Origin of the sequence: Novosphingobium clariflavum, assembly GCF_026420865.1 — a bacterium.
In the GTDB taxonomy this organism is placed as follows: domain Bacteria; phylum Pseudomonadota; class Alphaproteobacteria; order Sphingomonadales; family Sphingomonadaceae; genus Novosphingobium; species Novosphingobium clariflavum.
In genome coordinates this window covers 1-52,009 of the sequence record NZ_JAPCWC010000018.1, presented here as the reverse complement: position 1 = coordinate 52,009, position 52,009 = coordinate 1, and the positions used below count along the sequence as shown (strand labels likewise).

Here is a 52,009-nt window from a genome sequence, read left to right as displayed (position 1 = left end):
CGCTTCGTGGCCGCATGCGAATGTCTCTGTATCGTGTCCCATGGTGCCCTCAGAACATCATCAGCTGCGGGTCAGGGTTGTTCGCGATCCATGCGTCCCGGTCGGCCCGTGCCGCAGCAAGCGCGCCGGAAGCACGCAGCTTCTCAGCTTCGGCGCGAGCAATCTTCACGTCGGCGCGGCGGTCAGCCTGCTCACAGAGCCGCACGATCGTCTCCAGCCGCTCCAGGCTCGGATTCGTCGGCGGCATGCCGGGCACGTCGATGTCGGCGTTTCCCATGGCCCTACTCCCCGACGTAGTTCTGCAGGTTGGTGATGACCTCGCGGGCATCCTCCTTGGCGGCAGCCTCGTCGCGGTGGCACCACTCGCCGTCGGCCATCCGCTCAGTCACCTCGGCACTGAACCGGCTGGTTGCCGCCGCCGCCATAAGCGCCGTCGCGCTGGGCGACGCGTCCTTGGCGACCAGCCGGAATTGCGTCGCGCCGATCAGGTAGTCGGCATGGTGCCGCGGCAGTTCGTCCAGCAGTGCCACCAGCACGTGGCCGGGCAGGGTGGTGCCGCGTGCCCAGCGGCGCAGGTCGCGCAGCTCCTCGCCCACCTTGCGCGCCAGTGCGTGCAGGTTCTCGCCATCGCGCTCCATCTTGCGAAGCACTTCGGCCAGCCTATCCGCCAGATTTTGTTGGGAAGATGTGTTGCCAACCATGATTGTGTTGCACCTGCGAAGTAAAAGCGCTGCATGAGCGCGAATGAGAACAAGCACCTCCCCGTCGCCGGGATGCCGGCCAGCCGCCGGTCAGGACCGGAAGCGGCGCGCCACCAGGAGCAGGGCAGGGGCTATGAGATGGTCGATGATGATCCAGCCGATGATCGCGGCGCCGAGGGCGTGCTTCACGCTACCCCTCCGATCTTCACCAGCCCGGCGAATTCAAGGTCGCTGTGATGGCAGCACCGCTCCCCGCACCGCGCGCAGTGGACGTCGGCGCTGTCCTCTGGGAGGATCACCCCCGGAGAATCGGAGATCGTCGATGGCGCTTTCGGAATGGGATTACTTGCCGGATGGATCGGTGCAGCTTTTGCCGCTGGTCGATGCCCGCGTCGCAAAGACGCCTCTTCACGTCCTGCTACGCCTACAATTTGCACATCTTCCGGAAGGATCCGATCAGCCGGAAGTGCAAAGCCTTCAACTGGGGGCGACACCTGCCCAAGCTCAACAACTTGTTGAGGCCATACAGGAGGCAATCCGCCGCATTGATGATGAGGTACGGGGACAGGCATAGCCTCGGCTGCGGTCAGCGCCGCAATGCGGGCGCTGCTGGCCTGCATGTTCTCGCGCTTCATTCGTCTGGCCCTTCGAACTTGCAGCCGTATTGCGTCTCGCGGACGATGCGCCAGCCAGCGCTCCGCTCGATCGTGATCTGCCCCGACGCTTCCAGTCGCCTGAGCGCAGCGGCACCTGCGGCCGCGCCGCGCGCGCCGATGGCTGCGGCCAGCATGTCGTTCGTCGGGCACTGCCGCGACATGATGATGAGGCGCAGCGCTGCGGCATCGGTGCTATCCTGGGTACGGCTCCTCATGCCCGGGCCTCCCAGGCATATCCCTTGTTCGTCACGCCGCGGATCGGCAGCTTCTCGCCGAACAGACGGCGGAGCTGGCTGATATGGCCGGCCAGCGTCTGCGGGGTGATGTTGGGGAAATCGCGGTGCGTGACCGGACGGCCGTTTGCGAGGGCGATCGTGTAGAGCGTGCGCGAGAGATACCGGGGCATGGCAACCTGGTCGCCGTCGTAGAAGGTCGCGATCGGCGCCACCCACCACTTGCCGCGCGTGACCGGCGCGCCCTCGGCGATGTTGCCGCCGCAGTGTGGGCAACGGGCGCTCATGCGGCGACGTCCGTGCGAGGCCGGCTGGATGGACGGACGTGCGGCTCGATTTTCCGCAGCACCTCCATCGTCGGGTTCCAATCCGCGCGGTCGCAACTGAGCAGCGTGTTCCGATGAAGGCCGGTCAGCCGGGCCAGCTTCGCCTTGGAGTTACCGGGAAGTCCCAGCCATTCGCGAATGTCGATGATGAGGTCTTCGAGCATGCGCGCGACGAAAGCATACCGGAATATGCTTTGCAAGGATCAAGTGCATACCGCGATATGCTATCCAGTTGCTACGCGAGCAAGATGGCAAAGACACCGGATGAGAAGCGGGAAATCCTGAACAAATTCATTCAGGACAATAAGCTGAAGATCGCGCCTTGGGCGCGTTCGGCCGCTGTGGACAAAAACTCGATCTACAATTTCCTTAACGGCCACAGCCAGTCGCTCGACATGATGACGTATGCGAAGCTGGCGCGCGCGTCGAAAGTGCCTGCCTGGAAACTGACTGGCGAAACGCCAGAGCCGCCGTCTCCGACGTCAATCTGGGTTGTCGGTAAGGTGCAGGCAGGAGTGTTCGTGGACGCGGTGGAATGGGATTCGACGGACTGGTATGCTATCGATTTGCCTGTCGCTCCGCGCTTCCGCTCAAAGGCAAAGGCCCTGGAAGTATCGGGCGCATCGATGGACTTGGAGTACAAGGAAGGCGCGATTGTCGTCTGGGTCGACATGTTGGACTATCGCATGCCCCAGCATGGCGACCATGTAATTGCGTTCGCCTATGATCATCACGGCGATGTCGAGGCGACGGTGAAGGAACTGCGCGTCGACGACAAGGGTAAGCGTTGGCTCTGGCCTCGCAGCACCCAGCCGGAATTCCAGGCGCCGATTTGCATCGAGAGCCTTCCCAGTGAAATAGTGTCGGTGGAAATCAAAGGCATTGTGATCGGCGATTACCGGCCCCGGGTTTCCTGACGCCAAGCCTCAAGCGCTACGCATCCGTTCTCCAGAACTCATTGAGGGTCACTGGCCGAATCAACGCGGCCTTTTTAGAAAAGCATATTCTAATGTGCTTTTCCCTTGCGAAGCATATTCGGATATGCTTTTCATAATCCAACAGCCGAGCGGTGAGCCGAAAGCGCAGACCCGCCGGGAGCCTTGTTGGAGACCGTCATGGGCGACCCCGACTATTTCCGTATCACCGTTACCGGCTGGCGCCGTGTAGCCCTTAGTTGGGCAGCGTTCAGCGCCATCTACCCGCACATGCGCAATGCCGCGACGAAGGCGCCGGCATGATGGACTGCGCATCCAACATCACCGTAACGCGGGGCACGGGCGCTGGCTCGGAGACCATCGTGTTTACCGAGCGCACGCCGCGCGACGATCGCTCGGTGGCGGCCGCTGCCATCAGCGACCTGCTCGCCGCGCTGGACAGCGAAGGCATCCGCCACGGCTGGCCCGTGGAAGACGCGCGCATCCGCGCCGAACTGCTGCTGGAAGACTGGGGCTTTGACCGCTCCGGTGCCGCGCAGTGAAGGCGCGCCCGCTCCGCAGCCGCAACGGCCGCTTCCTGCGCAAGCTGGTGCCGACGCCCGAGGGCCAGGCCTGCTGGCTGATCTGGTCGCTCCGCTGGAAGATGTGGCACCGCCGGGGGTCGGCGGGTGGCTGCAGCGGCTACACGAAGGACATCTCCGAGGCGGGCCTGTTCCCGTTCTCGAAGGCGAGCGCCTATCACGATGGCATCCGTAACGAGGCGTTCCACGTCTCGGACAAGGTTGACCTGATCGCGATGCAGATCAGCGACGTTCGGCGGATGCTGAGCGCGCTCGAGCAGAAGGCCGAAGCCTTCCGGCAGGTGGCGGCATGAAACGCGCCGTCGCCATCGTCCTCGCCCTGGGCGCGGCCGCGCTGATCGGCCTTGACCGCTATTCGCTCAGCTATATGGGCACGCACCCAGCCGGGCGCGACTTCGTGTTGTCGAGCACGTTCGATGCCGTCCTGATGATCCTCGGCGGCCTGGCACTTTCCATGATCGCCTTCGGGGCGATTGCCCTTCTCCTGTTTCCCCGCCCGGCGGGTCGCACGGCGAGCGAGGCGGCTGAGTAATGGCCGCCCGCTCGCCCCTCCGCGAATTCACGCTGATCATGCTGCTGGCCGCCGCGCTGTGCGCCGTCGCCGCCATCGGTCCGGCTTCCATCTGGGGCGGCCTGTGATGCCTGCCTCCGCCACCACCCCATCCCAAAGCACCGGCCGGAGCAGCGCGCCCCCCGCCGTTCCGGAACTCTCCTCCCCGCCCGCGGCAACCGGTGCTGCCGCGGGTAACCTCCACCTTACGCCAGCCGAGCAGGAGGCGGTCGCCGCCTACCTCGCCCGAATCTGGCCCGGCGCCACCGGCCTCAACAAGGTTCCGGCGCCCGACACGCTCGCCGCCCTGGTCGAAACCACGCTCCGCAAGGCGCGTGAGCAGATCGCCGGGCGCGAGACGATCACCGACGCCGACCTCCCTTACTGATCCAACGAGGCACCCCGAACATGGGCATTACCATCGAGCGCAGCGTTCTCTCGCAGGCCATGAAGTCGGCCGCGACGATCATCAAGAGCGCCAATACTATCCCGATCCTCTCCAACGCCCGCTTGCAGGCAGCCGGCGACCGACTTGAAATCGTCACCAGCAACATTGACGTCGAGTACCGACAGCATGTGGCCCTGGCATCTGGCGGCAACCTGTTCACCACGGTCGACGCGCGCAAGTTGGCCGACCTCTCCGGCGCAACGGATGATGGCGCGCAGATCAATCTGGAACTCAAGGATGACCGCCTGATCGCCAAGGCGGGGCGCAGTCGGTGGGTGCTGCCCGTTCTGCCGCCGGACGATTTCCCGGCGCTGCCTTTCGAGAGCAATCGCCCGACCATCGAGGTTCCGGGCAAGCTGCTGGCAAGCATCATCGCGCGCACCGCCTGGTCGGCCAGCACCGAGCAGACGCGCTACTACCTCTGCGGCATCTTCATCGACCCGGAAGACGGCAAGATACGTTTCACGACGACGAACGGCCACACGATCGCCAGCCTCACCAGCGAGATCGCATGGCCAGCTACAACGACTTCGGCCATACCGATGACGATGCGCACTTCTTCGCGCAGATGGACTACCTCACCCCGGAACTGCTGCGCGCTCTTGCGCCCGGCCGGATCGCCTGCATTCACGTCAAGGACCGGATCATGTTCGGCAGCGTGACGGGGGAGGGCGTTCCCACGGTCAACCCGTTCCACGCCAAGTGCATCGATCACTATATGCGCCACGGCTTCCAGTACATGGGCATGATCCATGTCAACACCGACGTCGTGCGGGAGAACAACCAGACCTACCGGCTTTCCTACAGCGAGATGCTCAAGGACGGCACGAAGATGGGCGTCGGCTCGCCGGAATACGTGCTGATCATGCGCAAGCCGCAGAGCGACCGCAGCCGCGGCTATGCCGACACACCGGTGCGCAAGGCGGCGAAGACCGCCGTCGTCTTGGTCGACGGACGCCGCTTCGACATCGACCATCCAGAATTCGAGGAGGCTGCAATGGGAGCCTTCGGAGAGGTCGCCCGTGAGGAAGAGGGATACAGCCTGGCGAAGTGGCAGATCGACGCGCACGCCTTCTGGCGGTCGAGCGGCGAGCGCCTCGCCATGCCAGCCGAGATGCGCGAAGCGGCGGAGCATTTCGGCGACATGGAGGTCGGGCCGCTAGTGAAGGCCTTCATGGAGGGCACGCGCGGCATGATCTACGATTTCGCCACGCACGTTGCCATTGGCGAGAAGATCGAGGCGCGCGAAGCCAACGACGCTCGCGGCCATCTGCCGCGAACCTTCATGAGCCTCGCCCCCGGTGCGCATGATCCCGGCACGTGGGATGATGTGGTGCGCATGCGCACGCTCAACGCCGAGCAGGTGGCAAAGGGCCGCGAGAAGCACGTCTGCCCGCTCCAGTTCGACATCGTCGACCGCCTGATCGACCGGTTCAGCATGGCGGGAGATCTCGTCTACGATCCCTTCTGCGGCCTCGGCACCGTCCCTATGCGCGCGATTCTGAAGAAGCGGCGCGGCGCCGGCAGCGAACTCAACCCCGACTACTTCGCGCACAGCGTGCGCTATCTGCAGGAGGCAGAGAAGCTGGCGGCCGTGCCGACGCTCTTCAGCCTGCTTGGGCTGGAGGATGCGGCGTGACGGGGCTCTACATCCAGTTCAGCGATTGCGGGAAGCATATCCGCAAGTGGTCGCGCCAGCGCTTCGACGAGGCGAACGCTTACGCCTACCGCACCCAGCCGGACGGCATCCTGCCAGCCGACGAGGTGGAAGTCGCCGCACGGGCCGCCGCCCGGGCTCTTGGCTTCGATTTCGACGAGGTCTGCGGGCACGAGACCGAGGAAGAGGCATGCGACAGCTCGACCTGCATTGGCGGACTCAATGAGGAGCATCACCCGGCCGACTGCCGCGAGATGATGCGGAAGATCGCACGCGCCGTGATTCTCGCAGGGCCGAAGGCACGCGTTGACCGTGAGGCCTTCACGCGCCTGGTGGTCGCCAGCCGCATTGTCGCCTTCGAGGATCAGGGGGCGGAGGCAATCCGCGAACTCGATCAGGCCTCGGAAGCGTTCGCCGCCGGCATCCCGTGGGATGACGAACCCGATCAGGAGGACGGCGATGTGCTATTGTGAAGTGCCGTCCCTGTTCCTCCGATCATGGAAGACAGCACGTAAACCCCATCAGTGCTGCGAATGCCGAGAGATCATCCAGCCGGGCGATCGGCACGAGATCACCGAAGGCGTTTGGGACCATCGCTGGGATCGCCTGCGGACCTGCATCGAATGCGTGCAGTGTCGCGACTGGAACGACGCACAGCTTGATCGCGGTGACTGTCCTCCATGTCTCGGCCAGCTCTTCGAAGACATGCCGGAGGAGGAGCTTCCCGATCATGTCCTTGCGATAATCCACAGCGCCCGCAAGCAAAGGAAGGCGGCATGACCGACAAGAAGACCTCATTCTACATCGTCTGGTGCCCCAGCAGCCCGAGCCCTCCGAAGTATCGTCATGCCTACTTGCATGATGCGGAGCGCGAAGCGGCACGCTTGGCTGGATCGAACCCGCAGATGGAATTCTTCGTCATGGAGACGCGGCTGGTCGCGTGCGCCCGCCATCCGGTGGATATCGAGCTGTTCGAAACCGGCGACTCTGACGGGATTCCGTTCTGATGGCGATCGACCGAACCGACCGCGTCATAATGGCGCTGGGACGCCGCATCTCCGAACAGGGAGACATGCACATCCGTGTATCCCGGCACACCGTCAAGGTGCTGCTGCGCGCCCTCGGCATCGGGGATTGGGACGCAGGCTGCGACGACTTCCGCGAGGTCGATGCGCTGGCCCTCGATATGCTCCGCCACCTCGCATGGAGGAAACTGCCATGTCCGCTCACGCCATAGCCGACAAGTTCCGCCGCGCCCTGCGCAACGGGACCGGCGCCAACTTCACTCTCGCCCAGCTTCAGGAGCTCGCCGGCTATGGTGCGCTCGACCTCGTAACCAAGATCGAAACGAACGAATTATGTCACGTGAAACCAGCCCCTTCATCGTCGGAGACTATTGGCTCGACAAGCGCCGCGACGGTCGATCGCCAGACATCTGGCAGATTACCGGACGAGAAAAGGGAGCCCTTGTCTATCGGTCTACTAAGTGCCGGGATCTCGAGGCGGCCAAAGAGGAGTTGCGCGCCTTCGATGCGCGGTTGAGGTCGAAGAAGCGCCAGGACAACGAAGAGGCCGAGCTTGTGCCCCACCTGTTTCACTATCTCCGCGAGCATGGGCCTGACGTGCACCGGATCGATACGGTGGAATCGTCGTTCCGCGCTTGGATCGGTTTCCTGATGCAGGACGAACTTACCACCGGGGCCAAGGTCGCGGACATCACCAAGAGCTCGGTTGCCCGGTTTCGCCGGTGGCGGATGGGTCCGCATTCGTGGGCAGTCGAGTGGGACGGCCGGGCCTACAACCACAAGCATAACGGCGTGTCTGGCGAGGCGGTGCAGCGGAACATTGATGACCTGCGCGCCGCGCTGCGCCATGCCGAGGAAGAAAAGCGTATCGACAAGGCGCCGCGTATCCCCAGCGTCGATAAGACGCTTCGGTCCAAGCCGCGCAAGCTGGTGCTCACCCCGGCGCAGCTTGGGGCAATCGTTGCCTATGCGGACCACGAGCCCGACGTGCAGGCTTGGATATGGCTGCTGATCGGCACGGCCGTCCGTCCGGACGCGGGCCTGGCATTTGAGCCGGACAAGCAGTGGCACGGGCAGGTGGCGAATATGCACCCAGCCGGATGGCCGGAGACGAACAAGCGCAATCCCGTGGTGCCGGTGATCGAGCCGCTCAAGGTTCTGTTCAAGGCATGGCCGGACGGCAAGCCGGTGAAGTCGCGCAAGATCTGGTGGCGGACGATGCGCCGGCTTCTAGGGCTCCCTCAGAAGGTCATTCCCAAGACCATCCGCCACACCGTGTCATCGCACCTTCGTAACAGCGCGGTGCCTGGCGAACAGATCAGCGCGCTGCTCGGACACAAGGACGAGGACGACACTCTGGAGACGACCTCGGAGATCTATGCCCACGTCGATCCGACGAAAATGAAGGCCGCGATTCGGGCGCTGACCAAACTGTGGGAGCAGGTAGACCGCGAGGCCACCAAGTGGCGGCGTGTCCACACCGTGTCCATCACGGTTGATAACAACAAATCTATCGTGAGGAACGGATCCTAAAAAACCCCGGAAAGCCGTGAGTTTAAAATGGTGGGCGGTAACGGGCTCGAACCGCTGACCCTCTCGGTGTAAACGAGATGCTCTACCAACTGAGCTAACCGCCCCGGCGTGCCGGAAGCAGCGCCAATACGGGATTTTTGGCAGGCGTCAACCGGGGATCCGCCGGATGTCGGCCGATGATGGGCAAACAGCGTGAAAATCCGCCATTTCGCCGGGAGGGGCATTGCCGCCGGGAGGGGCATTGCAGCCGATGGAGTGCCGCCGATGGGGTGCCGCAGAGGGCCGCGGCGCTGGGCAGAGGCGTGCGCTTGCAAGGCGCTCGACGGGGCAGGACGGTCGTTGGTGCGGTCGGTGCTTTTCGGCGCGGGCGCGCCGAAGTATAGCGGGGCCAGACGATGGATAACCTTCAGCCCCTGCCTTCCGCCGCCACGGCCCCGGAAGGCCTGCCCGATCAGCCTGTTTCCGGCGCCGCTCCCGATTCGCGGGCGCCGCAGCCAAAGCGCCGCACGCGTCTGTGGTGGATCACGCGCGGGACCGCCGCGCTGCTGCTGGCCTTCTTCCTGCTGATCGCCTGGCTGGCGGTGACCGCGCCGCTGTCGAAATCGCTCCAGCCGATCTCGCCGCCGCAGATCACCCTCCTGGCCGCGGACGGCACGCCGATCGCGCGCAACGGGGCGATCGTGGATGCACCGGTCGAGATCAAGACGCTGCCGATCCATGTGCCGCAGGCCTTCATCGCCATCGAGGATCGCCGTTTCTATTCGCACTGGGGCATCGATCCGCGCGGCATTGCCCGGGCGATGTGGAGCAACGTTTCCGGCGGCAGCACCCAGGGCGGCAGCACGATCACCCAGCAGCTGGCGAAGTTCACCTTCCTCAGTTCGGAACGCAGCCTGACGCGCAAGGCGCGCGAGGTGCTGATCGCGTTCTGGCTGGAAGCCTGGCTGACCAAGGACGAGATCCTCGAACGTTATCTGTCCAACGCCTATTTTGGCGACAATTGCTACGGCCTGCGCGCCGCGGCGCTGCACTATTTCCACCGCAAGCCGGAAAACCTGACGCCCGCGCAGGCGGCGATGCTGGCCGGGCTGATGAAGGCGCCCTCGCGTCTTGCCCCCACGACAAATTACGAAGGCGCGGCCGAGCGCATGAAGCTGGTCGTCCAGTCGATGGTCGAGGCGAACTTCCTGACCCCTGCTCAGGCGCGGGCGATCCGCCCGCCCCGGCTTGACGTGCGAGTGCAGAACGAACTGCCCACCGGCACCTATTTTGCCGACTGGGCGCTGCCGCAGGCACGCATGATCGACGAGGCGAGCTATGCGCCGCAGACCTATCGCACCACGCTCGATTCGCGGCTTCAGGCCGCCGCGCGCCGGGCGATCGAGAATTCGGGGATCGGCTCGGCCCAGGTCGCGCTGGTGGCGATGCGCCGCAACGGCGAAGTCGTCGCCATGGTCGGCGGGCGGGACTATGCCGCCTCGCCGTTCAACCGGGTGACCCAGGCGCGCCGCCAGCCGGGTTCGACCTTCAAGCTGTTCGTCTATCTCGCCGCGCTCGACAAGGGCTGGAAGCCCAAGGACACGATCGAGAACACGCCGATCGAGACGGGGTACTACCGCCCGCAGAACGCCGGCGGCGCCTATTCGCAGACGATCACGCTGGAAGACGCCTTCGCGCGTTCCAGCAATGTCGCCGCCGTGCGCCTGTTCCAGAAAGTCGGCGATACCGCGGTGATCGACATGGCGCACCGGCTCGGCGTCACCTCGCCGATGCCGCAGGGCGATCCCAGCCTCGCTCTCGGCACCTCGACGATGTCGCTGATGGAGCTGACCGCCGCTTATGCCGGGGTCGCCGCCAACCGCTTCCCGGTCGAGCCGCGCGCCTTCCCGGTGCCGGAAGAGGGCTGGTTCGACTGGCTGCTGGACGGCCGCCATTCGCTCTCGAGCAGCGAGCATGAGGACATGGAGACGCTGCTGCGCGCGGTCGTCAACAAGGGGACCGGGCGCGGGGCGCGGCTGCGCGCGGCGAACTTCGGCAAGACCGGCACCAGCCAGGAGAACCGCGACGCGCTCTTCGTCGGCTATGCGGGCGACTATGTCGTCGGCGTCTGGGTCGGCAATGACGACAACACGCCGCTGAAGGGCGTGTCCGGCGGCTCGATCCCGGCGAAGATCTGGCGCGATTTCATGCGCCAGGCGCTGCGTGAAGGCGGCGGGGCGGCGCCCTCCTCGAAGCCGAGCCCGAACCCGAGCGGGCCGATCGAACCGCTCGACGTGCCCGACATCGGCGATATTCCCACCGCGCTGCCGGATGTCGTGCCGAGCGGGGCGACGCCGGACGTCAGCGTGGGCGACGTCAAGGTCGAGAACAATGCGGCGACGGTCAACGGCCAGATCAACGGGGTGCCGCTGGAACTGAAACTCGACCAGAAGGGCCTGCAGATCAATGGCCAGCGGCTGGGCGAGCAGGGACCGGCCGCAGGATCGCCGCCCAAGGGCAACTGAGCCGCAGGGGGGGCGGTAGCCAGGGCAGCAGGTCCGCGCCCGCCCCGCTCGGCCTGCCCCGCCCCGCTCGGCCTGTCCCACTCTGCCTCCATGGCGCGGATTGCCTCGCGGGCTTCCCGTCGCGCGCCTCACCGCGCTCGCTTCACGATCTCCTAATCGAATATCGGGAACTCTTCCTATGTCGCCGGGCGGCAAGCGTTTGCTTGTGCCTGCTAAATCCTGCGCGGAAGGGCCGTGTGCCATCGCCGGTTGCTCGGCCCCGGAACCGGTCGCCCTGGAACTGGTCGCTCTGGAACTGGTCGCCACCGGAACCGGTGGCCCCGGAACCAACGGCTCCGGCAACAACGGCCCCGGAATCAAATGCAAGGGTGTGCGATGCTCATTCTCGGAAATCTGCGTATTCGTACCGTCACCATGGCCGCCACCACGTTGATCGCGCTGGCGGCGCTGGCCTGTGGTTTCACGGCGCTGAAGTTCATCTCCTCGCTGGGGGATCGGATCACGTATGCGGCGGACAATACCGTGCCCAGCCTGGCGGCGCTCAACGACATCCGATCGCGGACAACTCTGGCGCGGATCACGCTGGCCCAGCACATTCTCGAGCCGACCACCGAGGGGACCCGACTCATCGACGCAAAGCTCGACAAGGCGCTGACCGACGCCGATGCCGCGATCGCCAGTTACGACAAGCTGGTTTCCGATGCGAAGGAGCGTGCCTTGTACGATACCCTGCGCAAGGCGTGGAGCGACTGGAAGGCCAATGCCGTGCCGGTGCGGCGCCTGTCGATCAACATGGAGACGGCGCAGGCAACGGTGCTCTATGGCCAGAAAGTGCGCCCTTGCGGGGAACGGCTGGAAACGGCTCTGGCGCACGAGGTCCAGTTCAATCTCGATATCAGCGAGAAGCTGGGACGCGAAGGCAAGGCCGACGTCACCACTTCCAATTCCTGGGTAGTGGCGCTGCTTGTGGCCATCGGCGTGGCGCTGCTCTTCGTGCTGCTGGTCCTGCGTAACCGTCTGGTTCGACCGCTCTCGGCGCTCACCGATGCGATGCAGGACATGGCCGGCGGCGATCTCGACCGTGCGGTGCCGGGGTGTGACCAGAGCGACGAGATCGGTCAGATCGCCAATGCCCTGCAGGCGATCAAACACGGCGTGGAGGCCCGCACCAGCGCCGCCGCCGAGGAACAGGCCGCCGTGCAGCGCCAGGTCGTCGCCGCGCTGGGCAAGGGGCTTGACCAGTTGAAGGCGGGGCGGCTCGACTGTGCCATCCAGCAGGCCTTCCCGCCGGAATACGAACGCCTGCGGGTCGACTTCAACGACGCCGTCGGTTCGCTGGGCGATGTCATGGGTGAGGTTTCCGGGGCCTCGGAAAGCGTGCGCGTGGGCTCTTCCGAAATTGCCAGCGCTGCCAGCGACCTCGCCGACCGGACGTCCTCGCAGGCCGCGGCGCTGGAAGAATCGGCGGCCTCGGTGCGCTCGATCAGCGATGCCATCACCGAGACCGCCAAGATCGCCGGCGATGCCCGCCAGAACGCCCAGCTGACCGAGCGCGAGGCGATCGAAGGCGGCGAAGTCATGCTGCGGGCGGTTGCCGCCATCGAGGAGATCCAGCGCTCCAGCCGCCAGATGGAGGAGATCGTCTCGCTGATCGACGGGATCGCCTTCCAGACCAACCTGCTGGCGCTCAACGCCGGGGTCGAGGCGGCGCGCGCGGGGGATGCGGGCAAGGGCTTTGCGGTGGTCGCCACCGAAGTGCGCTCGCTGGCGGAACGCTCGGCCGGGGCGGCCAAGGAAATCGCCGCGATCATCAAGGGCAGCGGCGCCGATGTCGCCAACGGCGTCGAGATGATGACCCGGACCAAGGGCGCGCTGGAGCAGATCGTCAGCCGCACCGGCACGCTGGCCAGCATGATCGATGCCATCGCGGTCTCCGCCGGCGATCAGGCGGCGGCCATCCAGCAGGTCAACACGGTGGTGGCGCAAATGGATACCAGCACGCAGCAGAACGCGGCGCTGGTGGAGCAGTCCACTGCCGCCTCGCGCAGCCTTGCCGAAGAGGCGGTGCGCATGGGTACGCTGGTCGGCCGGTTCACGATGGGCGGCGCATCGCGCTCCGGATCGATGCGGGCATCCTCCGCATCGGCCTATGCGCCTGCATCTGCACCGGTCCTGGCCATGCCGGGCCCGGCGGTGTCGGCGCCCTCGCACTCCGCCCCATCGTACTCCGCCCCATCGCCTTCCGCTCCCGCGCCGCGGATCTCGGTGGGCAATACGGCGGTGGCCGCGGCGCCGGACGACTGGTCTGAATTCTGACGGCGCTTGCCGCCCCCTTCGGTTCGCTTTGAGGGCAGGTGATCCGGCCGTGCCGGATCACCTGCTGCCCGCCGTAAGGATCGGCCGGTGCGGGGCATGAGGTCCCGTCCGGCCTTTCCGGCCGTTCCGGCCTTGTGCCAGGATCAGGCTTCGAACGTCACCCCGGCCAGGTCCTTGCTGCCGCGCCAGTCGGCCAGCATCTGGCGGAAGGCGTCCCAGCCGGCGAGATAGCCGCGGAACAGGGCCCACTTGGGGTTCTTCTCGCCCTCGTTGTTGAAGTAGCTGGGCGTGCACTCGTTCTGGAAGCCGGACATGTCGACCTCGTTCTCGCGGCAGTGCGCGCAGTAGCCTTCGACGCCCTGCTTCGTGGCCGAGATCGTGCTGGCGCCGCGCCGCAGCGTCTCGCCCACCATGAAGGCGATGTGCTCGGCCTGCCGCCCGAACTGCTCGGTGGTGGAGGAGTTCGTCGCGCCCTGGATGTAGCCCATGTAGAACATCGCCGGGAACTCGTCGGTGATGACGCCGTGGAACGTGCTCGCACCGTCCGGCCAGTGGTCGTAGATCGACGTGCCGCCGCGCCCTTCCACCGTGTCGATGCCCCAGCGGCGCTTGAGATCGCTGGTCACCTCGAAGCCCGAGGCGAAGATCATCAGGTCGACCTCGTGCTCCACGCCATCGGCGATGAAGCCCTTCTCGGTCATGCGTTCCACGCCCTGGGTCGCCGAAACGTCGATCAGCGTGACGTTGGGCTGGTTGAACGCGGGGTAGTATTCGTTGTTCGAAAGCGGCCGCTTGCACATGAAGCGGAACCAGGGCTTCAGCTTTTCCGCGGTGTCCTTGTCCTCGACGATGGAGTCCACGCGGCGGCGCAGGCGTTCCATCACCTGGAAGTCCACCACTTCGCGCCGGTCCATGAATTCCAGCGGATCGAGCGCGGGCCAGCCTTCCTCGGAGAGTTCGATGGCGAGGTTGCGGCTGATCTCGGTCCAGATGTCGCAGATCAGGTCCGGTTCGCCGGGCAGGAAGAAGGCTTGCGCGGCGCGGTGGAAGTTGGCCATGCGCTCCTGCTGCCAGCCGGGCTGGAGCGAGGCCGCCCAGTCCGCATCGGTCGGCGGATTGGGGCGCTCGTCGATGTTCGACGGGGTGCGCTGCAGCACGTAGAGGTGCTTGGCATATTTGGCGAGATAGGGCACCGCCTGGACCGCGGTCGCCCCGGTGCCGACAATGGCGACGCGCTTGTCGCGCAGCTTTTCGAGTTCCGGCCGTTCCCACGAACCGCCGGTATAGTCATGCTCCCAGCGGCTGGTGTGGAACATCTTGCCCTTGAACTCGTGGATGCCGGGGATGCCGGGCAGCTTGGGCATGTTCATCACGCCGCCCGCCATCACCACGAAGCGGGCGCGGATGTCGTCGCCGCGATTGGTGGTCACATGCCAGCGCTTCAGCCCCTCGTCCCAGCGGATGCCGGTGACCAGCGTGTGGAACAGCGCCTTGTCGGCAAGCTCGAAACGCTCGGCCATGTCCTGGCAGTACTGCTGGATTTCCCAACCATCCGAGAACTTCTTGCTGGGCATGAAGCCCGTCTCTTCGAGCAGCGGCAGGTAGCAGTAGGCATCGTTGTCGCACTGCACGCCGGGGTAGCGGTTCCAGTACCAGACGCCGCCGAAGCCGCCGGCATGGTCGATGTTGCGCACATTGGTGACGCCCGCCTCGCGCAAGTGATAGCCGGCCAGAATGCCCGAGAACCCGGCGCCGAGGATGGCGACGTCGATATCCTCCACCAGTGGCTCGCGCGCGGCCACCGGGGTGAAGGGATCGTGGGCGTAGTTGTCCGAAAAGTCGTCGGTCGGCCGCACGTACTGCTCGCCGCCCTCGCGCCGCATGCGCTTGTCGCGCTCCTGGCGATACCGGGCCTTCAGCGCCGGGATATCGAGTTCCTCGGGGGCAGGCACATCGGTCTTGAGGCAGGTCATTTCCATCGACGGGGCATCCTCCTGGCGGCGACTCTGCTCCGGTCGCCCGTTACCGCCGAAACTGGCGCAGCAGTCCGTTAGTTGTCAACAGTGTTGTTTATTAGCGAAAGGCGGGCGCGCCATCAGGCATCCGCTCCCGCAGTCGCCATCCTGAACGAATAGCCGATGTGATCGACATGCCCGTGCAGGCCGAAATCGTGCAGCTTCGCCTTGTCGTGGAAGGCGTCCGAAGCCGCCGCGACATCCTCGATGGTCCAGTGCGGCCGGTAAACGCCCTCGGTTTCCGCCACGAACATCCGCGCCACGCGGCCCGCCATCGAGGCGATCATCTCGCCGGTCACCGGGCAGCTTTCATGCGCCAGCCAGCCGACCACGGGGGCCACCAGTTCGGGCTCCATCGGCGGGTACTGCGAGATGTCGAGCCCCTCGGCCATGCGCGTCACCGCGCCGGGCACGATCACGTTGCACTTCACGTCGTGCGCCTCGCCCTCCAGCGCGGCGATGTTGGAAAGCCCCAGCATCGCCGACTTCGAGATGCCGTAGTTCACGCAATTCTCGTTGCCGTAGAGCCCGCCGACCGAGCTGGTCAGCACGATGCGCCCGTATCCGGCATCGCACATCGGTCCGAAGGCGGCCTGCACCACATGGAACGCGCCCAGCAGATGCACGTCGAGCACGGCGTGGAGGTCCGCGCCGGAAAGCGCGCGGATCGATCCGTAGCGCACGTTGCCGGCATTGTGGACCAGCACGTCGATCCGGCCCCACTGGTCGAGCGCGGCCTGGACGATGGCCTTGCCGCCTTCGGGCGTGGCGACCGAATCGGTGTTGGCGATCGCCTCGCCGCCGGCGGCCACGATCTCGTCCACCACGCTCTGCGCCACGCTGACGTCCGCGCCCGGCGCGTCGAGATCGCCCCGGATCGCGCCGCCCAGATCGTTGACCACCACTCTGGCCCCGCGCGCGGCCAGCAGCAGCGCATAGGCGCGGCCAAGCCCGCGTCCGGCCCCGGTGATGACCGCCACGCGGCCGTCGAAACGCATCTCTTCCATGGATCTCTCTCCGGTTGCCCGTGCTGGACCGGGCGGTCTCTTTTCGGTCTGATGGTCGAATATGCGCACGGGAGAGGGCGGGGCAATCGAACAAAGCCGTGCCAACGTCGCCGGGGCGATAGTGCGCATCCAAAGCCCGCCCGGCCGGGTCGCCGCGTTGCCTGGGCCGGACACGCTGGATAGGCTCCAGGCGCAAACAACGGCCGCAAGAGCGCCGGACGAGAGGACATTCCCGACGATGCTCGCACCCGCAGGACGCAACCACGGCGCCGTTTCCGCCCGTCCCGCCGAAGGCTGGACATTGCACCGCATGACGCCGCCGACGCGCCTCTACGGCGCCAATGGGCTGCGCACCGGGGCCGATGGGCGCATCTATGTCGCCCAAGTGGGCGGCAGCCAGATCAGCGCGGTCGATCCGGGCAGCGGGGCGGTGGAGGTGATCAGCCCGATGGGCGGCGGCATCACCGCGCCTGACGATCTGGCCTTCGACGAGGCGGGTAACCTCTATGCCACCGAGATCACCGAAGGCCGGGTATCGGTGCTGCGCCCGAACGGCACCAGCGCGGTCGTCTACGGCGACCTGCCCGTCGCCAACCCGATCACCTATTCGCAAGGCCGCCTGATCGCGGGCGGCTGCGAAATGGGCGCGCGCGTGCTCGAACTGGACCGCAACGGCGGGGCGCCGCGGGTGATCGCGGACAATGTGCCGATGCCCAACGCCTTCGAGGTGGGCCCGGACGGCAAGCTCTACATGCCGGTGATGGGCGCCAATGCGATCTGGCGCGTGAACATGGACGGCAGCGGCGAACCCGAAGTGGTCTGCGGCGATCTTGGCGTGCCCGATTCGGTGAAGTTCGATGCCGAGGGGATGATCGTCTCCACCCAGGTCGCCAGCGGCCAGGTGCTGCGCATCGATCCGCGCACCGGCGCCAGGACGGTGCTGGCCGATATCGGCGCCGGGCTGGACAACTGCACGTTCGTCGGCGAGCGGCTGTTCATCTCGCACATTCTGGGGTCCATCCACGAGATCACCACGCCCAAGGCCGCAGGCGGTGTGGTGAAGCCGCTGATCGAGAAGGGCCTGCAATGGCCGCTCGACGTCTCGATGGGCGCAGACGGCGTGCTGTGGATCGCCGATGGCGGCTTCCTCTTCTCGCTGCGCGCGGGGGAGGCGGTGAAGCTGGAAGGCATGCTGTTCAGCCCCGGCTTCCCCGGCTACTCGCGCGGCGTCGTCGCGGCGGGAGCGGGCGAGATGATCGTGACGACCGCCAATGGCGAAGTCGTGAAGTTCCATCCCGCCGGACCTTCCAGCGAGGTATTGGCGAGCGGCTACGACCAGTTGATGGGCGTTGCGCTGGCGCCTTCCGGCGCGGTGGTCTTCGCCGAATACGGCACCGGCAAGGTCCACTCGGTGCACAATGGCCAAGTCGAGGAACTGGCCTCCGGGCTGGACCGGCCCAAGGGCGTGGCGGTGGCCGGGGACGGTACCGTCCATGTCGCCGAAAGCGGCGCGGGCCGGGTGGTCAGGCTGGTGGGCGGACGGACCGAGACGATGCTGGACGATCTCGTTCGCCCCGAAGGTCTCGCGATCCGTAATGGCACCGTGACGGTGCTCGACGTGAAGCGCCGCGAAGCGATCCAGTGCGACCTGTCCGGCGGCGCGCGCGAAGTGATCGCGGCCGGCCTGCCGGTGGGGCCGCCCGAGGGCACCGATCCCAGGCCGCTTGGCGGTGTGGGCCACATGTGCGGGCCGATGGGCAACATGACCGGGCTCGACGTGGGGCCGGATGGCACGGTGTGGATCTGCGGCGATCTCGAAGGCAGCGTTCTCGCGCTCAGGAGCAGGTCTTCGTGAAGAAACGCGGTGCCGCTTCGATCCGGCGGCGCCGGATCGTCAGGGGAGGATAATCATGCTCAAGCAGCTGTGCTTCTTCAGGAAGCGGCCGGACATGACCATGGACGCGTTCATGGACTACTACGAGAACCAGCACTCGCAGCTGTCGAAGAAGATGGGGGCGCAGCCGGCCATCCCGGGGGCGGTTCGGTACGTGCGGCGCTATCTGGTGCCGGAAAAGAACCCGATCACCGGCGAAGTCCACGATCCCGGCTACGACTGCGTGATGGAGATATGGTGGAACAGCCGCGAGGATTTCGAACGCTCGCAGGCGATCATCAGCGATCCCGCGCGCCTGCCGATGACCAGGGCGGACGAGGAGAAGCTGTTCGCCAGCCACGCCAATCCGGTCTGCACCTGCATCGAGTACGATTCGCCGATGGGCCCGAGTGGCGAGGCGACGCGGGTCGGGATTTCCTACGGTGACTGAGGCTCTCACTGCGCGTGGGGAATGGTCGCGCTATGGGCTGGTGCCGGTGGCGGCCGGGCTCGGCTACGCGACCAGCGTGATCCATATCTACGGCATCGGGCCCTATATCGGCCCGGTGGCGGAGGCGATGGGGTGGAGCCGCACCGAAGTGACCTTCGGGCTGACCATCGCCACATTGGTGCAGGCTATCGGCGGCATCTTCATCGGTCTTGCGGTCGACCGCTTCGGCCCGCGCCGTTTCGGCGTGGTCGGCATTGCGCTGCTCACCCTGGCCTTCGCGCTGCTCGGCACGGTGGGGGGCAGCCTGTCGCAGTGGTATCTGCTCTGGGGCCTTGTCGCGCTGGTCTCGCTGCCGGTGCAGGCCTCGGTCTGGACCAGCGCGGTGGCCTCGCGCTTCGCGCGTTCGCGCGGGCTGGCGCTGGCGGTGACGCTCTGCGGCGCCTCGATCGCGGCGGGGCTGTTCCCGATCCTGGGGACATGGGCGATCAGGACTTTCGGCTTGCGCCTGGCCTTCGCGGTGCACGGCGGGCTGTGGTTCCTGGTCGCGGCGCCGGTGATTTTCCTGTTCTTCCGCGGTGCGCACGATCGCGGCAGGCGTAGCGACCCGGAGCCTGCCCGGCGCGATCTTGCTGGCGCCTCGCTGGGCGAAGGGCTGCGCTCAAGCGTCTACCATCGCCTGTTCGTGGCCAGCCTGCTGTTCACCTTCACGATCATCGCCCTGGTCGTGCACTTCGTCTCGATCCTGGGCGACCGGGGCGCGGATGCCATGACGGCGGCGGCGATCGCCTCGTTCGTCGGCTGGTTCTCGCTGGCCGGGCGATTGGGGACGGGCGTTCTGCTCGACCGCTTCCCCGCCTCGCTGGTCGGCGCGGCGGTGTTCCTGCTGCCGGTGATCGGCTGCCTGCTGCTGCTGGGATCGGGCACGTCGTTCGTGGCGCTCGTGCTCGCCTCCGGGCTGATCGGGCTGACGCTGGGGGCGGAGATCGACGTGGTGGTCTACCTGATCACCCGGCACTTCGGCCTCAGGAACTTCGGCGGGCTCTACGGCGGCGTGCTGGCGGCGCTCTCGATCGGCACCGCGCTGGGCCCGCTGGTGGCGGCGCTGATCCACGACCGGACGGGCAGCTACGCGATGTTCCTCTACCTTGCCATCGCCGCGATGGGCGCCAGCAGCCTCGCCATCGGCACCCTGCCGCGCACAGACCGCAAATACGCCCCGGCGATTGGCTTGGCGTGCGAATAATGGGATAATGGCCGCAAATCGGGATGGTGCGGAATTGGGAAGAAAGCGATGGGTGAAGAAGGCAGGATCGTGCAGTCGGCCGAGGACCTGACCGTGCCGCTGCGTGTCCCGGCCGAGGCCTATATCTCGCCGGACTACGCCAGGGCCGAGCGTGACAGGCTGTGGCGCAAGGTCTGGCTGCAGGCCGGGCGGCTGGAAGACATCCCGGAGGTCGGCGATTTTCTCACGTTCGACATCGTCGACGATTCGGTGATCGTGGTCCGCGCCTCCGAAACCGAAATCCACGCCTTCCACAACGTCTGCCCGCATCGCGGCCGCAAGCTGGTCGATACCCCGCCGGGAAAACGCAATGCGCGCGGGCATCGCCGAAGCTTCATCTGCGGCTATCACGGCTGGACCTTCGGACTCGACGGCGCGAACACGTATCTGGAGCACCAGGAGGACTGGCAGGGGCGTCTCTGTGCCGGCAGGGCCGACTTAGGGGTCGTTCAGGTCGATACCTGGGGCGGGTGGATTTGGATCAATCTCGCCCCCGATCCGATGCCGCTGGCCGACTATCTGCACCCGGCGGCAGGCATGCTCGATCCCTACGGCCTGCAGAACATGCGTCCGCGCTGGCGCAAGTGGGTGGTGTTCGAATGCAACTGGAAGGTCGCGATGGAGGCCTTCTGCGAGACCTATCACGTCTCCACCACGCATCCCGAATTCATGGAATTCGGCCAGTTTCGCGGCTGGGCGCGCAACCAGGGGCTCCATTCCAACATCGGCTACGATGCGCCCAAGGGGCAGGAAGAGGACTCCGGCAAGCTGCGCCTCGGCGCCGGTGAGGATCCGCGCCTGACCACTGCGGAAATGCAGAACTTCACCTGGGCCAACGCCAATACCAACACGACACGCAAGCTGGTGGACGTGGCCAATCGCCTGAAGGACGAACTGCCTGAAGGCACTCCGGCTGCAGAGGTCTCGGCCTACTGGATCGGCACCGCGCGCAAGGAAGACGCCGAGCGCGGCGTGATCTGGCCGACGGTGGACCCGCAGCATACGGCGCAGGCGGGCACCGCCTGGCAGATCTTCCCGAACTTCCAGATCGGCCACGCGGTCAACAACATGCTCTGCTACCAGGCGCGGCCCTATGGCAGTGACCCCGACAAGTGCATCTTCGAGGCCGCCGTCTACGAACTCTGGCCCGAGGGCGAGGCGCCGGAGACGGAATGGGAATACACTGCGCCTGCCGATTGGCCGCCGGTGCTCCAGCAGGACTTCGCCAACATGGCGGCAGTCCAGCAGGGCATGAAAAACGTCGGTTTCCGGGGCGCGCAGCCCAATCCCTACATGGAACGCTCGGTGGCGAGCCTGCACATGAACCTGGCGAAGTTCATGGGTACGGGGGCCCCGGAGGCCTATTGATTCGCATTGATTCGTAGCGTCCCAAGCGCGCGTGCGGAGCCGGATGATCGATCCGGTGCCTCCGCAGGGCCCTTGTCGAGGCGGGCGCGAAGGCTGACGTGGGTTCCTCGGCGCGCTACGACGCCAAGATGCAATCGATTCTCATATACATCGCTGCTGCACTGGCGGAAATTGCCGGGTGCTTCTCGTTCTGGGCAACGCTCCGCATGGAAAAATCGCCCTGGTGGCTGGTTCCGGGATGCGGTTCGCTGGTGCTGTTCGCCTGGCTACTGACGCTGGTGGACAGTTCACAGGCGGGACGTGCCTATGCCGCATACGGGGGCATCTATATCACGTTCGCGCTGCTGTGGCTGTGGTTGGCGGAAGGCGTTCGGCCTGATCGGTGGGATCTTGGCGGGGTGGCGCTATGCCTTGTCGGGACCGGGGTGATCCTGTTCGGCCCCCACCGCGCCTGAAGCCTGCTATGCCAGCGGCCATCCGGATGGTTCCGGAGGACCGCTGCACAAGACGCATTACCTGGCTTCGGCGATCAGCTTCTTCGCCTCGGCACTGGTCCAATCGTTGCCGCCCGAAAAGCGCCAGACTTCCTTGCCCTGGCTGTCGAACAGGATCGTTACCGGCAGGTTGCCGCCGTACTGGAAGCCGAGGTCGCCGTGTTCGTCCTGCCAGGGTTCGATATGGTCGAGCTTGCGGCGATGGAGGATCTCGACGACCTTGCCCATGTCGGCGGTGTCTTCCGAGATCGGCAGCACCTGCACCGGCGAATCGGGATCGGCGGCGAGTTCGTTCAGCGTCGGCATCTCGGCGATGCAGGGCGCGCACCAGGTCGCCCAGAGGTTCACCAGCAGCGGTTTGCCCTTGAGCGAGGGCAGGCTGAGGCTTTCGCCGGTATTGTCGACCAGGGTCACGTCGGGGATCGGCTCGCCCTTGTGCGAACGGTCCAGCTTGTCGGCGGGTTTTGGTGCCTGCGCGGCGGATTCGGTAGCCTGCGGTTGCGCCGGCTTGTCGCTTTGCTTATCGCAGCCCGCGATCATGAGGGCCGATGCCCCCGCCAGTGAACACAGGACAAGCGACTTGAGCGAAGTGGACGACAGCAAGGGGGCAGGCTCCAACCAGATGTGGGGCGGACGGTTCGCGGAAGGACCGTCGGCAATCATGCGCGAGATAAATGCCTCGATCCCCTTCGACAAGGCGCTGTGGCGGCAGGACATCGCGGCCAGCAAGGCGCACGTCGCGATGCTGGCGACCTGCGGCGTGGTGAGCGAGGCCGATGCGGCCTCGATCCGCGACGGCCTCGATACGGTCGCCGCCGAGTACGAAGCCCATGGCGTGCCCGAGAACTGGGACCTCGAGGACATCCACATGACCACCGAGGGCCGCCTTGCCGAACTGATCGGTCCGGCGGCGGGCCGCCTGCACACGGCGCGTTCGCGCAACGACCAGGTGGCCACCGATTTCCGCCTCTGGGTGCGGGACGCGATGGATCAGGCCGATGCCGGGCTGGAGGCGCTGCAGAAGGCGCTCGTCACCCGCGCCGGGGAACATGCCGATTCGATCATGCCCGGCTTCACCCACCTGCAGACCGCGCAGCCGGTGACGCTCGGCCATCACCTGATGGCTTACTACGAGATGATCGGGCGTGACCGTTCGCGCTTTGCCGATGCACGGCGGCGCATGAATAAGTCGCCGCTGGGCGCTGCGGCGCTGGCCGGCACCGGCTTCCCGATCGACCGCTTCATGACCGCAGAAGCGCTCGGCTTCGACGCGCCCACCGACAACAGCCTCGATTCGGTGTCGGACCGCGACTTCGCGCTCGATTACCTTATGGCGGCCAGCCAGTGCTCGCTGCACCTCTCGCGCCTCGCCGAGGAATTCATCATCTGGGCCAGCCAGCCCTTCGGCTTCGTGGCGCTGCCCGATTCGCTGTCGACCGGCAGTTCGATCATGCCGCAGAAGAAGAACCCCGACGCGGCCGAACTGGTGCGCGGCCACTCGGGCCGCATCGCCGGCTGCCTGACCAGCCTGATGATCACCATGAAGGGCCTGCCGCTCGCCTATTCGAAGGACATGCAGGACGACAAGCCGCCGGTCTTCGAGGCCGCGGGCCTGCTGGCGCTGTCCATCGCGGCGATGACCGGCATGGTCGCGGAAACCCGCTTCCGCACCGAGCGCATGCGCGCCGCCGCCGAACTGGGCTTCGCCACCGCCACCGACCTTGCCGACTGGCTGGTGCGCGAGGGCAACATTCCCTTCCGCGAAGCGCACCACATCACCGGTTCGGCGGTCAAGCTGGCCGAACAGCGCGGCGTCGCGCTCGATCAATTGCCGCTTGAAGACCTCAAGGCCATCGACAGCCGCATCGACGAGCGCGTATTCAAGGCGCTCTCGGTCGAGGCTTCGGTTGCCGCGCGCAAGTCGCACGGCGGCACCGCGCCCGATCAGGTACGCCTGCGCGTGGCCGAAGCCCGGCTTGCGCTCGGTCTGGAGTGAGCTTGATGCGCAAGACTGCCGCCCTGATCCTGATACCGGTTCTCGCCGCCATGCTGGCAGGCTGCGGGCAGCGCGCGTCGCTGGCGGTCAAACAGGGCGAGCAGTTGCCGCCGGCCCCTTATGGCCGCGGTGTGCAGCCCAAACCGGGTGAACTGCTCAATCCGCCGACGCTCGCCATTCCGGAACGCAGCGTCGAATTGCGCACCCGATCGGAAGCGCGCGAGGACGATCCCTACGATCTCCCGCCGCCTGAATGACCCTCTGAGCCCGAGAACCCCATGGACCATTTTGCCCTGAACAACGGCGAGCTTTTCGCCGAGAACGTGCCGCTGGCCGACATCGCCCGCGAAGTCGGCACGCCCGTCTACGTCTATTCGCGCGCGACGTTGAGCCGCCATGCCCGGGTGTTCCGCGAGGCGCTGTCGGCGCTGCCCAGCGTGCACATCGCGTTTGCGGTCAAGTCCAACCCCAACCTTGCGGTGCTGCGCCTGCTGGCAAGCGAGGGCTACGGCGCCGACGTCGTGTCCGAAGGTGAGATGAACCGCGCGCTGGCCGCTGGCATCCCGGCGGCGGACGTGGTGTTCTCGGGCGTCGGCAAGACCCGCCGCGAACTGACCGCGGCGGTCAAGGCGGGGATCGGCCAGTTCAATCTCGAGAGCGAGGAAGAGGGCGTCGAACTGGCCGCGATCGCCGCCGAACTGGGCCTTGTCGCCTCCTGCGCGCTTCGCGTGAACCCCGATGTCGACGCGCGCACCCACGCCAAGATCTCGACCGGCAAGGCCGAGAACAAGTTCGGCGTCTCCTACGATCGCGCCGCCGGCATCTATGCGCGCCTCTCGGCGCTGCCGGGCCTCGACATGCGCGGCCTTGCCGTCCACATCGGCAGCCAGATTTCCGACCTCGAACCCTCGCGCCAGGCTTTCCTCAAGATGGGCGCGCTGATGGAAGAGATCCGCGCGGGCGGCCTCAAGGTCACCCACATGGATCTCGGCGGCGGTCTCGGCGTGCCCTACAAGGCGGGCGATGCGCTGCCGACCCCGGAGGACTACGGCGCCGTGGTGGCCTCGGTCGCCAGGGACTGGGGCGTCACCCTGATGTTCGAGCCGGGCCGTGTCATCACCGGCAATTCCGGTGTGCTGGTCACGGAAGTCGTGCGCGTCAAGCAGGGCACGGCGAACCCCTTCGTGGTGGTCGATGCAGCGATGAACGACCTCGCCCGCCCCGCCATGTACGATGCCTGGCATGATTTCCTGGCGGTGAAGCCCAATGGCCGGACCTTCACGGCGAACATCGTTGGCCCCATCTGCGAAAGCTCCGACACGTTCGCGATGGGCCGCGAGATCGACGAAGTCGCTGCCGGTGACCTTGCGGTGTTCCGTACCGCCGGGGCCTATGGCGCGACGATGGCCAACACCTACAACAGCCGCGCGCTGGTGCCCGAGGTGATGGTCGATGGCGACAAGTGGGCGGTCGTGGCCGAGCGTATCGAGCCCGCGACGATCCTTGCTGCCGAGACCGTGCCGGACTGGCTGAAGTAAGGGACCGCTTCGACAAGCGCGAAGCGGTGCGATAGGGTCCGGGTATGATCGACAGCCTGCCCCTGTTCCACCGCCTCTCCGCTCGCCCCGTCATTGTCCTGGGCGAGGGGGAGGGCGCCGAGGCCAAGCGCCGCCTGGTCGAGCGGGCTGGCGGCGTGGTCTTTGCCGAACTGGAGAGCGGGATCGCCGCCGGCGCCCGGCTTGCCTTCATCGCCCACGAGGAGGATGCCCGCGCCGAGGCCGATGCGGCGCGGGCCCGTGCGGCGGGACTGCTGGTCAATGCCACGGATCGGCCCTCCTTGTGCGATTTTACGGTGCCCTCGGTGCTCGACCGATCGCCGCTGCTGGTCGCGATCGGCACCGGCGGTGCCTCGGCGGGGCTTGCCAAGCATGTCCGCTTGAGGCTCGAGGCCATTCTACCGCCCTCGCTCGGTCATCTGGCCCGAGCGCTTCATGCCGGGCGCGGGCGCTTGCGGGCCCGGTTTCCCGATGCCGCGCAGCGTCGCCGCGTGTTGGACGAGGCCTTGCGAGAAGGGGGCATGCTCGACCCGCTGGCGGCGGGCAGCGCCGATGCGGTTGACCGCTGGCTGTCGGAGGAAGCGGCAGTGCGGCAGGGGGAGTGCGTGACCATTCATCTGCGCAGCCAGGATCCCGATGACCTTACCCTGCGCGAGGCGCGCTGGCTGGGCGAGGCGGATGTGGTCTGGCATGATCCCGAAGTCGCGGCGGCGATACTGTGCCGGGCCAGGGCTGATGCGGCTCGCGCTCCGGTGCCGGAGGACGGGAATGCCGAGGTCAAGGCTGCGGCGGGACTTACGGTTGTTCTTCGTGGCCCTGCCGAATTTCACGGAGCCTGACTGAATTTACGCCGCGATCTGGCGATTGTTTTGTCGGCGATTAGTTCGTCTGCAGGGATGTAATATATTTCATTCCATTTGCGGTTTACAATTTCAAGGAATTAACTCACAAATTCAGTGGGTGTGCGGCACCTTTGACCAACAACGGCCGGGAGAATCGGCTGAAGGGGGACATCTTGCAGCATAATGAAGTGCTATCTTCGTTTCTTCCGCAGATCGACTTAGCCCGGATTCCTGAGCTTGATCTTGCCTCGGCTCTGTTCGGTGCGCGGGATGATGTGTCGGGCCTGCAATTGATTGACGACGACCGGGCGCATCTCCTCGCCTGTCTGTACGAGCTTCAAACGAGGGGCTGATCCATGGCATGGTCCGCCCGCTCCGACGGGCGCAGTGATCCGCAAATGCCCGGAATGACCGCGTTCGGAGCGGGCGCGGGCGACGATCTCTGGAACGAGGGGCAGCAGCATGTGTCCGTGCTGCTTTCCCGCTGGCGCGCCGCGCCCGCCGTAGCCCCCTTGCTGGAGGATCTGCACCGTTTCGGCAAAGGGCACGCGCTGGAGGCGCTGCCTGCGCTGGCCCGTGCGTTCCGGGAAACGCCGGGGGGCAAAGGCACCGATTTCGACGCGGCGGTTGGCGATCTGGTTCAGGCGCTGGTCGCCGGGCTTGCGGTCTGGCCGCTGGCGCAAGTGCCGCTGCGTCACAGCCATGCAGCCGCTGCCGGCTCGCTTGTTCTGGCATCCTCCGGACGGGCCAGTCTGGCGCTGGCGGTGTGGGACGGCGATGCCGGGCCTGACCCTGACTTTGGCTCTGACTTTGGCCCTGACTCTGGCAAGTTGCGTGCGGCCGAGTTCGCGCCGGTCGAAAGCTGGCTGAGGGTCCTGCGCGGCAGCGCGCGGGCGGAGCGGATCGTGCGGCGGGCGCAAGGCGTTGGCGGCGGTATCTTGTGCGAGCCACTGGTGCTCACGGCCGGCATGGTGCTGCCGCACTGCGGCTTGCGCGAGGCGGTTCACGTGCAGGGGCCGCTTGTTGCGCTGCGGTTGCAGCGGGCGCTTGTCGGCGATGAGCCGGTGCAGGTCCGGGCGGTCGGTGACGGCGGCACGGTTCGGCGCACTGCGCCATGTGCCGAACAGAGCCGCCTCGAACTGGCGATGGCGGCCATCACCGCGATGGAACGGCGCGATGCGATACCGGCCTTGTCGCGTATCGCCGGGGGCAACGGACCCAAGGCGCTGCGCTGGGCCGCCCTGAAGGCTGCGCTCGGGCTTGATACGCGGGCCGGGATGGTGCTGCTGGGCGTGCTGGCCTCCAGCGATGACGATGCGCTTTCGGTGCCCGCGCGGCGCCTTCATGGCCAGTTGCTGGGCGCATGGCCTGAACTCGAAAGGGTGGCGCAGTGGCGCGGGTAATGACCCGCCGCGATCCCGCCTCGGCAACGCTGGCCGAATGCGCGGAGGCGCTGGCGACCTGGGGGTTCGATCCGCGCGAGGAGGAAAGCCTCGCCCACGCGGCCAGTTGGATTCAGCGGCTGGGCAATGACCGGCAGTTCCTCGGCGATATGCTGATAGATATGCTGGATGGCCTCACTCCCGCTCCGGAAGGGGCGGATGCCCTGGTCGGCAGCGGGCCGCGCACGATCATGCTGGTTCCTCCCGGTCCCGGCCATTTCCTGATCCGCGCCCGGGTCTGGCTCCCGGCGCAGGACCGCATGTTCCAGCGCAGCGGCGCGGCGGCCTGCGGATATGGGCAGGCGCACGACTTTGCCGGGGATGTCCTTACCCTGGGTTATTTCGGGCCCGGCTATCTCAGCGAGGACTACGAATACGAGCAGGCCGTACCGGCGGGCTATCCGGGCGAGCGTGCGGCGCTGCGTTTTGTCGGCCGCGGATTGCTGGAGCAGGGGCGGCTGCTGCACTATCGCAGCCAGCGCGACGTGCAGTTACGCCATCCGCCCGAGGCTCTGTCGCTGTCTATCGATCTTGAGCATACCCATCCCGAGCAAAGCTGGCGCAGCCGGCACGATTTCGACCTCGTCCAGGACGAAACCGCTGGAAGGGTGCGCGGGGAAGTGACGGGGCTGTTCGGCCACGGCCCAAGCGAAAGCCTGCTGCGCATCGCCGTCGGCCTTGGTTCTCCAGGCGCACGGGATCTCGCGGCGCATTTCGGCAGGAGCCACGCGAGCGACCGCATGCGTCTGGTCGCCTGGCAGGCATTGGCCGCCCAGGCGACCGACGACGCCGCGCGCGATGCGGTCTGGCGCGAGGCGGAGCAATGCGGCAGCCGGCTGGTTTCGAGGATTTCCGGTAGCCGCCGTGCGGGCCTGGAAGAAGACTCTTTAGCCGGATAAGGCCTATGCGTCAGCGTGTCGCAGGAGCGGCCAGTTCTCCAGCCAGCCTTTGGATTTTATCCGTTCCTCGTACATGGGCCGCCGTTCGGCGTGGAAGTGGGCGGTAGGCCGCAAGGTGAGACCAAACAGATCGTCCAGTCCCAAGGGTGCCGCAATCTCGCACATATCTGCTTCGCCGCGCCGCGCGGCCACTGCCGTAGCGGTTTCCGGCCAGTAGCGCATGGCATCCGATGTGCATGTATAGGGCGCGTCGCCGTTGCGGTGGTGCATGCGGGCCTGATTCTTCACCGACCAGTGGATCGAAGGCTCCAACGTTTGCAAGCGCGCCTCGATCGTGCGGTCTTGCTCGGCTTCGGGGCAGGTCCGATCGTACCAGATCACATCGACGTCACCGCCGGGCGGTGCGGCAGGCTGCTGATGCAGGTGATCCCACACGGCGTTTCTGACGAATCCCGCGCCGATCCAGCAGTCAGGCAGGCCCAACGCCGCCACGACCCCGAGGAGATGCCAGCGAACCGGATCGGTGCGAAGGATTGCGCAGAGGCAGGATTGGTTGTTCACCAAGCCAAACGCGGCCCTAGAACATCCCGCCGGCCAGCGCGTCGATCGCACCTTGAAGGATGACGGCGGCGGCAGCGGAATCGATGCGGGTCGCGCGCTTGGCGCGGCTCATGTCCTGTTCGATCAGTCCGCGTTCGGCGCCGCTGGTCGACCAGCGTTCGTCCCACAGCAGGATCGGCAGGCCCAGCACGGCAAGATTGCGGGCATAGGCCCGGCTCGACTGCGCGCGGGGGCCCGAAGAGCCGTCCATGTTGAGTGGCAGGCCGATGACGATGCCCTTGATCGACCGTTCGCGGATCAGTTCCTCAAGCAGGGCCTTGTCGGCGCCGAACTTGCCGCGCTTGATCGTCTTGCCGGGCGAGGCGAAGCGCCAGCCGGGATCGCAGAACGCGGTGCCGATGGTCTGGGTGCCGAGGTCGAGCCCCAGCAGCGCGCCGCCGGTTTCCGGCAGCGCATCGCGGTATTCGAGCGCGCCGGTGGTGATCACGGTGTCCTGGGTCATCGCTTGGCCGCCTTTCCCTTACTTCCAGACCTTGGTCTCATCGACCGGCGGGCGCAGGCTGGTGAAGCTGCGGCCCTTGCGCAGCGCCTTCCACCAGGTCAGCGGGTTCCAGGTCTGGGTGCCGTCCAGCGAGAACGTGATGAACTCGGCGCGGCCGCCGATATCGGTGACCGGTACCGGCCCGCCGAGGCCGCCGCTGGGCTGGCCGAACATGTCGGTCTCGAACGGCGCGCGGCTGTCGGCCGAACGGTCGCGGTCGTCGCCCATCAGGAAGACGTGGCCGGCAGGCACGGTGATCTCGCGGTAGTTGTCGAGTTCCTGGTCGATGTAGTCGATGACGTCGAACTGGGCGCCGTTGGGCAGGGTCTCGCGGTAGGTCGGCAGCTCGTAGACTTCCTTGCCGCTGGGTAGGCGGGTGCGATAGCGCTCGAAGCCGTCGTAGCAGTGGCCGGGCTCGGGATCGCCCTCGCAGCGCAGGGCATCGTCGGCGGGAATGCGCACCGGCGGCTCCATCTCGCGCGGCACGAACCTGCCGTTGAGGCGGATGCGGCCGTCGATCACGGCGATACGGTCGCCGGGGCGGGCGACCACGCGCTTGATCAGGTCGGCCTTGCGGTTGCCCGGCACGACGATGACGATGTCGCCATATTCGGGGGTGTGCTCGAACAGGTGCCAGGTGCCGCGCGGCAACAGGTGAAAGCTGATCGAGGACCAGTTCCAGCCATAGGGATACTTCGATACCACCAGCCGGTCACCGACCAGCAGGTTCGGCATCATCGAGATCGAGGGGATGTAGAACGGCTTGGCGAAGAGCGAATGGAACGCCAGCACGCCCAGCAGCATCAGCGCGAGCCCGCGCAGCTCCTGGAACCAGTTGACCTTGTCCGGCTTGCGCCCGGCGGCGGCCGGATCGGCAGACGGCTTGGGAGCCGGGGGCTTGGGGATGTCGTCGGCCATGTCCAGGGCGCAAAACTCGTATCAGGAGGTAGGGAGGGGGCGTGCTTCGATGATCACGAAGGCCTGGGCCCATGGGTGGTCGTCGGTGAGCGTGAGGTGAATGAGGGCCTCGTGACCGGCGGGAATCATGGCATCGAGCCGTTCCTTCGCCCCGCCCGTCAGCGCCAGTGTCGGGGCGCCGGAAGGGGCGTTGACGACGCCGATGTCCTTCATGAACACGCCCGCCTTGAAGCCGGTGCCAACCGCCTTGGAGAACGCTTCCTTGGCTGCGAATCGCTTGGCCAGCGTGCCCGCCACGGTGTGCGGCCGGCGTGCCGCTTTGGCTTGCTCGGCCGCGGTGAAGACGCGCTGCAGGAAACGCTCGCCATAGCGGTCGAGCGAACTGCGGATCCGCTCGATGTTGCACAAGTCCGAGCCGAGCCCGATGATCATCGCACTTCGTCCATCAGCATGCGCATCTTCTTCACGCTCGCGTCGAGGCCGGTGAAAATCGCTTCGCCGATCAGGTAATGACCGATGTTGAGTTCGGCGAGTTGCGGGATCGCGGCGATCGGCTGGACGTTTTCGTAAGTGAGACCGTGGCCTGCATGCGGCTCGATGCCGTTCTTGGCGGCAAGCGCGGCCATGTCGACGATGCGGCGCAGTTCGGTCGCCACCTGTTCGCCCTGGGCATGGGCATATTCGCCGGTGTGGAACTCCACCACCGGGGCGCCGAGCTTCATCGCCGCCTCGATCTGGCGGGGCTCGGGGGCGATGAACAGACTGACGCGGATGCCCGCGTCCGCGAGCCGGGCGACGATCGGGGCGAGGCGGTTGTGCTGCCCCGCCGCATCGAGTCCGCCCTCGGTCGTGCGTTCCTCGCGGCGCTCGGGCACGATGCAGGCCGCGTGCGGGCGGTGCCGCAGCGCGATGGCCAGCATCTCGTCGGTCGCCGCCATCTCAAGGTTGATCGGCAGCCCGGTGGCCGAGGCCACGCGTTCGAGATCCTCGTCGCGGATATGGCGGCGGTCCTCGCGCAAGTGCACGGTGATGCCGTCACCCCCCGCCTGCGCCACGATCTGTGCAGCGCGGGCCGGATCGGGATGCTCGCCGCCGCGCGCGTTGCGGATGGTGGCGACGTGGTCGATATTGACGCCGAGGCGCAGGCGGGAAGGTGTCAGGACGTTCATTCGCTTATCCGAGCTATCTGTCCGAATCCGGGGCCCCAGGGGCAAGGCGTCAGGGCTTCGCGCGGCTACCCGGCTTGACGGCAGGGGTCGCGGCCAGTTCCGGCGGCAGTTCGTCGGCCGCGTAAGTCGGGAAGTTGAGCGCGACGAGCGGGAAGAACGGCACGCCGAGATCGACCGAGCCGCCCGAACGGTCGACCAGCGAGGCGGCCGCGATCACTTCGCCGCCGGCTTCCTCGATCGCCTTGATGGCTTCGCGGCTGGAGAGGCCGGTGGTGACCACGTCTTCGACCATCAGCACCTTGTCGCCCGGCTCGAGGCTGAAGCCGCGGCGCAGTTCGAAAGTGCCGGTCGGGCGCTCGACAAACATCGCGTCGACTTGCAGCGCGCGGCCCATTTCCTGACCGATGATGACGCCGCCCATGGCCGGCGAGACCACCTTGTCGATGCTCTTGCGAATATCGTGGGGGAGTTTTGCAGCGATCGCCACGGCGAGTCGGCCTGCCCGGTCGGGGTTCATCAGCACGCGCGCGCACTGCAGGTAGTGTGCGCTGTGACGGCCCGAGGAAAGCAGGAAATGCCCTTCAAGCAAGGCCTTGCTGGCGCGGAACTCGGCGAGGACTTCTTCTTCCTGCATCGGGGTGTAATCCTTTGGTGCAATTTGCAATGTTCGGGCACGTTATCGCGCCGGCATGGAGCGAAAATCCCCTAGAGGCGCTTGAGACAAGCGGCAAGGCCGCGTATAGCCCCATGAGAAGGGGGGCAAAAGCCTCCGCGACAGGGGTGCGCGTTTGGGAGGCGACTCACTGAGACGTGTCTCTTGCGCGAATAAGAAAACGGGAAAGCGCTATATCCATGACAGTGGGCAAGACCGTTCGTAATTGGGGTGAGGCTGCAAAGGCCTTTGGATGGACAGTTTCCGCATTTGCCGCCGTTTTCGGCGGCTCTGCGGCCGCGCGTGCTGCCGAGGCGGCATCCGCGGGCACGGCGGCGGCTGGCTATACGCCGATGAAGCCGACACCCGGCATCGGCATGCCGGTGCCCGGTGCCATGGGGCTTCAGCAGCAGTTTTCGCCCACCGGCGAATACGGCGCCTGGATCCATCATGGTTTGCTCTGGGTGATGGGCCTGATCTGCCTGTTCGTGCTGATCCTGCTGCTGGTCATCGTCGTGCGCTTTAATCGCCGTGCCAATCCGGTGCCATCGAAGACCAGCCACAACACCATCCTCGAGGTGGTGTGGACGCTGCTGCCGGTGCTGATCCTGGTGGGCATCGCAATTCCCTCGATCGACCTCATCGCCAAGCAGTACAAGCCCGCGCCCAAGACCGCGCTGACCATCAAGGTCACTGGCAACCAGTGGTTCTGGACTTATGGCTACCCGGACAACGGCGATTTCGAAGTCGTCTCGAACATGCTGAACATTCCCGGCCAGCCGGTGATCAACAACGGCGTGCGCGAGGTCGGCTCGAAGCCCTGGGACGGCCCCTCGCACCTCGAGGTCGACAACCGCATGGTCGTGCCGGTGGGCGAGCCGATCCGCCTGCAGATTACTGCGGCCGACGTGATCCACTCGTTCGCCGTGCCCTCGCTGTGGTTCAAGCTTGACGCCGTACCCGGTCGGATCAACGAGAAGGTCCTCGTGGTCGAGAAGCCGGGCGTCTATTACGGGCAGTGTTCCGAACTGTGCGGCGCCAAGCACGGCTACATGCCGATTGCGGTCGAGGCGCTGCCCCGCCCGCAGTACGATGCCTGGGTCCTGACCCACGCCGGCGGCGTGATCGACAGCCGGGTCAAGGCCGCACCGGCGGCGCCGGCTCCGGCCGCCGCTGCCGAGCCGGCCCCGGCCGCCACGGCGGAAGCATCGCAAGCCGCAGCCGGCGATGCCACCGCAGCTGCCGAATAAGCGCGAATTGAAGGACAGGGCCTAGACCATGGCAACCACAGCAGACCACTTCCAGGCGCACGGCGACGGGCACGGGCACGCCGATCACGATCACAAGCCAAGCTTTTTCGCGCGTTGGTTCATGTCGACCAACCACAAGGACATCGGCACGATGTACCTGATCTTCGCGATCTTCGCGGGGATTGTCGGCGGCGCCGTATCGGGCGTGATGCGCGCCGAACTGGCCGAACCGGGTATCCAGTACCTCGGCTTCTTCGCCAGGCTGGTGGGCGACAACCCGGATGACTTCAATGCCACCCTGCACATGTGGAACGTGCTGATCACCGCTCACGGCCTGATCATGGTGTTCTTCATGGTCATGCCCGCGATCATCGGCGGTTTCGGCAACTGGTTCGTCCCGATCATGATCGGCGCGCCGGACATGGCCTTCCCGCGCATGAACAATATCTCGTTCTGGCTGACGGTGGCGGGCTTCTGTTCGCTGATGGCCTCGGCCTTCGTGCCGGGCGGAACCGGCATGGGCGCGGGAACCGGCTGGACCGTCTATGCGCCGCTTTCCACTTCGGGCTCGGTCGGCCCGGCGGTCGACTTCGGCATCTTCTCGCTCCACCTGGCCGGTGCCGGCTCGATCATGGGCGCGATCAACTTCATCACCACCATCTTCAACATGCGCGCGCCTGGCATGACCATGCACAAGATGCCGCTGTTCGTCTGGTCGGTGCTGGTCACCGCCTTCCTGCTGCTGCTCTCGCTGCCGGTCCTGGCCGCGGCGATCACCATGCTGCTGACCGACCGCAATTTCGGCACGACCTTCTTCGATCCGGCGGGCGGCGGTGATCCGGTGCTCTACCAGCACCTGTTCTGGTTCTTCGGCCACCCCGAAGTCTACATCATGATCCTGCCCGGCTTCGGCATCATCTCGCAGATCATCTCGACCTTCTCGAAGAAGCCGGTGTTCGGCTACCTCGGCATGGCCTATGCGATGGTGGCGATCGGCGTTGTTGGATTCATCGTCTGGGCACACCACATGTATGCCACCGGCATGTCGGTGAACACCAAGATGTACTTCACTGCCGCCACCATGGTCATCGCGGTGCCCACCGGCATCAAGATCTTCTCGTGGATCGCGACGATGTGGGGCGGTTCGGTCGAGTTCAAGAGCCCGATGGTCTGGGCGATCGGCTTCATCTTCCTGTTCACCGTGGGCGGCGTCACCGGCGTGTACCTGGCCAACGGCGGCGTCGATGATGTCGTGCACGACACGTATTACGTGGTCGCGCATTTCCACTACGTGCTCTCGCTTGGCGCGGTGACGGCCCTGTTTGCGGGCTTCTACTACTGGTTCCCGAAGATGAGCGGGCGGATGCATTCCGAATTCCTCGCCCACGTCCATTTCTGGATCTTCTTCGTCGGCGTGAACATGATCTTCTTCCCGATGCACTTCCTCGGGCTGCAGGGCATGCCGCGTCGTTACCCCGACTATGCCGAGGCCTATGCCCATTGGAACTATGTCGCCACGATCGGCTACATGGTCATGGCGGTCAGCATCGGCATCTGGCTGCTGAACATCCTCTACGCGTTTGTTGCCGGCAAGAAGGCCGAAGACAACTACTGGGGTGAAGGCGCCACCACGCTGGAGTGGACGCTGACCAGCCCGCCGCCGTTCCACCAGTTCGAGACGCTGCCCGTCATCGGCGAGACGGCGCACCACTAAGCCGCATTCGCGGTGCCGCTCCGAAGCGATTTCGGAGCGGCTCCCGAAGCCGGCTTTACGCTCTGGTTTACGCAGGCCTCGCTTTTTGGAGGCCTGCGGGTGTATGGGCCCGGAACCATGACCACCACGAGTCCCTCTTCGACGGCCGCGACTGCGCTTCCGGCCGACTGGCGCGACCTGATCGCGCTGACCAAGCCGCGCGTCATCAGCCTTGTGATCTTCACCGGACTGTGCGGCCTGCTGGCCGCGCCCGGCGCCATTCATCCGGTGCTTGGCTTCACCGCGATCCTGTGCATCGCCATGGGGGCGGGCGGCGCTGCCGCACTCAACCAGTGGTGGGAAGCCGATCTCGACGCGGGCATGAAGCGCACCGCCAATCGGCCGCTGCCGCAGGGCCGGCTCGATCGCACCACCGCGCGGGATTTCGCCGGCGTGCTCTGCGCCGTGTCGGTGTTCCTGATGGGCTTTGCGGTGGGCTGGCTGCCGGCGGCGATCCTGGCAGTCTCGATCTTCTATTATTCGGTCGTCTACACGATCTGGCTCAAGCCGCGCACGCCGCAGAACATCGTGATCGGCGGCGGCGCCGGCGCGTTTCCGCCGCTGATCGGCTGGGTTGCGGTGACCGGTCACGTCACCCTGATGCCGGTGCTGCTTTTCGCGATCATCTTCTTCTGGACGCCGCCGCACTTCTGGGCGCTGGCGCTGTTCGTGAAGAGCGATTACGCCAAGGTCGGCATTCCGATGATGCCGGTCGTCGCCGGTGAGAAGTCCACGCGCCGCCAGATCCTGGCCTATGCCGTACTGCTGCTGCCGCTGACGGCGGCGCCTTGGTGGATCGGTGGGACCGGCGCTTTTTACGGCATTTCCGCGCTGGTGCTGTCCGGCCTGTTCCTGCTTCTGTCGATCCGCGTGGGGCTGCGTGAACGCACCGGCCCCGAGGACAGGATGAAGCCGGAGAAGCAGCTTTTCGCTTATTCGATTCTCTACCTCTTCGTGCTGTTCGCGGCGCTGGTGGCGGATCGCTTCATCATGCTTTGAGGAGAGGACATGACGGAAACCAGCAAGACGGAGCCTGTCCAGGCCGATCCGCGCACGCCTGAACAGATCCGCCGCAGCCGCAACAAGGTGCTCGGCCTCAGTCTTGCGGCCTTCGTGGTGCTGGTGTTCCTGATCTCCATCGCGAAGATGGGCTGATGCGCGGGGCGGCGACCCGTCGGGGCGAGACACGCAGCAACCGGCGCGTCGCGTTCATCGCCCTGTCGATGGCTGTGGCGATGCTGGGGCTGGGGTTCGCCTCGGTGCCGCTCTACCGGATCTTCTGCCAGGTCACCGGTTACGGCGGCACCACCCGCCGGGTCGACGAGGCGCAGGCCGCCGCCGTCCAGGGCGTCGGCAAGACGATGTCGATCCGTTTCGACGCCAATGTCGAGCGCGGCATGCCCTGGCAGTTCAAGCCGCTCCAGCGCACCGACACGGTGACCATCGGCGAGCGTGACATGGCGCTGTTCTGGGCGAAGAACGATTCCGGCAAAGTCGTCACCGGCACCGCCAGCTTCAATGTGGAACCCGAGCAGGCGGCGCGCTACTTCAACAAGATCCAGTGCTTCTGCTTCACCTCGCAGACCCTGCAGCCGGGGGAGGCGGTGAAGATGCCGGTGATCTATTACGTCGATCCGGCCATCCTCAGCGATCCCGACAACAAGGACGTCCAGCAGATCACGCTGAGCTACACCTTCCACGTCACCGGCATCGCCGATGCGACGGCGGGCGATGCGAAGGCACTGGACCGCAAGCAAACGGGCGGTTAAGGCTTTGCCCAAGAAATAAATCACGGGGGAACCAAGCTCCCTCGCAAAGATTCGAACAGGCAGATTCGAGCAACGGGGACGAAGGCGCCATGGCCGGTACCAAGAACCACGACTATCACATCCTTCCGCCGGACATCGCGCCGCTGGCGACCACGATCGGCGCACTGACGTTCACCACCGGCATGGTGCTGTTCATGCACAAGATGCCGGGCGGGGCCTTCGTGCCATGGCTCGGTCTGGCGATCCTGCTGGCCTCGATGTTCATGTGGTTCTCGAAGATCGTGGGTGAGGCTCATGCCGGCGATCACACGCCGGTGGTGCAGTTGCACCAGCGTTACGGCATGATCCTGTTCATCGCCTCCGAAGTGATGTTCTTCGTCGGCTGGTTCTGGGCCTTCTTCGATTTCTCGCTGTTCCCCTCGACCATCGCCGAGGTGGTGGGGGGGCAGTGGCCGCCCAAGGCGATCGAGGCGGTCATGGATCCCTTCGCGCTGCCGCTGCTCAACACGCTGATCCTGCTGTGCTCGGGCACCACGGTCACCTGGGCGCATCATTCGCTGATCCACGGCGATCGCGATGGCCTGAAGAAAGGCCTCTGGGCGACGATCCTGCTTGGCCTGCTGTTCTCCACCATCCAGGCCTACGAGTATATCCACGCCCCGTTCCCCTTCGGCCAGAACACTTATGGTTCGGCCTTCTACATGGCGACGGGTTTCCATGGCTTCCACGTGATCGTCGGCACCATCATGCTGATTGTCTGCCTGAAGCGCGCCTACAACGGCGATTTCACGCCGCGCCAGCACTTCGGGTTCGAGGCGGCGGCGTGGTACTGGCACTTCGTCGACGTCGTGTGGCTGTTCCTGTTTGTCGCCGTCTATGTCTGGGGCGGCTGGGGTTACCCGACACACTGATTCCGCCCCGCGGGTCTAGTTCATTTCCCCGAGAGGCAGCCGGACCTGTGTCGGCTGCCTTTTCGGTTTCGTGAAGGGGAGCAGCGATGCCTCAACTGCCGATCAAGCGTCTCCCCATTGTGCCCACGGTCCTGGTTCTGCTGGCTGTCGGCGTGATGATCTGGCTCGGTTTCTGGCAGTTGCACCGGCTGGGCGAGAAGGAGGCCCTGCTGGACCATTATGCGGCGGCGCAGAACAGCAGCGGTGAAGTCGTCTGGCCCAAAGGGGAGGCGGCGGAAAAGGCCCTGCTTTATCGCCATGCCCGGATCGAATGCAGCGCGGTGACCGGGCGTTCCAGCATGGCGGGGCGCAATGCCGCCGGCGAATCGGGCATGGCGCAAACTGCCCAGTGTGTGCTGGCCGATGGCTCGAAGGCGCTGGTTGTGCTTGGCTGGTCGCGTCTGCCGCTGGCGGAAGGCAACTGGACGGGTGGCACGCTCCACGGCGTGATCGCGCCGGGGCCGCGCCTGGTGGCGGTGCCTCCGGTGGATGGACTGGAGGCCAATGCCGTTCCCGACCCTTCCGAAATTCCCAACAACCACCTCGCTTACGCCATCCAGTGGTTCCTTTTTGCCGCCACGGCGCTGGTGATTTACGGGCTGGCTTTGCTAAAGCGCGGGCGCAAGCAATGAAGGAAGATCGGGAATTCTCCTGGTCCCATCATGCCGGCGTCACCGCAGGGGCCGGATGACGGACGCCGGGAGCGGGGGGCAAGGGGCTGGCTTCGATCCCGTCCCGGGCCGGGGGGAAGCCCGCAGCGATTCCTTTTCCCGGCGGCCCGCCTTCTTCCCCCTTTAGGAATTGTTCGCGCGCCAGCCTAATGACAGGCTTTTCATTTCGCGTCCCTGCGGCTAACCGCGCGGGCATGGACTATATCAGCACCCGCGGCAGCGCACCGGCGCTCGACTTCGAAGGCGCCACGCTCGCCGGTCTCGCATCCGACGGTGGCCTTTATGTGCCGCGGGAGTGGCCGCGCTTTTCGGCCGACGAGATCGCTGCGATGGCGGGGCTGCCCTATGCCGAGCTGGCTGCCAAGATCATGTTCCCCTTCGTCGAGGGCAGCCTGACTTATGACCGCCTGCTGGAACTGACCCGCCAGGCCTACGGCCGCTTCGCGCACAAGGCGGTGACGCCGCTCAAGCAATTGGACGAGCAGCAGTGGGTGCTGGAACTGTTCCACGGCCCGACGCTCGCGTTCAAGGACGTCGCTCTGCAATTGCTTGGCCTGCTGTTCGAGGAATTCCTCGGTCGTTCGGAGCGTAACCTGACCATCGTCGGCGCGACCTCGGGCGATACCGGCTCGGCGGCGATCGACGCGGTGGCGGGCCGCGCCAAGGTCGACATCTTCATGCTGCACCCCAAGGGCCGCGTGTCCGACGTGCAGCGCCGCCAGATGACCACGGTGCTGGCACCCAACGTCCACAACATCGCCATCGACGGTTCGTTCGACGACGCGCAGGCCACTGTGAAGCGCATGTTCAACGATCATGCGATGACCGACCGCTTTGCCATCGGCGCGGTGAACTCGATCAACTGGGCGCGCCTGATGGCGCAGGTGGTCTATTACTTCGCCGCCGGCCTCCAGCTGGGCGCGCCGCACCGCAAGGTCGCCTTCTCGGTGCCGACCGGCAACTTCGGCGACGTCTTTGCCGGTTATGTCGCCGCGCAGATGGGCCTGCCGGTCGAGAAGCTGATCGTTGCCACCAACGTCAACGACATCCTTCACCGCGCGCTGGCCGAGGGCGACTACTCGCAGGGCACCGTCACGCCGACTGCGGCGCCTTCGATGGACATCCAGGTCTCGTCGAATTTCGAACGCCTGCTGTTCGACCTCGGCGGCCGTGACGGCAAGGCGCTGGCCGAGCAGATGGCCGGGTTCGAGGCGACCAAGGCCATGCAACTGACCAATGCGCAGCGGGAAGGCGCCGCCGCGCTGTTCTCGTCGGCCCGCACCGACGCCGACGAAATGGCCCAGGCCATCCGCTGGGCCTGGGAGAACTGCGGCGAACTGATCGATCCGCACACGGCTTGCGGTCTGTTTGCAGCCCGCACTGCAGGTATCGACGCCAGCATCCCGGTCGTGACGCTGGCGACTGCGCATCCGGCCAAGTTCCCCGATGCGGTCGAGCGTGCGACCGGGCAGCGCTCGGGTCTGCCCGCCCGCGTCGGCGACCTGTTCGAGCGCGAGGAAAAGTGCGTGGAACTGACCGGCGACTACGAATCGATTGCCGATTTCGTGGCCCAGCACGCGAGCCCGAAGATCTGATGGCGCGCCTCGAAACCCAACCCGTCATCCTCGCCGGAGAGGGCTGGGACGATTACGGCCTTGTCGATTCGGGCCACGGCCGCAAGCTGGAGCGCTATGGCGACTACCGCTTCGTGCGCCCCGAACCACAGGCGATGTGGACCCCGCGCCTCGAAAACTGGGATGCGCACGGAGAATTCGTGCCGGGCTCGGACGAGGACGGCGGCGGCAGGTGGCAGTTCGACAGGCCGGTTCCGCGCGAAGGCTGGCCGCTTGCGTGGAACGAAGTCCGCTTTACCGCGCAGTGCACGCCGTTCCGCCATCTCGGCTTCTTCCCGGACATGGCGCCGGTGTGGGACTGGATGCGCGAGATGCTTGCGGGCATGAGCGACGCCAACACGCTGAACCTGTTCGGCTATACCGGGGTCGGCACCATGGCGCTTTCGGCGCATGGCCCGGTGACGCACGTCGATGCCTCGAAGAAGTCGGTCGGTCAGGCGCGCGAGAACGCGGCGTTGGCCGGGCTTGAGGATCGTCCGGTCCGCTGGCTGATCGACGATGCCGCCAAGTTCGCCGCGCGCGAAGTGCGCCGGGGCAAGCGGTATGACGGCATCATCCTCGATCCGCCCAAGTTCGGTCGTGGCCCTACGGGTGAGACATGGCGCCTCGAAGAGAACCTTCCGGGCCTGCTCGCCGATTGCCGCCAGTTGCTCGACGCCGACAGCAAGTTCCTGTTCCTCACCGTCTATGCCGTGCGCATGTCGTCGCTGGCGCTGGCCGGGCTGATGGAGGAACTGTTCCGAGAGCTGCCCGGAACCATCGAGCATGGTGACCTGTCCGTGCGCGAGGACGTCCTTCGGCAGGGTCAGGATGAGCGGGAAGGCCGCTTGCTGCCGACGGCAATCTTCGCACGCTGGCGCAATAACGGCTAAGGGCCTGAGCCATGACCGCCATCACCGATTCGCTTATCCTCGAAGTCGCCGATTTCGAACACGACGTTCTCACCGGGATCTACTCGGAAGAGACCGGTAAGCCGCAGCCGCTGCGCTTCACCATCCAGGTCTCGATGAAGCCGGTCGACCGCTACACGCCCGATACCCCGCTGACCGAGAGCAAGAATTACATGGATCTCAAGTTCGCGGCGAGCGATGCGCTGCCTGCCGGGGTCCATTTCAAGCTGATCGAGGCGGTGGCCGATCACGTCTGCGAGACTCTGTTCCTGCAGGACGCGCGGATCACCGCGGTGACGGTGAAGATCGTCAAGCTCGCCATTGCCGAAGCGGGCGAGAAGATCGGCATCACGCTCACCCGGCAGCGCCGCTGAGCCATGATCCTGCGCGTAGGGCCCCTGGCGGTGAATCCGCTCGATGCCGCCGCGCAGTTCCATGCCGAGGTCCTGCCTGCCGCCCGCGCTGCCTTGCAGGGCGGTGAGGAACTGACGCTGGTGTTCGCGCCTGCCGACCATACCCACCGGGGCTGGCGCCTCGCCGTCGTGCAGGAACTGGCCCGCGATCATGCCCCTCTCAGGGTCAATGCGCTGTGCGGCGGGGACGAGCAGGCCATCGTCGCGGCGGCAGATTGGTTGGGCCGGGCGCCGGGCGTTACCGGGCAATACCTTCCGCTTGATGCGAAGGGCGCGGGGGCCTTAGTATAGCCGCAGCCATGAGCCTCGCATCGCCCCTCGTCGACCAGTTCCGACGCCGCATCACCTATTTGCGGCTTTCGGTGACCGATCGCTGCGACCTGCGCTGCTCCTACTGCATGCCCGAGCGCATGACCTTCCTGCCGAGGAAGGACGTGCTCAGCCTTGAGGAACTGCACAAGCTCTCGCTCGGCTTCATCGCTCGGGGCGTGACCAGGCTCCGGCTCACCGGCGGCGAGCCGCTGGTGCGGCGCGACGTCATCGACCTGATCGCCGCGCTCGGCCGCAAGATCGGCGACGGTCTGGAGGAACTGACCCTTACCACCAACGGCACCCGCTTGGCCGAATTTGCCGACGATCTTGCCGCGGCCGGCGTGCGGCGGATCAACGTCTCACTCGACACGCTGGACCGCGCGACGTTCGCGCGCATCACCCGCCGGGATTCACTGCCGCAGGTGCTTGAGGGGCTGGCGGCCGCCAAGGCGGCGGGGATCGCCGTGAAGCTGAATACAGTCGCTCTCAAGGGGCTGAACGAACAGCATATCCCTGAAATCGTCGGCTGGGCGCACGGGCAGGGTTTCGACGCCACGCTGATCGAGGTCATGCCGCTGGGCGAGGTCGAGGAAGACCGCATCGACCATTACCTGCCGCTGCCGGCAGTGCGCGAGGCGCTCGAGCAACGCTGGACGCTGACGCCGAGTGGCCACCGCACCGGCGGACCGGCGCGCTATTTCGATGTGGCGCAAACCGGTGGCCGGATCGGTTTCATCACGCCGCTCACCGGGAACTTCTGCGAAAGCTGCAACCGCATTCGCGTCACTGCGACCGGGCAGCTCTATGCTTGCCTTGGCGGCAGCGAGCGGGTGGATCTGCGTGCCGCGCTGCGCAGCGCGGATCCCGACACTGCGCTTGGTGCCGCGTTTGACTCGGCAATGCGGATCAAGCCGGAACGCCACCACTTCGCCATCGACAGGCGCGGCGCCGCCCCGGCGCTGGCGCGCCACATGTCGATGACGGGAGGCTGAGAATGCAGGCAAGACTGGTGTTCCTCGGCCGTCTCGAGGACCTTGCGGGCTGCGCAGATCATGATCTGGCCGCCAGCGCGCCGCTGGACTGGTATGACGTGCTCGGCTGGCTGGGCGATCATTTCGTGCCGGAACTGGCCGATACCGTCGCTGGCGATAAAGTCCGGGTGGCGGTGAACGGTGCGCTGCTGGGCGACAAGCACGCGCTGGTGCTGGCCGATGGCGACGAACTCGCGTTCCTGCCGCCGGTCTCGGGAGGCTGAGATGGACAGCCAAGTCCGCCTGCTGACCGCGCCGTTCGATCCCGCCGCCCTGCTGGCCGCGTTCACGGCCGGCCTGCCCCATGCCGGCGGGGTCGTCAGTTTCCTCGGCCAGGTACGCGCGGGCGAGGGGGTGGAGGCACTCGAACTGCGGCATTACGAACCGCTGACGCTTCCGGCCATGCGTGACCTTGCGGTGCGCGTGCGCGGGCGCTGGGATATTGACGGCTTGCTGATCGTCCATCGTAGCGGCGAGATGGGCCCGGCCGAGCCGATCGTGCTGGTCGCCGCCGCCGCGCGCCATCGCCGCGATGCTTTTGCCGCTGTGGACTTCGCGATGGATCACCTCAAGAGCGAATCGTGGTTCTGGAAGCGCGAGAAGCGCGGCGGGATCTGGCACTGGATCGAGCCGCGCGAGCAGGATTTCGAGGACATCGCCCGCTGGGGGTGAAGCGGCGCGCGCGAATGGCGACTGCGTTTGATTCGCATCAATGAAGCCCGGCTTCTCCTGCTGCATTGCCGTGGCAGGAGATCATCGCCATGACCCAGCGGCTCAGTCAGCAACAGGTTCGAGACCTCATCGTCGATGCGCCGAGGCGTGTTGTCGGCGCGCGCGCAAGTGCAGCGCCTGGCCCCGTCCATGTCGCGGCTGCCGCCGTCTATCTTGCCTTCGTCGGGCTTGTGGCCGGCCTGTTCCTGCGTCTGGACCTGGCCCTGCCGATGCTGACGTTTGCCGGCCTGCTTGTCGCGGGCCTCGGTTTTGCCGCTGCCTGGACAAGACGGCAGGTGGCCAGCCGGGGCAGTAATGCCGCCTGGGCAGCGCTGGGCATGACGGGAATGGAACTCTGAGTGCAAGGGTGGCGACAGGCGGGACGACCATCTGCGGTCCTCTTCTTTCCTGTGCTGATCCTGGGATGAGGGCAGGCCGTCTGCCCTGATCGTCGCCTGATCGAATCGTGGCCCCGGCCGGGGGGCTTCTAGGAGCTGCGAACCGATCGCGCTTGGATGACCCCTCCCCCATCACGGGGGAGGGGTCTTTTTTCGTGTTCAGTTGCCGAGACGGCCATCGAGCCGGGCGATTGCGTCGTCCTGTGCGGCAACCAGCGTCTGCACCTGTTCGCGGGCGGCGCCAATGCTCCTGGCGCTGGGCGATTCCTCGACCGGCGCGGCATCGCGGGCATCGGCATACATCGTGTCGAGTTCGCCGAGCGCGGCGATCGCCGGATCGCGGCTTGCCTGCAAGGCGGAGACCGCAGCCTGCGCGGTCAGCCAGGCATCGCCGCTGCGGGCCGAGCCGGCGGCGGACACTGCCCGCTCGGCGGCCGCGCGCCGTGCGGCGAACTGGCCATCGGCCTGGCGGGCAGCCGCCAGCAGGCCATCGATTCGCGTCGTGAGGTCGGCGCTGGCGGGCGGCAGCGGGGCAGGGGGCGCATCGGCATCGGGAGTGACGGGCGTAGCCCGTTCGACCGGCCGGACGGCGAGCGAGGGATAGTGGCCGGCGGAGGAGCAGGCGGCGAGGCCTGCGCCAAGGAAGAGCGGCAGCAAGCGGACTTTTGCGCGGATCATGAATGTGCCATAGCACGCGCAGGGACAATCGCGAGTGGCAATTGCGCGGGATGGGTGTCGGCGGTGGTCGGCGCACCGTGCGATCCCCGGCGGCGAGAGAGTCTCATTAGAGTCGTATTTCCGGGCTTTCCCGGCCAAGTCCTTGGTTGACACGAATCGGCGGTTGCCCTAACGGCACCACTCTTTCCGGGACCTCGTTCATGAACGGGGCTCGGCGCGTCGCCCGCAAGGCTCCACGGTTCCTCGTCGGACCTGAGCGGCCGGGGCAAGTTTGTTTCGGCCCATCACGGGCACACATAGAGATTAGGTAAGGGCACCATGTTCGCAGTTGTGCGCACGGGCGGCAAGCAGTACCGGGTTGCCGCCGGAGACAAGATCGCGGTTGAAAAGCTGGCTGGTGAAGCCGGTGAGACCATCACGCTGGGCGACGTTCTGCTCGCTGGCAACGACGGCGAAGTCCTCGACGCCGCGAAGGTTTCGGTTTCGGCCGAAATCATCGCTCAGGCCAAGAGCGAAAAGGTCGTGGTGTTCAAGAAGCGCCGCCGCCACAACTATCGTCGCAAGAACGGCCACCGCCAGCAGCTGACGCTGCTGCGCATCGTGTCGGTCGCCTGAGCCCAAGATCGGAAGGACTGAACAATGGCACATAAGAAAGCTGGCGGTTCGTCGCGTAACGGTCGCGACTCTGCAGGCCGCCGTCTTGGCGTGAAGAAGTTCGGCGGTCAGGAAGTGATCGGCGGCAACATCATCATTCGTCAGCGCGGCACCCGCGTGTACCCGGGCGTGAACGTCGGCATGGGCAAGGATCACACCCTGTTCGCCACCGCCGAAGGTCGCGTGCGCTTCCACGACGGCAAACTCGGCCGCAAGTACGTCTCGGTAGACGTGATGGCTGAAGCCGCCGAATAATCGGATGGTCGATAAAAGGGCCATCCCGACGGGATGGTCCCGCCGATCCGCTCGGATCGGCTGAACGAGGGAGAGGGGCCAGCCCGTCTCCCTCTTTTCGTGTCTCCCTCTCGCACAGTCCGCGTTCGAGCCGGCTCGAATCTCGCCCATTTTTCCGCAAAATGTGCCTGATTTCCGCCAATTGGCCGTCCGCGTAATCGCAATGTCACGCGTCCTGTCTATGAAGGATGCGGGGCTGATGAGTGGAGATACGTTATGTTCATTCGCAGCGAACGCCTGTTCCTGCGGCCTGGCTGGCCCGAGGACAGCGCCGAGCTTCTGGCATTGATCGCCGACAAGTCGGTCGTGCGCAACCTTGCTCGCGCACCCTGGCCTTATACCGCCGACGATGCGCGCCGTTTCCTTGAGGCACCGCAGGACCGCCTGCTGCCGCGTTTCCTGATCACCCAGCCCGGTGCCGAGGGCGCGCGGTTGCTCGGCTGCGTGGGTCTGGCCGAAATCGACGGCGAGGTCAGCCTCGGTTACTGGATCGCACGCGACCAGTGGGGGCAGGGCTTTGCCAGCGAGGCGGTGGGCGCGGTGCTTGCGCTGGCGCGCTCGATCGGTCATCGCCGCATCGTCGCCAGCCACTTCGTCGACAACCCGGGTTCGGGCCGCGTGCTCGAAAAGGCCGGTTTCGAGCGCACCGGCCGAATCGTCGAGCGGTTCAGCGCGGGCCGCGGCATGGCCTTTCCCGCGCGCGAATATGCGCTGGAGTTCGGTGAGCCCTGCGACTGCGACGACGGTGGCAATGGGGACGGTGACGGCAAGGCGGGCATTTCGGCTTCGCGAATGGCACTGCCGGGCATGAGTGCGCGCCGACGCGCAGCCTGAGTCTTCGCAACATTCCGCTTTCCTGACAGGGCCCTGCCCGGGACATCCCGGGCAGGGCCCTTTCGTTTTGGGTACTAGAGCGTTTTCTAATCAGGTGGACTCACCTGATGACTCGGAATGCGCGTAAAACCAAAATATTAGAGCAGTTGATCCGATGCAATCGGATTGGAAACTGCTCTAATGGGAACAGCCCGGAGACCCTCTGGAGCCGAATCTTAATCCGTGCTCCCCAACTTCCTCGGTGTCGATTCCGTGGCACGTCCTGGCCGGAACGACGCAAAGTGCGTGCATGGACCCGTCCGCTCATGCATGATGGCATCCGCGAGACCAGAAATACGGAGAACCGTGTCATGTTCGTCCGCACGGAGAGGCTTTTCCTGAGGCCGGGCTGGCCTGAGGATCTAGATGAACTTGTCACTGCGATTTCGGAAGCGATCTCGCGGGAGAGGGCGGAAAACCGAATCGGCGACGCGACCCTGCCGCGTACGGCCAAGGCGATCCGCGATTACCTGATGCGTGCCCGGGATCCGCGGCTGCCGCACTTCTTTGTCTACTTGCGCGCGCCGGACGGGGCGAAGCTGGTCGGCGGGATCGGCCTTGGCCGGTTCGATGGCGAAGTGGAGATGGGATACTGGATCGCGCCGCCTTTCCGCGGCCAGGGGTATGCGCGCGAAGCGGTGCGCGCACTGCTCGATCAGGCACGGGCTCTGGGGCACCGGCGGGTCATGGCCAGCTATTTCGAGGGCGACGAGCCAGGCTCTGCGAACAGCGGCGCCATTTCGGCTGCTCGCAGCGTGCTGGAGGCCACCGGCTTTTGCGACAGCGGCGAGGTGCGGGAGCGGTTCAGCCCGGTGCAGGGTTCGCCGATGCTGGCGCGGATCTTCGTGGCCGAACTGGGCGGCAACGCCAGCCTACGACTGGTCGCCTCGCGGCGAACGGGGCTCGCCGCGGGCTTGCCGGGCGCGCGTTTGCTCAACTGAACGCGGGGCTCATTCCTCGTCGGTGGCGAGCGGCAGCCAATGGGGGGCAAGCGCTGGGTCGATGTCCTCCACCCGCAGGTGGTCCACCGCGAAGCCGAATTCGGGATAGGCGGCGCGGCGGCGCTTCTCATCCGAGCGGGCCAGCGGCACCACGATCAGGCGGCGGTTGACCTTCTGGCGCCAGTTCATTCGCGCGGTGTTTTCCTGGCCGACGTAGCAGCCCTTGGTGAAGCTGACGCCGTTCAGTTCGGCGGCATTGCATTCGAGCCAGAGCGTCTCGCCCTCGCCCAGTTCGGCGCGCCCTTCGGGCACGCCGATGTGCAGCCTATGCAGCCGCCAGGCCGCATCCGCGCCGGCTTCGTGTTCGGCCGGGTCCATCTCGTCGATCCGGCCGACCCAGCGTTCGCCCAGCGCGGCAAGCCGCGGATCGGGCGCGGCGCCGTCGCCCAGGTGCGGGCGCCAGTGGACCGAGAGGCGTTCGTCGCGGGCGATGTCGATGGCTCGGCGCAGGCGGTACATCGACAGGCGCTTGACCAGCGTGTCGGCATGTTCGGCCTCGCAGTCGATCAGCAGGTCATTGCCCGAGGGCCAGACGATGAAATCGAACAGCGCCTTGCCTTGCGGGGTGAGCAGTGCCGCCCAGGTGGGAAGATGCGCCTTCACGTCGGCGGTTACCAGCCCCTGAAGGAAGTCGGCGACGTCTTCCTGCGAATCGGCACGGGGGGAAAGCCGGATCACGGCACGGTCGAACAGGCGGCTGGCGGTCATGCGCGATAAGTGGGGGAGCGGCTGCGGATCCGCAAGGCGCCGGTTCCGGCAAATCGAAGGCAATCGAAATTTGGCGGGCAAAGGGCGCGATCGGTCAAGACGAAGGCGGGGAAGCAGGGCAAGCAAGGCAAGATGACTGTTCCAGATAATGGAATAGTTCCGTCGAAATTATCATGATTTCCTGATGGCCGATCACCGGCTATCTCTTCATCCAAGAATTCCACCTCTCTCCCAAGGATACCCGAGATGACCGGACGCATTGCCAACCCCAAGGTCGAGAAGCTGATCGTCGATCGCTGGTCGCCGCGCGCCTTCGATGGCAGCGAGATCCCGCAGGAAGACCTCGACGTGATCTTCGAAGCCGGCGGCTGGGCGCCTTCGGCCTACAACGTGCAGCCCTGGACCTTCCTTTATGCGAAGAAGGGCGATGCCAACTGGGACCTGTTCCTCGCGCAACTGATCGAGTTCAACCAGGGCTGGGCCAAGGATGCCTCGGCGCTCGTGTTTGTCGTGTCGGACAGCCAGATGCGTTCGGACAAGGGTAACTCGAACAACCACAGTCACAGCTTCGATGCCGGTGCGGCATGGGCGCTGGCGGCGCTGCAGGCGCAGGCACTCGGCTACCACACCCATGGCATGACCGGCCTGAAGTTCGGTGAAGCCGAAGCGGCGCTGGCCATCCCGGCCGACCACCGGCTCGAGGCCGCCTTTGCCATCGGCAAGATCGGCGACAAGTCGAGCCTGCCCGAATTCCTGCAGGAGCGTGAAGTGGCCAGCAACCGCAAGCCGGTGGCCGAGATTGCCAAGGCCGGCACTTTTGCCTGAATGAGATCGGCCTGATTTCCCCCCGATCAGGTTGACGGCGCCTCCTCCTCCTCCTTCGCGCGGGGCGCCTTGTGAGCCCGGTCCGTTTCCCCGTCATCGATCGGGGCGGACCGGGCTTCTTCGTTCGGGAGGATCAGAAGCCCATCTTGAGGTTGAACATGACCCGGTTGCTGACGACCCCGCCGGGCATCGCAACCGAACTCATGTCGACGCCGGCCATGGTTCCCGGCGCGATCTGCCGTTCCGCGCGTCCAAGACCCTCCGTCACGACATAAGTGTCGGGCAGCGGCCGAAGCCGGTCGGCCTCGGGATTCGGGGCACAGACGACGATTTCCCCCGGCTTGCCTACCGGGCATCGGCGCGGAACGACGATCAGCACGGTGCTCTCCTCTGCGCGCAGCGTCGCAAGGTCGAAGGAATCAAGCGATTGTTCGGCGGCCAGGGGTGGCGGCACGGCGGGTTGGTCGGCGGGGGGCATGGGGCGCACACTCCTGCTGGCGGGTCCCGGTCAGGACGCAGCATGCAACCATCTGATCGTGGCGGATTTGCGGCAACTGCACAGTCCCGCTTGTGACCGAGAAACGAACTCTTCCATGGTCAGGCGAGCGGGATTGGACCATAGGCGCCGCTTGCGGCCTCTTGCATGGGGCAGGACAAGGATCACGCGGGCCATGGCGCAAGGCAGCATCATCACCAGCCCCACGGGCGGAAAACGCAGGCTCGGCCCTTACCGCGGTGCCCTGGGGGCACTTTTCGGCATCGCCGCCGCCGGGGCGCTGACGCGGCTGCTGGAAAGTGGCTACGACCCGGCGCTGCCGTTCCTGGTTGCGCCGCTCGGCGCCTCTGCGGTGCTGGTGTTTGCGGTGCCGGCCAGTCCGCTGGCACAGCCCTGGCCGGTGCTGGGCGGAAACCTGATCTCGGCCATGGTCGGATTGGCCTTGGGGCACCTCCTCGGCGATCCGTGGCTGGCCGGTAGCCTGGCCGTTGCCAGCGCGATCGCGGTGATGACGCTGACCCGCAGCCTGCATCCGCCCGGCGGCGCCTGCGCGCTGCTCTGCGCGCTGGGGGCGAGCGGCACGCCGGCCTGGGGCTGGGCCCATCTGCTTCCCATCGCGCTCAATGTCGTGACGCTCTGCGTGATCGGCTGGATCTACAACAATGCGACCGACCATCCCTGGCCGCATCGCGCCCAGCCCGTCGCCCATCAACCCGGCGAGCCCTATCGGCGCGAGGACATCGACACGCTTCTGGCCGAGTGGGAGGAAACCCTCGACGTCGACGCCGACGATCTCGATGCCTTCGTGCAGGAACTGCTGAAGCGGGGGCGCGCCTCGGGCTGATCGGTCAGGCGGCTGCGGCCGACCGGCGGCGCCGCAGCAGGTCCCAGCAGAAGATCGCGATGGCGGTCCAGATGAACAGGAAGCACAGCAACTGCGAGGACTGGAATGGCTCGTGGAATGCGATCAGGCCCATCAGGAACACGCCGGTGGGCGTGATGAACTGGATGAAGCCCAACAGCGAGAAGTCCAGCTTGCGCGCGGCCGAGGCGAACAGCAGCAGCGGGACGCCGGTGATCGGGCCGGCGCAGGCCAGCAGCAGATCGATGCGCAGCGATGAGCCCATGGCAAGGCCCGCCCCGCTTGTGACCTGCCAGGCGAGCACGCCGATGGCCGGGATCAGCAGGACCAGCGTCTCCACGGTCAGGCCGGGCAGGGCCGTGACGGGGGCCAGCTTGCGAGTGAGGCCGTAGCCCGCGAAGCTGAGCGCCAGGCTCAGGCTGATCCACAAGGTGTCGAGGGCCCCCTTCGCCAGCATCGCGACGCCGATCGCCGCCAGCGCCATCGCCAGCCACTGCAGGCGCGACAGCTTCTCGCGCAGGAAGACGGTGGCGGCCAGCACGTTGACCAGCGGATTGATGTAGTAGCCGAGGCTGGCTGCCAGAATGTGGCCGCTGGCAACCGCGATCACGTAGATCGACCAGTTGATGCCAATCAGCAGGCCGCTCAGCGCCAGCGCGCCGAGGATGCGCGGGGTGGTGAGTGCAGCGCGCAGTTCCGCGCCCTGCTTCAAGGCCGCGATCGTCAGCAGGCAGAACGGCAGCGTGAAGAGGATGCGCCAGGCCACCACCTCGAACGCCGAAACCTCGTGCAGCGCCGCGAAATAGAGCGGGAAAAGGCACCAGACGAAGTAGGCGCCCAGCGCCTGCGCAAGACCGCCGGAGCGGCGGGGGAGGGGATTCGGCATGAATACGGGGCCCCGGGGCAGGATTGCCGGGCTGCGATAGGGGCGCTCACGGAGGCGGGCAAGCGGTTCGTCGCATCAGGGGCCTCGCCTCGTCGATATCGCCGATTCTGACAGCCGCGTAGCACTGCGTTCAGGTTGGTTGGCTTAAAGATGAATGTATGCAGCGGAACACGGGTAGCGACTGCCCGCCGCCGGACTGAAGGAGAATGACAATGCGCGTACTGACCAAGGCCACTGCCCTTGCCGTCGCGACCGTCTCGCTGGCGGGTGCGATGCCGGCTCTCGCGGCTCCGACGTTTCATGCGAACACCGAATTCGCAGCGCCGGGGCGGGAAACCAACGCTCACAGCCGCGACCGTTACGGGCGCGGGGACTACCGCCGCGGTTACGGCTATCACAGCTCGTACCGTGATGGCTAC

The 52,009-nt window shown here is 66.1% G+C and carries 66 protein-coding genes, 1 tRNA gene and 1 pseudogene; 49 read left to right on the top strand and 19 right to left on the bottom strand.

All coding sequences use genetic code 11. From position 1 onward, the window contains the following. Nucleotides 1-49: 49 nt before the first annotated feature. Both OKA11_RS18155 and OKA11_RS18150 read right to left on the bottom strand, forming a co-directional pair. The gene (locus OKA11_RS18155) at nucleotides 50-277 is read right to left on the bottom strand and encodes a hypothetical protein (RefSeq protein WP_267222895.1); all 228 of its coding nucleotides are present in this window, start codon (nucleotides 275-277) and stop codon (nucleotides 50-52) included. A gap of 4 nt (nucleotides 278-281) precedes the next feature. Continuing rightward, a complete protein-coding gene (locus OKA11_RS18150) occupies nucleotides 282-650 on the bottom strand; it encodes a hypothetical protein (RefSeq protein WP_267222893.1) in 369 nt (122 codons plus the stop codon). A 373-nt stretch (nucleotides 651-1,023) separates the two neighbouring features. Between OKA11_RS18150 and OKA11_RS18145 the strand changes: the two genes are divergently transcribed. Beyond that, nucleotides 1,024-1,275, top strand: a complete 252-nt coding sequence (locus OKA11_RS18145; protein WP_267222891.1) for a hypothetical protein — start codon at nucleotides 1,024-1,026, stop codon at nucleotides 1,273-1,275. Between the two features lie 57 nt (nucleotides 1,276-1,332). Here OKA11_RS18145 and OKA11_RS18140 read toward each other — a convergent pair whose 3' ends face one another. Beyond that, complete coding sequence (locus tag OKA11_RS18140; protein WP_267222889.1) at nucleotides 1,333-1,572, bottom strand: hypothetical protein; 240 nt, start codon at nucleotides 1,570-1,572, stop codon at nucleotides 1,333-1,335. Further along, a complete protein-coding gene (locus tag OKA11_RS18135) occupies nucleotides 1,569-1,877 on the bottom strand; it encodes a helix-turn-helix domain-containing protein (RefSeq protein ID WP_267222887.1) in 309 nt (102 codons plus the stop codon). Before OKA11_RS18135 ends, OKA11_RS18140 begins: the two co-directional genes overlap by 4 nt. A gap of 38 nt (nucleotides 1,878-1,915) precedes the next feature. On the opposite strand from OKA11_RS18135, the gene OKA11_RS18130 reads away from it, so the two are divergent. The 9 genes from OKA11_RS18130 (at nucleotide 1,916) to OKA11_RS18090 (ending at nucleotide 6,560) form a co-directional block, all read left to right on the top strand. Beyond that, entirely contained in the window at nucleotides 1,916-2,833 is a 918-nt protein-coding gene (locus OKA11_RS18130) for a LexA family protein (protein WP_267222885.1), read from the top strand. Nucleotides 2,834-3,031: 198 nt separating this feature from the next. Continuing rightward, the gene (locus OKA11_RS18125; protein ID WP_267222883.1) at nucleotides 3,032-3,154 is read left to right on the top strand and encodes a hypothetical protein; all 123 of its coding nucleotides are present in this window, start codon (nucleotides 3,032-3,034) and stop codon (nucleotides 3,152-3,154) included. Beyond that, nucleotides 3,151-3,393, top strand: coding sequence for a hypothetical protein (locus OKA11_RS18120; protein WP_267222881.1), 243 nt, complete (start codon nucleotides 3,151-3,153; stop codon nucleotides 3,391-3,393). The genes OKA11_RS18125 and OKA11_RS18120 overlap by 4 nt, the downstream gene beginning before the upstream one ends. Continuing rightward, on the top strand, nucleotides 3,390-3,725 hold the full coding sequence (locus OKA11_RS18115; protein WP_267222879.1) for a hypothetical protein: 336 nt from the start codon (nucleotides 3,390-3,392) through the stop codon (nucleotides 3,723-3,725). Before OKA11_RS18120 ends, OKA11_RS18115 begins: the two co-directional genes overlap by 4 nt. Beyond that, the gene (locus OKA11_RS18110; protein ID WP_267222877.1) at nucleotides 3,722-3,964 is read left to right on the top strand and encodes a hypothetical protein; all 243 of its coding nucleotides are present in this window, start codon (nucleotides 3,722-3,724) and stop codon (nucleotides 3,962-3,964) included. The genes OKA11_RS18115 and OKA11_RS18110 overlap by 4 nt, the downstream gene beginning before the upstream one ends. A gap of 106 nt (nucleotides 3,965-4,070) precedes the next feature. After that, a complete protein-coding gene (locus OKA11_RS18105; protein WP_267222875.1) occupies nucleotides 4,071-4,370 on the top strand; it encodes a hypothetical protein in 300 nt (99 codons plus the stop codon). Between the two features lie 20 nt (nucleotides 4,371-4,390). Further along, on the top strand, nucleotides 4,391-5,092 hold the full coding sequence (locus OKA11_RS18100) for a DNA polymerase III subunit beta (RefSeq protein ID WP_267222873.1): 702 nt from the start codon (nucleotides 4,391-4,393) through the stop codon (nucleotides 5,090-5,092). Next, entirely contained in the window at nucleotides 4,999-6,069 is a 1,071-nt protein-coding gene (locus tag OKA11_RS18095) for a DNA methyltransferase (RefSeq protein ID WP_267222939.1), read from the top strand. Before OKA11_RS18100 ends, OKA11_RS18095 begins: the two co-directional genes overlap by 94 nt. Beyond that, entirely contained in the window at nucleotides 6,066-6,560 is a 495-nt protein-coding gene (locus tag OKA11_RS18090) for a hypothetical protein (protein WP_267222870.1), read from the top strand. The genes OKA11_RS18095 and OKA11_RS18090 overlap by 4 nt, the downstream gene beginning before the upstream one ends. A gap of 22 nt (nucleotides 6,561-6,582) precedes the next feature. Here the strand turns inward: OKA11_RS18090 and OKA11_RS18085 are convergent, their stop codons facing one another. Then, entirely contained in the window at nucleotides 6,583-6,819 is a 237-nt protein-coding gene (locus tag OKA11_RS18085; RefSeq protein WP_267222868.1) for a hypothetical protein, read from the bottom strand. Nucleotides 6,820-6,863: 44 nt separating this feature from the next. Between OKA11_RS18085 and OKA11_RS18080 the strand changes: the two genes are divergently transcribed. The 3 genes from OKA11_RS18080 (at nucleotide 6,864) to OKA11_RS18070 (ending at nucleotide 8,645) form a co-directional block, all read left to right on the top strand. Then, on the top strand, nucleotides 6,864-7,094 hold the full coding sequence (locus OKA11_RS18080; protein WP_267222866.1) for a hypothetical protein: 231 nt from the start codon (nucleotides 6,864-6,866) through the stop codon (nucleotides 7,092-7,094). After that, entirely contained in the window at nucleotides 7,094-7,324 is a 231-nt protein-coding gene (locus OKA11_RS18075) for a hypothetical protein (RefSeq protein ID WP_267222864.1), read from the top strand. Before OKA11_RS18080 ends, OKA11_RS18075 begins: the two co-directional genes overlap by 1 nt. A gap of 121 nt (nucleotides 7,325-7,445) precedes the next feature. Then, the gene (locus tag OKA11_RS18070; protein WP_267222862.1) at nucleotides 7,446-8,645 is read left to right on the top strand and encodes a tyrosine-type recombinase/integrase; all 1,200 of its coding nucleotides are present in this window, start codon (nucleotides 7,446-7,448) and stop codon (nucleotides 8,643-8,645) included. A 28-nt stretch (nucleotides 8,646-8,673) separates the two neighbouring features. On the opposite strand, the gene OKA11_RS18065 is transcribed toward OKA11_RS18070, so the two are convergent. Further along, a tRNA-Val gene (locus tag OKA11_RS18065) sits at nucleotides 8,674-8,749 on the bottom strand. A gap of 291 nt (nucleotides 8,750-9,040) precedes the next feature. On the opposite strand from OKA11_RS18065, the gene OKA11_RS18060 reads away from it, so the two are divergent. Both OKA11_RS18060 and OKA11_RS18055 read left to right on the top strand, forming a co-directional pair. Continuing rightward, on the top strand, nucleotides 9,041-11,149 hold the full coding sequence (locus OKA11_RS18060; RefSeq protein ID WP_267222860.1) for a transglycosylase domain-containing protein: 2,109 nt from the start codon (nucleotides 9,041-9,043) through the stop codon (nucleotides 11,147-11,149). A gap of 375 nt (nucleotides 11,150-11,524) precedes the next feature. Further along, nucleotides 11,525-13,465 (top strand): methyl-accepting chemotaxis protein, encoded by a 1,941-nt coding sequence (locus tag OKA11_RS18055; protein ID WP_267222858.1) that lies wholly within the window; start codon nucleotides 11,525-11,527, stop codon nucleotides 13,463-13,465. Nucleotides 13,466-13,608: 143 nt separating this feature from the next. Here the strand turns inward: OKA11_RS18055 and OKA11_RS18050 are convergent, their stop codons facing one another. Both OKA11_RS18050 and OKA11_RS18045 read right to left on the bottom strand, forming a co-directional pair. Beyond that, a complete protein-coding gene (locus OKA11_RS18050; protein ID WP_267222856.1) occupies nucleotides 13,609-15,444 on the bottom strand; it encodes a flavin-containing monooxygenase in 1,836 nt (611 codons plus the stop codon). Between the two features lie 116 nt (nucleotides 15,445-15,560). Then, complete coding sequence (locus OKA11_RS18045; RefSeq protein WP_267222854.1) at nucleotides 15,561-16,487, bottom strand: SDR family NAD(P)-dependent oxidoreductase; 927 nt, start codon at nucleotides 16,485-16,487, stop codon at nucleotides 15,561-15,563. Nucleotides 16,488-16,725: 238 nt separating this feature from the next. Between OKA11_RS18045 and OKA11_RS18040 the strand changes: the two genes are divergently transcribed. The 5 genes from OKA11_RS18040 to OKA11_RS18020 all read left to right on the top strand — a co-directional run bounded on the left by OKA11_RS18040 (nucleotide 16,726) and on the right by OKA11_RS18020 (nucleotide 21,916). Next, entirely contained in the window at nucleotides 16,726-18,342 is a 1,617-nt protein-coding gene (locus tag OKA11_RS18040) for an SMP-30/gluconolactonase/LRE family protein (protein WP_267222852.1), read from the top strand. A gap of 55 nt (nucleotides 18,343-18,397) precedes the next feature. After that, nucleotides 18,398-18,811 carry an EthD domain-containing protein gene (locus OKA11_RS18035; RefSeq protein WP_267222850.1) on the top strand — a complete coding sequence of 138 codons (414 nt, stop codon included), beginning with the start codon at nucleotides 18,398-18,400 and terminating at the stop codon, nucleotides 18,809-18,811. Beyond that, on the top strand, nucleotides 18,804-20,054 hold the full coding sequence (locus tag OKA11_RS18030; RefSeq protein WP_267222849.1) for an MFS transporter: 1,251 nt from the start codon (nucleotides 18,804-18,806) through the stop codon (nucleotides 20,052-20,054). Before OKA11_RS18035 ends, OKA11_RS18030 begins: the two co-directional genes overlap by 8 nt. Nucleotides 20,055-20,102: 48 nt before the next feature. Beyond that, complete coding sequence (locus OKA11_RS18025; protein ID WP_267222847.1) at nucleotides 20,103-21,461, top strand: aromatic ring-hydroxylating oxygenase subunit alpha; 1,359 nt, start codon at nucleotides 20,103-20,105, stop codon at nucleotides 21,459-21,461. A 128-nt stretch (nucleotides 21,462-21,589) separates the two neighbouring features. Further along, the gene (locus tag OKA11_RS18020; RefSeq protein WP_267222845.1) at nucleotides 21,590-21,916 is read left to right on the top strand and encodes a YnfA family protein; all 327 of its coding nucleotides are present in this window, start codon (nucleotides 21,590-21,592) and stop codon (nucleotides 21,914-21,916) included. Nucleotides 21,917-21,973: 57 nt separating this feature from the next. Here the strand turns inward: OKA11_RS18020 and OKA11_RS18015 are convergent, their stop codons facing one another. Beyond that, nucleotides 21,974-22,558, bottom strand: coding sequence for a TlpA family protein disulfide reductase (locus OKA11_RS18015; protein WP_267222843.1), 585 nt, complete (start codon nucleotides 22,556-22,558; stop codon nucleotides 21,974-21,976). A 19-nt stretch (nucleotides 22,559-22,577) separates the two neighbouring features. Here OKA11_RS18015 and argH point away from each other — a divergent pair, with 19 nt between their 5' ends. From argH to OKA11_RS17980, 7 genes are all read left to right on the top strand, one after another. Then, nucleotides 22,578-23,951 carry an argininosuccinate lyase gene (gene argH, locus OKA11_RS18010; protein WP_267222937.1) on the top strand — a complete coding sequence of 458 codons (1,374 nt, stop codon included), beginning with the start codon at nucleotides 22,578-22,580 and terminating at the stop codon, nucleotides 23,949-23,951. 5 nt (nucleotides 23,952-23,956) lie between these two features. Next, complete coding sequence (locus tag OKA11_RS18005; protein ID WP_267222841.1) at nucleotides 23,957-24,208, top strand: hypothetical protein; 252 nt, start codon at nucleotides 23,957-23,959, stop codon at nucleotides 24,206-24,208. A gap of 21 nt (nucleotides 24,209-24,229) precedes the next feature. Then, nucleotides 24,230-25,489 (top strand): diaminopimelate decarboxylase, encoded by a 1,260-nt coding sequence (gene lysA, locus OKA11_RS18000; RefSeq protein WP_267222840.1) that lies wholly within the window; start codon nucleotides 24,230-24,232, stop codon nucleotides 25,487-25,489. 44 nt (nucleotides 25,490-25,533) lie between these two features. Next, nucleotides 25,534-26,346 (top strand): precorrin-2 dehydrogenase/sirohydrochlorin ferrochelatase family protein, encoded by an 813-nt coding sequence (locus tag OKA11_RS17995; protein ID WP_267222838.1) that lies wholly within the window; start codon nucleotides 25,534-25,536, stop codon nucleotides 26,344-26,346. Between the two features lie 134 nt (nucleotides 26,347-26,480). After that, the gene (locus OKA11_RS17990; RefSeq protein ID WP_267222836.1) at nucleotides 26,481-26,702 is read left to right on the top strand and encodes a hypothetical protein; all 222 of its coding nucleotides are present in this window, start codon (nucleotides 26,481-26,483) and stop codon (nucleotides 26,700-26,702) included. Nucleotides 26,703-26,747: 45 nt separating this feature from the next. Then, the gene (locus OKA11_RS17985; protein WP_267222834.1) at nucleotides 26,748-27,752 is read left to right on the top strand and encodes a hypothetical protein; all 1,005 of its coding nucleotides are present in this window, start codon (nucleotides 26,748-26,750) and stop codon (nucleotides 27,750-27,752) included. Beyond that, nucleotides 27,752-28,690 (top strand): transposase, encoded by a 939-nt coding sequence (locus OKA11_RS17980; RefSeq protein ID WP_267222832.1) that lies wholly within the window; start codon nucleotides 27,752-27,754, stop codon nucleotides 28,688-28,690. Before OKA11_RS17985 ends, OKA11_RS17980 begins: the two co-directional genes overlap by 1 nt. A 3-nt stretch (nucleotides 28,691-28,693) precedes the next feature. Here the strand turns inward: OKA11_RS17980 and OKA11_RS17975 are convergent, their stop codons facing one another. From OKA11_RS17975 to pyrE, 6 genes are read right to left on the bottom strand one after another with little or no spacing between them, the layout of a single operon-like run. Next, entirely contained in the window at nucleotides 28,694-29,251 is a 558-nt protein-coding gene (locus OKA11_RS17975) for a nucleotidyltransferase family protein (RefSeq protein WP_267222830.1), read from the bottom strand. 16 nt (nucleotides 29,252-29,267) lie between these two features. Then, the gene (ruvX, locus tag OKA11_RS17970; RefSeq protein ID WP_207077836.1) at nucleotides 29,268-29,753 is read right to left on the bottom strand and encodes a Holliday junction resolvase RuvX; all 486 of its coding nucleotides are present in this window, start codon (nucleotides 29,751-29,753) and stop codon (nucleotides 29,268-29,270) included. A gap of 18 nt (nucleotides 29,754-29,771) precedes the next feature. Then, nucleotides 29,772-30,710 carry a signal peptidase I gene (gene lepB, locus OKA11_RS17965; protein ID WP_267222824.1) on the bottom strand — a complete coding sequence of 313 codons (939 nt, stop codon included), beginning with the start codon at nucleotides 30,708-30,710 and terminating at the stop codon, nucleotides 29,772-29,774. A gap of 21 nt (nucleotides 30,711-30,731) precedes the next feature. Continuing rightward, the gene (gene acpS, locus OKA11_RS17960; RefSeq protein ID WP_267222822.1) at nucleotides 30,732-31,142 is read right to left on the bottom strand and encodes a holo-ACP synthase; all 411 of its coding nucleotides are present in this window, start codon (nucleotides 31,140-31,142) and stop codon (nucleotides 30,732-30,734) included. Beyond that, the gene (locus OKA11_RS17955; protein ID WP_267222820.1) at nucleotides 31,139-31,879 is read right to left on the bottom strand and encodes a pyridoxine 5'-phosphate synthase; all 741 of its coding nucleotides are present in this window, start codon (nucleotides 31,877-31,879) and stop codon (nucleotides 31,139-31,141) included. The genes acpS and OKA11_RS17955 overlap by 4 nt, the downstream gene beginning before the upstream one ends. A gap of 49 nt (nucleotides 31,880-31,928) precedes the next feature. After that, a complete protein-coding gene (gene pyrE, locus OKA11_RS17950) occupies nucleotides 31,929-32,513 on the bottom strand; it encodes an orotate phosphoribosyltransferase (RefSeq protein ID WP_267222818.1) in 585 nt (194 codons plus the stop codon). Between the two features lie 218 nt (nucleotides 32,514-32,731). Between pyrE and coxB the strand changes: the two genes are divergently transcribed. The 15 genes from coxB (at nucleotide 32,732) to OKA11_RS17875 (ending at nucleotide 44,274) form a co-directional block, all read left to right on the top strand. Continuing rightward, nucleotides 32,732-33,781: a cytochrome c oxidase subunit II gene (gene coxB, locus OKA11_RS17945; protein WP_267222816.1), complete on the top strand. Its 1,050-nt coding sequence runs from the start codon at nucleotides 32,732-32,734 to the stop codon at nucleotides 33,779-33,781. A gap of 28 nt (nucleotides 33,782-33,809) precedes the next feature. Continuing rightward, nucleotides 33,810-35,495 carry a cytochrome c oxidase subunit I gene (gene ctaD / locus OKA11_RS17940; RefSeq protein ID WP_267222814.1) on the top strand — a complete coding sequence of 562 codons (1,686 nt, stop codon included), beginning with the start codon at nucleotides 33,810-33,812 and terminating at the stop codon, nucleotides 35,493-35,495. Nucleotides 35,496-35,612: 117 nt separating this feature from the next. Beyond that, nucleotides 35,613-36,533, top strand: coding sequence for a heme o synthase (locus OKA11_RS17935; RefSeq protein WP_267222812.1), 921 nt, complete (start codon nucleotides 35,613-35,615; stop codon nucleotides 36,531-36,533). Nucleotides 36,534-36,542: 9 nt separating this feature from the next. Next, nucleotides 36,543-36,689 (top strand): hypothetical protein, encoded by a 147-nt coding sequence (locus OKA11_RS17930; RefSeq protein ID WP_267222810.1) that lies wholly within the window; start codon nucleotides 36,543-36,545, stop codon nucleotides 36,687-36,689. After that, entirely contained in the window at nucleotides 36,689-37,303 is a 615-nt protein-coding gene (locus OKA11_RS17925) for a cytochrome c oxidase assembly protein (RefSeq protein WP_267222807.1), read from the top strand. The genes OKA11_RS17930 and OKA11_RS17925 overlap by 1 nt, the downstream gene beginning before the upstream one ends. Nucleotides 37,304-37,392: 89 nt before the next feature. Then, nucleotides 37,393-38,214, top strand: coding sequence for a cytochrome c oxidase subunit 3 (locus OKA11_RS17920; RefSeq protein WP_267222805.1), 822 nt, complete (start codon nucleotides 37,393-37,395; stop codon nucleotides 38,212-38,214). Between the two features lie 86 nt (nucleotides 38,215-38,300). Continuing rightward, nucleotides 38,301-38,885, top strand: a complete 585-nt coding sequence (locus OKA11_RS17915; RefSeq protein WP_267222802.1) for an SURF1 family protein — start codon at nucleotides 38,301-38,303, stop codon at nucleotides 38,883-38,885. Nucleotides 38,886-39,118: 233 nt separating this feature from the next. Then, entirely contained in the window at nucleotides 39,119-40,519 is a 1,401-nt protein-coding gene (gene thrC / locus OKA11_RS17910) for a threonine synthase (protein ID WP_267222800.1), read from the top strand. Further along, on the top strand, nucleotides 40,519-41,430 hold the full coding sequence (locus tag OKA11_RS17905; RefSeq protein WP_267222798.1) for a class I SAM-dependent methyltransferase: 912 nt from the start codon (nucleotides 40,519-40,521) through the stop codon (nucleotides 41,428-41,430). Before thrC ends, OKA11_RS17905 begins: the two co-directional genes overlap by 1 nt. Nucleotides 41,431-41,450: 20 nt before the next feature. Then, the gene (locus OKA11_RS17900; protein ID WP_267222935.1) at nucleotides 41,451-41,822 is read left to right on the top strand and encodes a dihydroneopterin aldolase; all 372 of its coding nucleotides are present in this window, start codon (nucleotides 41,451-41,453) and stop codon (nucleotides 41,820-41,822) included. A 3-nt stretch (nucleotides 41,823-41,825) separates the two neighbouring features. After that, the gene (locus tag OKA11_RS17895) at nucleotides 41,826-42,152 is read left to right on the top strand and encodes a Rossmann fold domain-containing protein (RefSeq protein WP_142635713.1); all 327 of its coding nucleotides are present in this window, start codon (nucleotides 41,826-41,828) and stop codon (nucleotides 42,150-42,152) included. 8 nt (nucleotides 42,153-42,160) lie between these two features. Continuing rightward, nucleotides 42,161-43,165, top strand: a complete 1,005-nt coding sequence (moaA, locus tag OKA11_RS17890) for a GTP 3',8-cyclase MoaA (protein WP_267222796.1) — start codon at nucleotides 42,161-42,163, stop codon at nucleotides 43,163-43,165. A gap of 2 nt (nucleotides 43,166-43,167) precedes the next feature. Next, a complete protein-coding gene (locus tag OKA11_RS17885) occupies nucleotides 43,168-43,428 on the top strand; it encodes a MoaD/ThiS family protein (protein ID WP_267222793.1) in 261 nt (86 codons plus the stop codon). Between the two features lies 1 nt (nucleotide 43,429). Then, nucleotides 43,430-43,876 carry a molybdenum cofactor biosynthesis protein MoaE gene (locus OKA11_RS17880; protein ID WP_267222792.1) on the top strand — a complete coding sequence of 149 codons (447 nt, stop codon included), beginning with the start codon at nucleotides 43,430-43,432 and terminating at the stop codon, nucleotides 43,874-43,876. An 89-nt stretch (nucleotides 43,877-43,965) separates the two neighbouring features. Beyond that, entirely contained in the window at nucleotides 43,966-44,274 is a 309-nt protein-coding gene (locus tag OKA11_RS17875) for a hypothetical protein (RefSeq protein WP_267222790.1), read from the top strand. 198 nt (nucleotides 44,275-44,472) lie between these two features. Here OKA11_RS17875 and OKA11_RS17870 read toward each other — a convergent pair whose 3' ends face one another. Continuing rightward, the gene (locus OKA11_RS17870) at nucleotides 44,473-44,991 is read right to left on the bottom strand and encodes a hypothetical protein (RefSeq protein ID WP_267222788.1); all 519 of its coding nucleotides are present in this window, start codon (nucleotides 44,989-44,991) and stop codon (nucleotides 44,473-44,475) included. Nucleotides 44,992-45,309: 318 nt separating this feature from the next. Between OKA11_RS17870 and rplU the strand changes: the two genes are divergently transcribed. From rplU to OKA11_RS17850, 4 genes are all read left to right on the top strand, one after another. Further along, complete coding sequence (gene rplU / locus OKA11_RS17865) at nucleotides 45,310-45,606, top strand: 50S ribosomal protein L21 (RefSeq protein WP_142635701.1); 297 nt, start codon at nucleotides 45,310-45,312, stop codon at nucleotides 45,604-45,606. Between the two features lie 24 nt (nucleotides 45,607-45,630). After that, entirely contained in the window at nucleotides 45,631-45,900 is a 270-nt protein-coding gene (gene rpmA, locus OKA11_RS17860) for a 50S ribosomal protein L27 (protein WP_086493003.1), read from the top strand. 255 nt (nucleotides 45,901-46,155) lie between these two features. Then, nucleotides 46,156-46,773, top strand: a complete 618-nt coding sequence (locus OKA11_RS17855) for a GNAT family N-acetyltransferase (RefSeq protein WP_267222780.1) — start codon at nucleotides 46,156-46,158, stop codon at nucleotides 46,771-46,773. Nucleotides 46,774-47,123: 350 nt separating this feature from the next. Next, a complete protein-coding gene (locus OKA11_RS17850) occupies nucleotides 47,124-47,753 on the top strand; it encodes a GNAT family N-acetyltransferase (protein WP_267222778.1) in 630 nt (209 codons plus the stop codon). A gap of 9 nt (nucleotides 47,754-47,762) precedes the next feature. Here OKA11_RS17850 and ygfZ read toward each other — a convergent pair whose 3' ends face one another. Beyond that, a complete protein-coding gene (gene ygfZ / locus OKA11_RS17845) occupies nucleotides 47,763-48,521 on the bottom strand; it encodes a CAF17-like 4Fe-4S cluster assembly/insertion protein YgfZ (RefSeq protein ID WP_267222776.1) in 759 nt (252 codons plus the stop codon). 246 nt (nucleotides 48,522-48,767) lie between these two features. Between ygfZ and OKA11_RS17840 the strand changes: the two genes are divergently transcribed. Continuing rightward, nucleotides 48,768-49,346 carry a nitroreductase family protein gene (locus OKA11_RS17840; RefSeq protein ID WP_267222774.1) on the top strand — a complete coding sequence of 193 codons (579 nt, stop codon included), beginning with the start codon at nucleotides 48,768-48,770 and terminating at the stop codon, nucleotides 49,344-49,346. Between the two features lie 133 nt (nucleotides 49,347-49,479). Here the strand turns inward: OKA11_RS17840 and OKA11_RS17835 are convergent, their stop codons facing one another. Further along, complete coding sequence (locus OKA11_RS17835) at nucleotides 49,480-49,824, bottom strand: hypothetical protein (RefSeq protein ID WP_267222772.1); 345 nt, start codon at nucleotides 49,822-49,824, stop codon at nucleotides 49,480-49,482. A 193-nt stretch (nucleotides 49,825-50,017) separates the two neighbouring features. Between OKA11_RS17835 and OKA11_RS17830 the strand changes: the two genes are divergently transcribed. After that, nucleotides 50,018-50,686: an HPP family protein gene (locus OKA11_RS17830; RefSeq protein ID WP_267222769.1), complete on the top strand. Its 669-nt coding sequence runs from the start codon at nucleotides 50,018-50,020 to the stop codon at nucleotides 50,684-50,686. A 4-nt stretch (nucleotides 50,687-50,690) separates the two neighbouring features. Here OKA11_RS17830 and rarD read toward each other — a convergent pair whose 3' ends face one another. Then, on the bottom strand, nucleotides 50,691-51,590 hold the full coding sequence (rarD, locus tag OKA11_RS17825; RefSeq protein WP_267222768.1) for an EamA family transporter RarD: 900 nt from the start codon (nucleotides 51,588-51,590) through the stop codon (nucleotides 50,691-50,693). 212 nt (nucleotides 51,591-51,802) lie between these two features. Here rarD and OKA11_RS17820 point away from each other — a divergent pair. Beyond that, nucleotides 51,803-52,009: pseudogene (locus tag OKA11_RS17820) on the top strand (glycine zipper 2TM domain-containing protein); the annotation flags it as partial.

What these genes read in the sequence shown, in the direction of transcription:
- ruvX (WP_207077836.1), bottom strand. Translation starts at nt 29,753, where the DNA reads ATGACCCAGGACACCGTGATCACCACCGGCGCGCTCGAATACCGCGAT.
- OKA11_RS18085 (WP_267222868.1), bottom strand. Translation starts at nt 6,819, where the DNA reads ATGATCGGGAAGCTCCTCCTCCGGCATGTCTTCGAAGAGCTGGCCGAG.
- OKA11_RS18060 (WP_267222860.1), top strand. Translation starts at nt 9,041, where the DNA reads ATGGATAACCTTCAGCCCCTGCCTTCCGCCGCCACGGCCCCGGAAGGC.
- OKA11_RS18100 (WP_267222873.1), top strand. Translation starts at nt 4,391, where the DNA reads ATGGGCATTACCATCGAGCGCAGCGTTCTCTCGCAGGCCATGAAGTCG.
- OKA11_RS18110 (WP_267222877.1), top strand. Translation starts at nt 3,722, where the DNA reads ATGAAACGCGCCGTCGCCATCGTCCTCGCCCTGGGCGCGGCCGCGCTG.
- OKA11_RS18080 (WP_267222866.1), top strand. Translation starts at nt 6,864, where the DNA reads ATGACCGACAAGAAGACCTCATTCTACATCGTCTGGTGCCCCAGCAGC.
- OKA11_RS17995 (WP_267222838.1), top strand. Translation starts at nt 25,534, where the DNA reads ATGATCGACAGCCTGCCCCTGTTCCACCGCCTCTCCGCTCGCCCCGTC.
- OKA11_RS17840 (WP_267222774.1), top strand. Translation starts at nt 48,768, where the DNA reads ATGACCGGACGCATTGCCAACCCCAAGGTCGAGAAGCTGATCGTCGAT.
- OKA11_RS18145 (WP_267222891.1), top strand. Translation starts at nt 1,024, where the DNA reads ATGGCGCTTTCGGAATGGGATTACTTGCCGGATGGATCGGTGCAGCTT.
- OKA11_RS17835 (WP_267222772.1), bottom strand. Translation starts at nt 49,824, where the DNA reads ATGCCCCCCGCCGACCAACCCGCCGTGCCGCCACCCCTGGCCGCCGAA.
- OKA11_RS18045 (WP_267222854.1), bottom strand. Translation starts at nt 16,487, where the DNA reads ATGGAAGAGATGCGTTTCGACGGCCGCGTGGCGGTCATCACCGGGGCC.
- pyrE (WP_267222818.1), bottom strand. Translation starts at nt 32,513, where the DNA reads ATGCAGGAAGAAGAAGTCCTCGCCGAGTTCCGCGCCAGCAAGGCCTTG.
- OKA11_RS18070 (WP_267222862.1), top strand. Translation starts at nt 7,446, where the DNA reads ATGTCACGTGAAACCAGCCCCTTCATCGTCGGAGACTATTGGCTCGAC.
- OKA11_RS17920 (WP_267222805.1), top strand. Translation starts at nt 37,393, where the DNA reads ATGGCCGGTACCAAGAACCACGACTATCACATCCTTCCGCCGGACATC.
- OKA11_RS17830 (WP_267222769.1), top strand. Translation starts at nt 50,018, where the DNA reads ATGGCGCAAGGCAGCATCATCACCAGCCCCACGGGCGGAAAACGCAGG.
- OKA11_RS17905 (WP_267222798.1), top strand. Translation starts at nt 40,519, where the DNA reads ATGGCGCGCCTCGAAACCCAACCCGTCATCCTCGCCGGAGAGGGCTGG.
- lepB (WP_267222824.1), bottom strand. Translation starts at nt 30,710, where the DNA reads ATGGCCGACGACATCCCCAAGCCCCCGGCTCCCAAGCCGTCTGCCGAT.
- OKA11_RS18035 (WP_267222850.1), top strand. Translation starts at nt 18,398, where the DNA reads ATGCTCAAGCAGCTGTGCTTCTTCAGGAAGCGGCCGGACATGACCATG.
- OKA11_RS17935 (WP_267222812.1), top strand. Translation starts at nt 35,613, where the DNA reads ATGACCACCACGAGTCCCTCTTCGACGGCCGCGACTGCGCTTCCGGCC.
- OKA11_RS17870 (WP_267222788.1), bottom strand. Translation starts at nt 44,991, where the DNA reads ATGATCCGCGCAAAAGTCCGCTTGCTGCCGCTCTTCCTTGGCGCAGGC.
- lysA (WP_267222840.1), top strand. Translation starts at nt 24,230, where the DNA reads ATGGACCATTTTGCCCTGAACAACGGCGAGCTTTTCGCCGAGAACGTG.
- rplU (WP_142635701.1), top strand. Translation starts at nt 45,310, where the DNA reads ATGTTCGCAGTTGTGCGCACGGGCGGCAAGCAGTACCGGGTTGCCGCC.
- OKA11_RS18040 (WP_267222852.1), top strand. Translation starts at nt 16,726, where the DNA reads ATGCTCGCACCCGCAGGACGCAACCACGGCGCCGTTTCCGCCCGTCCC.
- OKA11_RS17880 (WP_267222792.1), top strand. Translation starts at nt 43,430, where the DNA reads ATGGACAGCCAAGTCCGCCTGCTGACCGCGCCGTTCGATCCCGCCGCC.
- OKA11_RS18095 (WP_267222939.1), top strand. Translation starts at nt 4,999, where the DNA reads ATGGACTACCTCACCCCGGAACTGCTGCGCGCTCTTGCGCCCGGCCGG.
- OKA11_RS17915 (WP_267222802.1), top strand. Translation starts at nt 38,301, where the DNA reads ATGCCTCAACTGCCGATCAAGCGTCTCCCCATTGTGCCCACGGTCCTG.
- OKA11_RS18135 (WP_267222887.1), bottom strand. Translation starts at nt 1,877, where the DNA reads ATGAGCGCCCGTTGCCCACACTGCGGCGGCAACATCGCCGAGGGCGCG.
- OKA11_RS17985 (WP_267222834.1), top strand. Translation starts at nt 26,748, where the DNA reads ATGCCCGGAATGACCGCGTTCGGAGCGGGCGCGGGCGACGATCTCTGG.
- OKA11_RS18105 (WP_267222875.1), top strand. Translation starts at nt 4,071, where the DNA reads ATGCCTGCCTCCGCCACCACCCCATCCCAAAGCACCGGCCGGAGCAGC.
- OKA11_RS17850 (WP_267222778.1), top strand. Translation starts at nt 47,124, where the DNA reads ATGTTCGTCCGCACGGAGAGGCTTTTCCTGAGGCCGGGCTGGCCTGAG.
- OKA11_RS18075 (WP_267222864.1), top strand. Translation starts at nt 7,094, where the DNA reads ATGGCGATCGACCGAACCGACCGCGTCATAATGGCGCTGGGACGCCGC.
- OKA11_RS17895 (WP_142635713.1), top strand. Translation starts at nt 41,826, where the DNA reads ATGATCCTGCGCGTAGGGCCCCTGGCGGTGAATCCGCTCGATGCCGCC.
- thrC (WP_267222800.1), top strand. Translation starts at nt 39,119, where the DNA reads ATGGACTATATCAGCACCCGCGGCAGCGCACCGGCGCTCGACTTCGAA.
- OKA11_RS17955 (WP_267222820.1), bottom strand. Translation starts at nt 31,879, where the DNA reads ATGAACGTCCTGACACCTTCCCGCCTGCGCCTCGGCGTCAATATCGAC.
- argH (WP_267222937.1), top strand. Translation starts at nt 22,578, where the DNA reads ATGTGGGGCGGACGGTTCGCGGAAGGACCGTCGGCAATCATGCGCGAG.
- OKA11_RS18020 (WP_267222845.1), top strand. Translation starts at nt 21,590, where the DNA reads ATGCAATCGATTCTCATATACATCGCTGCTGCACTGGCGGAAATTGCC.
- rpmA (WP_086493003.1), top strand. Translation starts at nt 45,631, where the DNA reads ATGGCACATAAGAAAGCTGGCGGTTCGTCGCGTAACGGTCGCGACTCT.
- OKA11_RS18140 (WP_267222889.1), bottom strand. Translation starts at nt 1,572, where the DNA reads ATGAGGAGCCGTACCCAGGATAGCACCGATGCCGCAGCGCTGCGCCTC.
- OKA11_RS17855 (WP_267222780.1), top strand. Translation starts at nt 46,156, where the DNA reads ATGTTCATTCGCAGCGAACGCCTGTTCCTGCGGCCTGGCTGGCCCGAG.
- ctaD (WP_267222814.1), top strand. Translation starts at nt 33,810, where the DNA reads ATGGCAACCACAGCAGACCACTTCCAGGCGCACGGCGACGGGCACGGG.
- OKA11_RS18050 (WP_267222856.1), bottom strand. Translation starts at nt 15,444, where the DNA reads ATGGAAATGACCTGCCTCAAGACCGATGTGCCTGCCCCCGAGGAACTC.
- OKA11_RS18025 (WP_267222847.1), top strand. Translation starts at nt 20,103, where the DNA reads ATGGGTGAAGAAGGCAGGATCGTGCAGTCGGCCGAGGACCTGACCGTG.
- moaA (WP_267222796.1), top strand. Translation starts at nt 42,161, where the DNA reads ATGAGCCTCGCATCGCCCCTCGTCGACCAGTTCCGACGCCGCATCACC.
- OKA11_RS17925 (WP_267222807.1), top strand. Translation starts at nt 36,689, where the DNA reads ATGCGCGGGGCGGCGACCCGTCGGGGCGAGACACGCAGCAACCGGCGC.
- OKA11_RS18120 (WP_267222881.1), top strand. Translation starts at nt 3,151, where the DNA reads ATGATGGACTGCGCATCCAACATCACCGTAACGCGGGGCACGGGCGCT.
- rarD (WP_267222768.1), bottom strand. Translation starts at nt 51,590, where the DNA reads ATGCCGAATCCCCTCCCCCGCCGCTCCGGCGGTCTTGCGCAGGCGCTG.
- OKA11_RS18125 (WP_267222883.1), top strand. Translation starts at nt 3,032, where the DNA reads ATGGGCGACCCCGACTATTTCCGTATCACCGTTACCGGCTGGCGCCGT.
- OKA11_RS18005 (WP_267222841.1), top strand. Translation starts at nt 23,957, where the DNA reads ATGCGCAAGACTGCCGCCCTGATCCTGATACCGGTTCTCGCCGCCATG.
- coxB (WP_267222816.1), top strand. Translation starts at nt 32,732, where the DNA reads ATGACAGTGGGCAAGACCGTTCGTAATTGGGGTGAGGCTGCAAAGGCC.
- OKA11_RS17930 (WP_267222810.1), top strand. Translation starts at nt 36,543, where the DNA reads ATGACGGAAACCAGCAAGACGGAGCCTGTCCAGGCCGATCCGCGCACG.
- OKA11_RS17875 (WP_267222790.1), top strand. Translation starts at nt 43,966, where the DNA reads ATGACCCAGCGGCTCAGTCAGCAACAGGTTCGAGACCTCATCGTCGAT.
- OKA11_RS18155 (WP_267222895.1), bottom strand. Translation starts at nt 277, where the DNA reads ATGGGAAACGCCGACATCGACGTGCCCGGCATGCCGCCGACGAATCCG.
- OKA11_RS17980 (WP_267222832.1), top strand. Translation starts at nt 27,752, where the DNA reads ATGACCCGCCGCGATCCCGCCTCGGCAACGCTGGCCGAATGCGCGGAG.
- ygfZ (WP_267222776.1), bottom strand. Translation starts at nt 48,521, where the DNA reads ATGACCGCCAGCCGCCTGTTCGACCGTGCCGTGATCCGGCTTTCCCCC.
- acpS (WP_267222822.1), bottom strand. Translation starts at nt 31,142, where the DNA reads ATGATCATCGGGCTCGGCTCGGACTTGTGCAACATCGAGCGGATCCGC.
- OKA11_RS18055 (WP_267222858.1), top strand. Translation starts at nt 11,525, where the DNA reads ATGCTCATTCTCGGAAATCTGCGTATTCGTACCGTCACCATGGCCGCC.
- OKA11_RS17885 (WP_267222793.1), top strand. Translation starts at nt 43,168, where the DNA reads ATGCAGGCAAGACTGGTGTTCCTCGGCCGTCTCGAGGACCTTGCGGGC.